The sequence below is a fragment of the Pseudomonas sp. LF020 genome (genome assembly GCF_053456425.1).
Genome location: NZ_JBRFIX010000002.1, coordinates 1 through 44,540, shown reverse-complemented (window position 1 = coordinate 44,540; position 44,540 = coordinate 1). Strand labels below are relative to the sequence as shown.

Genomic DNA, 44,540 nt, shown 5'->3' with positions numbered 1-44,540 from the left:
GCCTCATCGCTGGCAAGCCAGCTCCCACAGAGACCGATGTGTTGCATAAATCGCATTCGCACCGCTGATACCTGTGGGAGCTGGCTTGCCAGCGAAGAGGCCAGAACTGCCACCGCAACACTCCCCCGCTACAAAATTCCAACAAATCCCCCAGTCATTTCCCGCACTTTGCGCAAAATGCCGTTAGTCGCCACCCCCCTCGATGGATTAAAGTAACGCCCCCAGCCCCGGCGTTATCCGAACGCCTGTGGCCACCCTTTCCAGGAACAGTCACCGATGGAACATCGTGAAGCGCTGCTGGCGCTGCGAACCTTTCTTTCAACGCAGATTCTCGGCCAGGAAAAACTCATCGAGCGTTTGCTCATCGCCCTGCTCGCCGACGGCCACATGCTGGTCGAGGGCGCTCCGGGTCTGGCCAAGACCAAAGCGATCAAAGAACTCGCCGAGGGCATCGAAGCCCAGTTCCATCGCATCCAGTTCACCCCCGACCTGCTGCCGGCCGACATCACCGGCACCGAGATCTATCGCCCGGAAACCGGCAGTTTCGTGTTCCAGCAAGGACCGATCTTCCACAACCTGGTGCTGGCGGACGAAATCAACCGCGCCCCGGCCAAGGTGCAATCGGCGCTGCTCGAAGCCATGGCCGAACGTCAGGTCAGTGTCGGGCGCAGCACTTACGAGCTGTCGCCGCTGTTTCTGGTGATGGCGACGCAGAACCCGATCGAGCAGGAAGGCACCTACCCGCTGCCGGAAGCGCAGCTCGACCGTTTCTTGATGCACGTCAAAATCGGTTTCCCGGATGCTGCCGTCGAACGCCGGATCCTGCAGCAGGCCCGTGGCGAAGCGCTGAATGGCGAAACCAAGCCTGAACGCCGGGTCAGCCAGCAGGCGATCTTCGCTGCGCGCAAGGAAATCCTCGGTCTGTATATGGCCGACGCCGTGGAGGAATACCTGGTGCAACTGGTCATGGCCACGCGCACCCCGGCCAAGTTCGACCCGGAGATGGCCGAGTGGATCGCCTATGGCGCCAGTCCACGTGGCTCGATCGCCCTCGACCGTTGTGCCCGGGCCCACGCCTGGCTGGCCGGTCGCGACTTCGTCAGCCCGGAAGACATTCAGGCCGTGCTGTTCGACGTGTTGCGTCACCGCATCATTCTGTCGTTTGAAGCCGAAGCCGCCGGCATCGATCAGGATCGGGTGGTGCAGCGGATTCTCGACGTCGTAGCCGTCGCTTGACCCCCATGAACGCCCCCCTGCCGTCCGAACCGGGCATCCGTATCAGCCTCACCGATCTGATCGAGATGCGCCACCGTGTGCGCGAAGTGCAGCTGTTTTCCACACCGAGCCAGCGCAGCCCGCTGATCGGCCTGCATCACTCGAAATTCCGTGGTCGCGGGGTCGACTTCGATCAGGTGCGGGTCTATCAGGCCGGCGACGACGTGCGCACCATCGACTGGCGCGTGACCGCGCGCACCCAGGAGCCGCACACCAAGCTGTTCCATGAGGAACGCGAGCGACCGATTTTTATCATGGTCGAGCAAAGCACGCGGCTGTTTTTCGGTTCCGGGCTGATGTTCAAGTCGGTGCTCGCGGCGCAAGCGGCGGCGCTGATCGGCTGGGCCGCACTGGGCCACAACGACCGCGTTGGCGGGCTGGTGTTCGGCGACAACGAGCACTACGAAATCAAACCGCGCCGCAGCAAGCAGAGCCTGCTGCAGTTGCTCAATCGCCTGGTGAAGGTCAATCAGTCGCTGCACAGCGAACGCGAACCGGACCGCGATGCCCTTGGCGCAGCGCTGCGTCGGGCGCGTGAGGTGCTGCGCCCGGGCAGTCTGGTGATCGTGATCTGCGATGAGCGTGCGCTGTCCGACAGCGCCGAGCAGCAATTGAGTCTGCTATCGCGCCATTGCGACCTGCTGATGCTGCCGCTGTCCGATCCGCTGGACCACGCCCTGCCCGCCGCCGGGCTTTTACGGTTCGCCGAACGCGGCGCGCAACTGGAACTCGACACGCTCAATTTCGATCTGCGCCAGACCTATCGCGCTCAGGCCGAAGCCCGTATAGCCCGTTGGGAATTGCTCGCGCAGAAACTACGGGTGCTGCTGATGCCGCTAAGCACGCAAAGCGAAATGGTCGAGCAGATGCGCGAGTTCCTCAATCCGCAGCGTCCGGGGAGCAGTCGATGAACGGCCTCGAGCAACTGCAACCGTTGATTTCCCCGCCGCCCATCGACTTCTGGCCACCAGCGCCGGGCTGGTGGCTGCTGCTGTTATTGCTGCCGTTGCTCGGGTTCGCGGTGTGGCGCTTGCGCCGGTTCATTCCGATCAAGAAACGCCCGATCGTGCGCGCCGAACAGCCGCTCGACCCCGTGCGCATCGCCGCGCTGGCCGAACTGGCCCAGATGCCCAAACCCTACGACGGCGCACCGGCCGGGGCCTGGTTGCAGCAGCTCAACGGCCTGCTCAAACGCCTGTGCCGCAACCACTACCCTTACAGTCAGAGCCACACATTGAATGGCCGCAAATGGCTGGCATTTCTCGACAACCGCTGCCCGGCCGCCGGCCTGACGCGCTGGATGGTGCTGGTCGAAGGCGCCTACAAACCCGAATGCAAGCTCGATGACAAAGCCATCGCCGGCCTGACCCAAGCCGTCGACACCTGGATTCGCAAGCATGTTTGAGTTCGCCTGGCCGTGTATCTTCGTGCTGCTGCCGCTGCCGTGGCTGATGCGTCTGGTGTTGCCGGTGGCCGACAGCGGCGAGCCGGCGTTGCGCGTGAGTTTTCTCTCAGACCTCGAAGGCCTCGCCCGTCGGCGGGCACGCGCCAACCTGCCGGCGTGGCGCCAGCAAGCGCCGTTCCTGCTGCTGTGGCTGCTATTGCTGAGCGCCGCCGCCCGCCCGCAATGGCTCGGCGAACCGTTGCCGATTGCCGCCAGCGGCCGCGATCTGCTGGTGGCGGTGGACGTGTCCGGCTCGATGGACTTCCCCGACATGCAGTGGCAAGACGAAGACGTCAGTCGCTTGTCGCTGGTCCAGCATCTGCTCGGGGATTTCCTTGAAAGCCGTGATGGCGACCGCGTCGGTCTGATCCTGTTCGGCAGTCAGGCCTATCTGCAGGCACCGCTGACTTTCGACCGGCACACCGTGCGCGTCTGGCTCGATGAAGCGCGGATCGGCATTGCTGGCAAGAACACTGCCATCGGTGATGCAATCGGCCTGGCGCTGAAACGCCTGCGCATGCGCCCGGCACAGAGCCGGGTATTGATTCTGGTCACCGACGGCGCTAACAACGGCGGCGAAATCGATCCACTGACTGCGGCGAAACTCGCCGCCAGCGAAGGGGTGAAAATCTACCCGATCGGCATTGGCGCGGACCCGCAAGACAGTGGCAGCACCGGCCTGCTCGGGGTCAATCCGAGCCTGGACCTCGACGAGCCGGCGCTCAAAGCGATTGCCGCAGCCACCGGCGGCCAGTACTTCCGCGCCCGCGACGGCAAAGAGCTGCAAGCGATCAGGGAGACCCTCGATCAGCTCGAGCCGGTGACCCAGCAACCGACCCAGGCGCGCCCGGCGCAAGCCCTGTATCAGTGGCCGCTGGCGTTGGCCCTGCTGCTGAGCCTGTTGCTGGTCGCCCGCGACTTGTGGCCGGACAACCCGCTGCAACGCCTGTTTACCAAGGAGCTGTATCTGCAAAGTCCGTTGCCCGACTGGCGCGAGCGTCTGAAACGCCTGCGTCTGCGGAGGCGCCGATGATCGCGCTCTGGCCGCACTGGTTCCGCCCTTGGTGGCTGCTGCTTCTGCCGCTGCTGGGCTGGCTGCTCTGGCAACTCTGGCACCGGCAGAAACGTGCTGGACGCTGGCAGATGATTCTGCCGCCGGCGTTCCATTCGACCCTGCTCAGCGGTGGCAGCGGGCGCGACAGCAAGCTGCCGTGGGTGGCCCTCGGCGTGGCATGGTTGCTGACCCTCGTCGCCCTGCTCGGGCCGAGCTGGGAGCGGGTCGAACAGACCAGCCAGAAACCTGCCGACCCGCTGGTGGTGGTGCTGGAGCTGACCCCGGAAATGCTCGCCACCGACTCACCGCCAACCCGCCTGGAGCAGGCGCGGCGCAAGCTGTTCGATCTGCTGCAGGCGCGCAGCGATGCGCAGACCGCGATCGTCGTCTATGCCGGCAGCGCGCACACCTTGGTGCCGCTGTCGGATGACCTGGCGACCAGCCGCAATCTGCTCGACGCGCTCAAGCCGTCGCTGATGCCGGAAAGCGGCCATCGCGCTGATCTCGGCGTGAGCAAGGCGCTGGCCCTGCTCAAGCAAGGCGCGCTCGGCCAGGGACGGATCCTGCTGATCGGCTCCTCGCTGACCGAAGAAGAACGCCAAGGCATTCGCCGCGCCCTTGGCCAACAATCAGCACAACTGCTGATGCTCGGCGTCGGCACCGCTGAGGGCGCACCGATTGCCCAAGAGGACGGCAGTTTCCTCAAGGACGAACAAGGCGCGATCCGCGTGCCGCAACTCGACAGCCCGGGCCTTGGCGCATTCCTCGCCAGCGTCGGTGGCGAGTACCACAGTGCGCGGCTGGACGAATCCGATTTGCGCGCCCTCGGCCTGCTCGATGGCCCGCGCAGCCTGCGCGACGATGGCCAGACCGTGCGCCTCGACACCTGGGCCGATCAGGGCTACTGGCTGTTGTTGCCACTGTTGCTGCTCGCCGCCTGCGCCGGACGGCGTGGCTGGTTGTTCTGCCTGCCCTTGCTGTTGTGCCTGCCGCAGCCGAGCTACGCTTTCGACTTCGAAGACCTGTGGCTGCGCCCCGATCAACAGGGCCTGCACCTGCTCAAACAGAAGCGTCCGGCCGAGGCCGCCGAACACTTCGAAGATCACCAGTGGCAAGGGCTGGCGTTGTACGAGGCCGGCGATTACAGTGGCGCCGCTCAGCGTTTCGCCGAAGGCAGCGATGCCCGCGCCCACTACAATCGTGGCAACGCCCTGGCGAAAAGTGGTGAGCTGGAAGCAGCCATCGATGCCTATGAGCAAGCACTGGAACTGCAACCGGACTTGCGCCCGGCACTGACCAACAAGGCCCTGGTGGAAAACCTGCTCAAGCAGAAGAACACCCCGCCGCCAGTCGAGCCGCAGCCACAACCGGCTCAGCCGAATGTGCCCGGCGAGGAACCACCGCCAGCGACCACGCCACCACCCGCGGTGAAAAGTGACACCCCGAGCGAGGCGCAGCCCGGCGAGTCAGCCAGCGAGCCGCCGCCGACCACCCCGCCGCAGCCAGGTCCCAACGAGGTGCCGGGCCTCGACGAGGTGGAAGAAACGGACACCGTGCCGACGCTGCGCCCGAGCGAGGACAACCTCGAAGGCGAGCAGCGTCAGGCGCTGGAACAATGGCTGGGCAAAATCCCCGACGACCCGGGCGAACTGCTGCGACGCAAATTCTGGTACGAACAGCAACAACATCAGGATCAGGAAAAAACTCGATGACCCGTTTCACCGCTCTGTTGCTGCCCCTGCTGCTCTGCACGGCCACCGCCCAGGCGGCCGAGCTGACGGCCAGCGTGGATCGCAGTCGCCTGAACTCCGGCGAGACGGTCGAACTCACCCTCGAAACCAGCGACGTCACCCAGTTCGGCAAACCCGACCTGACGCCGCTGGAGCCTTTGTTCGAGGTGCGTGGCACGCGCCAGGTCAACCAGTTGAACACCCTCAATGGCGACAACCGCGCCACCACGCGCTGGATCATCACCCTGCTGCCGAAAGAGAACGGCAGCGTGATCATTCCGCCGCTGCAACTGGGTGATGTGCAGAGCCAGCCGATCACCGTGCAAGTGGTCGAGAGCGACATTCGCGAAGAGAAGAACAACCCGGCCCCGGTGTTCATCGAGGCCAGCCTTGACCAGCCCAGCGTGTATGTGCAGGCTCAGGCGATCCTGACGTTGCGCATCTATCACTCGGTGTCGCTGTACGACGACAGCAGCCTGACCCCGCTGCAGATCGCCGACACGCGCATCGAGCAACTGGGCGATACGCGCACCTACGAAAAAGACATCAACGGTGTGCGCCATGGCGTGATCGAGATGCGCTATGCGATCTATCCGCAGCACAGCGGCTTGCTGCTCATTGCCCCGCAGACGTTCAGCGCCACGTTGGTCGACACCCAGCCGGCCCAGGACGCGACCGTGCAGGGCCCGAAACCGGGCAAGCTGTTGCGGGTCAATTCCGCCGAGATCGCCCTGACGGTCAAACCGAAACCGCTGACCTACCCGGCCGATGCGCCGTGGCTGCCCGCACGCAGCCTGAGCCTGAGCGAAAGCTGGAACCCTGAGCCGGATCATCTTCAGGTCGGCGATTCCCTGACCCGCAGCCTGACGCTGAAAGCCGAAGGCCTGGCCAGTTCGCAGTTGCCGGCCCTGCCCGCCACCGAAGCCAGTGGCCTGCGCCGCTACCCGGATCAACCGGTGCTGAGCAACCAGAGCGGCGAGCGCGGCCTGATCGGCAGTCGCGAAGAACGCGAAGCGCTGGTGCCCAGCCGCAGCGGCGCGATCGAGTTGCCAACGGTGGACGTGATCTGGTGGAACACCTTCGAAGATCATCTGGAACACACCAGCCTGCCGGCGCGCACCTTGCAAGTGGCGACCAACCCGAGCCTGCAGGTCGACACCCCGGCCGGCACCTTGCAAGTGAACGCCGTCGATAACGATATGTTGTGGTGGTGGAAACTCAGCACCCTGATCCTCGCCTGCACCACCCTGCTCGGCTTCGGCCTGTGGTGGCGTGCACGCTGGCAACCGGCGGTGCACCGCGCCGCGCAAACCGGGCCGAGCCCGCGCACGTTGCTGGACGACATCAAACGGGCGTGCCAGGCCAATGATCCGCAAGCGACGCGGCAGGCGCTGGATGCCTGGGCGCGGCAGCAGCCGGAGACTTTGGCGGATATGGCGGCGCGCTTCGTACCGCTTTCCGACGCCCTCGACGGCCTCAACGGCGCGCTCTACAGCGAAACCGGGCAACATTGGCAGGGAGAGGATTTGTGGCGGGCGATCCGCACGATTCCGGCGGCGGAGCGGGTGCAGGATCCGGTGGGTGACAGCGGGTTGCCGCCGCTCTATCCGAAGTGAAAGATCAAAAGATCGCAGCCTGCGGCAGCTCCTACAGGGATCACGTGTAGGAGCTGCCGCAGGCTGCGATCTTTCAGGTATTGACGCTGCTATGACGTTTGTTCAGTTTCTGCCGCTTCAAGCAATCGCGTCTCACGCATTCCCAAACCACGGGACAGCGCTGTAGCTTCATAGAAGATTTTGCCATTGAGCTGGTCGGCGACGGCATCGCTGTCACCGCCGGCCGGACCACGCCCCCAGGTCACGACTTCGCCGCTGGAGGTCAGTGCGGCGAAGGCATGGGTGTTGCCATAAATGGCGCGGACGTTGATCAATCTGGTCGCAATGGCCTCCGGGATTTCACCACCTCGATCAGCATATCCCCAGGCTACAACAGTACCGTTGGCCCGCAGCGCGGCAAAAGCATATTCCGCGCATACCACCTGTACGACGTCAGTCAGTAATGCGACCGGTGTTGGGACTGCCTGACGCCCCCATCCCACGACACGCCCGCTGCTGAGCAGTGCGACGAATGATCCACTGTTACCCGTTACCGTGCGGATGTCTGTCAATAAGGCGATCGGCTCAGGAACGCTTGCGCCACTTGCAGAGTACCCCCAAGCAACAACGCTGCCATTGCTGCGTCGTGCGGCAAAGGCTGCTTCGGTCCCGCTCAGTTCCACAATGTCTGTAAGCATTTCGATCCTGTTAGGCACTAATCCCCCGTAAGAGTAGGGTCCCCAAGCCACCACTGAACCATTAGCACGCAGGGCTGCGAAGACATAAGCGCTAGCGACTATATCAACGATGTCAGTCAATACCGCGATGGACTCCGGCAAATTACCTCCGTAGCTTTGGTCTCCCCAAGCCACTACCGAACCATTAGCTCGTAGCGCAGCAAAGGCGTAGAGGTTGCCAATCACTCTGACGACATCCCTCAGTGTAGCTACCGGCTCTGGAAGTGCTGCACCCGCAGTTGAGCTTCCCCACGCCACCAGGCTCCGATCGCGACGTAGCGCAACAAACACATAACCGTTGCCGCTTACCGCTTCGATATCCCGCAAAAGACTGATGGGTTCCGACACAACTCCTCCGTTTCCACTCAGCCCCCAAGCCACTACCGCACCAGTGGCCTGACGTGCCGCGAAGGCATAACCGCAAGCACTCAGCGATATGGCATCGGATATGTCCGGTAACGAGTTCCCCAAATTTCCACCACGATCAGGCTTACCCCATGCCACCAGGGTTCCACGCTCAGTCCGCGCCGCAAAGGCCGCGTTGTTTGCTGCCTGGCCGGAAATAAAATTACCGTTCCCGCACAGGTTCTGCGGATTGATCGTCACCTGATCATCACTGATCCGCACATGCAGCAGCCGATCCGGGCGAGTGTCACGGAACGTCGTACCACTGACCTCGCCCTCCTCGCCGTTATAACGCCACCAGGCCCTGACCGGCTGCCGGGTGGTTGCATCCAGCGCGGTCAACCACGCAGTCCCGCCGCCATACAGCTGGTAATTACCCCGCGAGCGCGCGCCCATCACCAGCAAGCGTCCCGTTCCCAACGAAACACGCACGTCATAAACCGCCACGCGCGAATACTGGCGACCACCGGTCTGACGCACCACGGTGCAGTCCAGCGAGATCTCCCGCCCGACGTTGGCCAACACCACCGACCTCGGAACGGTCACCAGCTTGTCGCGCCCCGCTTCTCCGCTCTCCACGCTAAACGGCACGATGGCCGTACCACCTCCCGGTGTTCCTATCCAGCGGATTTCACCGCTGTCACCGACCCTTAATCCGTACGCAGCGGCGAGACGCAAGGTCGCGCCGACACCTGGCACCGCACTTACATCGATCTGGTCGCCGCGTGAACCATCGATCGTCGGCGGATCAAAATCCAGCAAAGCATTGCCAACGCGTAACGTCAGAGGGAGCGAGTAGCCCAGGGTTTTGTTGTTACGGACAATAAAGTAATCAATGACGATCCGGCGATTGAGGTTGTTGGTCACAAACTGTTTAGGCACCGTGAACGGCACTTCCTTACCCGCAGTTTGCGAGGTAAGACGCAGTGAGCCACTGGTGCTGCCGTTACCGACCGAACCGCGCCACCGATAATGCACTTCGTCGTCGACCTGGGTTTCGAGGTGCGTTGCAATCAATTTACAACCCAAGGGGGGTACCGCATCCGGATCTATCAATGAAGTACCGGGTACTGCTTCTTGCACCCGCGGTGACGAGAACAAAGGCAGCGCCTCGCCGACTTGCATGACAAACGGATACGATTCGCGGACGTTGAAAATCGACTCATCGTCGTTGGCAACGGTGTAAAACACCGACACCTGCAAGCCGTCGAAACGCTGGATCTCGGTGCTTATGACATTGCGCAATACCGGCTCGCCATCCGGCACGTCGCCCACCGGCATGGCCTCTTCGTAATGAACGGTACCGCCGCCGGGACGTGTGGCTTCCCAGATCAGTTTCAGCAGATCGCTGGATCGACGTCCGGGATACCACGGACACTCCACCGTCGCCCAACGCAGATCAGGATCAAGATAACCCTCGGGAGCCTCGACAACGGCAGGCGCGGGCAGACGCTCGATGACCCCGGAGACACTGACACTGGCATTCTTCGATGGCCGGTCCAGAGTCCCTTCGCGTTTCAACAGATAAGAGACACTGGCACGCCCCATGGCGATCGCCCTCACGATCGCATTAGGCACACTGAATGGGACCGCGACCCCCACCCGGACCACCGGCAATTCGGCTGGTTCATAAATCACCGGAGTGCCTTCTGCCGGTATGCCGAACCACTTCAGGGCAATTTTGTCATTGACTTTGAAGGCACTTCCCGCCGTGTTGACAATGACCTCAACGTCCTCCTCGCCCAACGCTTCGAGATCAATGATATCGGTACCAGGATCGGCGGAAATCACAATGGCAGGATCGAGCCGGTTCTGTTTCAGATCGACCAGAATGTAGGTGGTTACCGCCCAAGGTGAACGCTTATCCGGATAATTGCCGCATTCGTCGATGACCTGATAGGTAACCGCAATCCTGGCGCCGTCCCCGGCGTCCTCCAGCGTCTTCGCATCGACCATGACCACCAGCGGGTTGTTCAGCGGATCGTCAATGTGACGCTGTTCGACCTTCGTGACGAGTTCCTCGGATCCCCATGTCAAGCGGATGAGGTCGTTCTTGCGCATGAACTCGTAGGGAAGAATGGTGATCGGTATGCCCAGCGCAGCCTCATCCGGGCCGACGCCATCATCAATGATTGCCTGGGGAATGAAATATCGCAGACCTTGATGGCCCGGTTCGCCGATATCACTATCGAAGCCACCGGGCCGATCGAGTTTCACCAATACGCTCAGCAATGGTCGCGAGTCCTCACCCTCACCCCCCCCGGGTCTTGTCACACGATAGAACACCGGATGCGTATCACCGCGCACGATGAAGGATTCGTTGATACTGCCTGTCACCCGTCGATTCAGATCATCCTTGTCAATTGACTTGCTCCACACCGCACTCAGCGAGTTGCCCCAAAAGATCTCGAGATAGTCGTCGACCGACATGGATAACCATGGATCGATAGAAAATCTCAACCCACCCTCTACGGCTCGCACCGGAACACCATAGTCGTAATCTTCTATAGACGATGTCGCATTGGGCAGGAACAGAGGGAAAAGGGCCATTGGACCTTCAGGATCGTTCCTTTCGTATTCAGTCGTCATGAGCGTTCTCCGCAATGGAATGTTGGCTGCTCGACACTGCTTGAACCCTTCAGGCACCAGCAACTGTCAGATCTGACAGTTGCGACAAGCGGTTAAGCCGGTTCGAACGATGAATGGGCCAGACGCGGCGAGACCCGCGCACTGGATTTGCTTGATCGCCACAACAAGCCCTCACTCTCCAATAATCTGTAAACTCCCCCCTCTTCAGCCGCCCATCATTTCCTCGCGGCCATCACCTCTTTTAATTGATGCGGAGTCCACCTTGCGTCTGTTCCACACCTCCGACTGGCACCTTGGGCAAAACCTGCACGGCCAGGAGCGCGATTTCGAGCATGCGTGCTTTCTCGAATGGCTGCTGCGCCAACTGCAACTGGCGCAGCCGGACGTGCTGCTGATCGCCGGGGACATTTTTGACACGGTCAATCCGCCGGTCAAAGCCCAGGAACGTCTCTACGACTTCATCGTCAGCGCTCACGAGCAGCAGCCGTTGCTGACCATTGTAATGATCGCCGGCAACCACGATTCCGGCTCGCGCATCGAGCTGCCCGCGCCGTTGATGCGCCGTTTGCGCACCCATGCGCTGGGCCGGGTGTTGTGGCTGGATGACGGCCAGCTCGACGCCGAACGGCTGCTGCTGCCACTGCCGAATGCCCAAGGTGAAATCGCCGCGTGGTGCCTGGCGCTGCCATTCCTGCGTCCGGCGGAAGTCACCGGTGCGCATCTGGGCGACAGCTATCTGCGCGGCATCGGTCAGGTGCATGAATGGCTGATCGAAGCGGCGAATGCCAAGCGCAAACCCGGCCAGGCACTGGTCGCCATCAGCCACGCGCACATGGCTGGCGGCTCGGTCTCGGAAGACTCCGAGCGCAGTCTGATCATCGGTAACGCCGAAGCGCTGCCCGCCAGCCTGTTCGGGCCGAGCATCAGTTACGTCGCCCTCGGCCATTTGCACAAGCCGCAGAAGGTCAACGGTGAAGAACGCATCCGCTACAGCGGCTCGCCGATCCCATTGTCGTTCTCGGAAATCGGCTATCAGCACCAGATTCTCGACGTCACCCTCGACGGCGAAACCCTGGTCAGCGTCGAACCGAAACTGATTCCAAGATCGGTCAACCTGCAACGGATCGGCCCGGCGCCACTGGCCGACATCCTGCTGCAACTGGCCGACCTGCCGAATATCGATCTGCTCGCCGAAACCCAGCGCCAGCCATGGCTGGAAGTGCGCGTGACCCTCGACGAACCGCAGCCGGACTTGCGCCATCAGGTGGAATCCGCCCTGCAAGGCAAAGCCGTGCGCCTGGTGCGGATCGCTGCCGAATACGCCGGCAACCGTGGCGCCGAGGGCAGCGACGACGGCAGCACGCTGGTTGAACTGGATCAGCTCACGCCGCAAGAACTGTTCAGTCGCGCCTGGCTCGACAACTATGGCAACGAGGTCGATGAACAGACGCTCAAGGACTTCGCCGAACTGCTGCAGGACGTACAGATGGAGGGCGAGCAGCCATGAAGATTCTTGCCATTCGCTTGAAGAACCTCGCCTCGCTGGCCGGGCCGTTCGAAATCGATTTCACCGCCGAACCACTGGCCAGTGCCGGGCTGTTCGCGATCACCGGGCCGACCGGCGCCGGTAAAAGCACCTTGCTCGACGCGTTGTGCCTGGCGTTGTTCGGCGCCGTGCCGCGTCTGAACAACACTGGCCGCGACGCCAAGGTGCCGGATGCCGATGGCGAAATCGCCACCGGTGACCCGCGCACCTTGCTGCGGCGTGGCACCGGTGAAGGTTATGCGGAAGTGGATTTCGTCGGCGTCGATGGTCGCCGTTATCGCGCGCGCTGGGAAGCCAACCGCGCCCGGGAAAAGGCTGGCGGCAAGTTGCAGATCAGCCGTCAGAGCCTGCGTGACATCGATCAGGATCAACTGCTCGCCAGTCAGAAAGGCGAATACAAAACCCAACTCGAAGCCGCGCTCGGTCTGAACTTCGAACAGTTCACCCGCGCCGTGCTGCTGGCCCAGAGCGAGTTCAGCGCGTTCCTCAAGGCCGATGACAACGACCGCAGCGAACTGCTGGAAAAGCTCACCGACACCGCGCTCTATACCCGTCTCGGCCGCCGCGCGTTCGACAAGACCAAAGAGGCCCGCGAAGCGCACAAGCTGCTGCAGGATCAGGCCACCGGAGTCACTCCGCTGACGCCCGAAGCCCGCGCAGAACTGGACGAACGCTTCAGCACCGCCCAGCAACAGTTGAAGTTGCAGCAGGCGCAACTCAAGCAACTCGAACAGCAGCACAGCTGGCTCAAGGATTTGCGCCAGTTGCAGGACGCGCAACAAGCCGCCGCCGAGCAACTGCACAGTGCGCAGCAACAGTGGGAAGGTCTTGCCGGGGAACGCCTGAAACTGACGCGCCTGGAGCAACTCGCCCCGCAACGCCACCAGTTCGCGCGCAAGACCGAACTCGATGCGCAATTGACACCGCTGGCGGCACAGATTGCCGCGCACACTCGGCAGCACAGCGAACTCGGCGAACGACAGACGCAACTGGAGCAGGCACTCGAGTCGGCAAAAATCGCCCTCAACGAAGCGCAGCAGCGCCACAGCGAAAGCGCCCCGCTGTTGCGTCAGGCCTTTGAAGAGCAAAGCACTCTCGCCCGCCTCGCCAAGGACACCGCGCTCAGCGCCGAGGCCCGGCAAGCCGCCGAGCAAGCCTGCACCGAAGGCCAGAGCGCGATTCAGGCCTTGCAGACGAAACAGGCCGAAGTCGCTGAACGCTTGCAGAAAATCGCCGCCGAACTGGAACAAAGTGCCGATCTGGCACCGCTCAGCGATGCGTGGAATGCCTATCGCGATCGCCTGCAACAGCTGATGCTGATCGGCAATCGCCTGAACAAGGGCCAGGCCGAACTGGCGACCCTCGAACAGAACGCCGCGCACAGCGCCGACGCGTTGGCCACGCAGAAACAGCAACTGGAAGTGCTGTTCAAGGAGGCCGGCGCCGAGCCGGATGCCGTCGCCGAGCAGATCGGTATCCTCGGCAATCTGTTGCAGGACAACCGCAAACAACTGCGCGCCATCGAAGACCTGACGCGGCTCTGGGCCAGTCAGCAGGAGCTGGAAAAACGCGGCGCCGAGCTGCAACAGCGCCTGCTCGATGCGCAGCAAGAGCGCGAACGCCTGACCCAGGACGGGGTGAAAAGCAAAGCCGAACTGACCGTCGCCGAACAAACCCTCAACGTCACCCGTGAACTGCTCGAACGCCAGCGTCTGGCCCGCAGCGCCAGTGTCGAAGAGTTGCGCGCGCAGTTGCAGGACGACCAACCGTGCCCGGTCTGCGGCAGCAACGAGCATCCGTATCATCAGCCCGAAGCGCTGTTGCAAAGCCTCGGCCGTCATGATGAATCCGAGCAGGCCAGTGCGCAGCAAGCGGTGGATCTGCTCAAGGAAAAACTCACCGAACTGCGCGCTGAAGTCGGCGGCGTGATAGCCCGGCAGAAGGAGCTGCTGCAACAGCAGGAGCAATTGAACGCCCAGTTGCAGGCACTGGCGCCGAGTCTGGAGGCGCATCCGCTGGCGCCTCAGTTGCTCAATCAGGATGCCGACAAACGCGATGCCTGGCTGACCCGGCACAACGATCAACTGAACCAGAGCATCACCCAGGACGAACAACGCCAGAGCGCCCTGCTCACCCTGCAACAGGATGCGGCGCGCCTGACCCAGCAACTGCGCAACGCCGAAACCGCGCATCAGCAAGCGGCGCAGCACCTGAGCAATCAACAACGCGAGTTGAGCAGCGACCGTCAGCGCCTCGACGAGGAACTCGCTGCGTTCGCCAGCCTGTTGCCGGCCGATACGCTTGCAGCCTTGCGCGTTGAACCGGCGGCGACCTTCATGCAGCTGGACCGGCAGATTGCCGAGCGCCTGGCGCAGGTCGAGCAGCAAAAGGAAGAGTTGGCCGAGCAGCAGCAACGCCAGCAAACGCTGGAGAAGGAACAGGATCGCCAGCTCAGCCGCGTACAGCAGCTGCAAAGCGCCGAGCAGCAATTCGGCGCCCTGGCCGAGCAGCAACAGGCCTCTCAGGCGAAACTCGCGCAACTGCTGGGCGAACACAGCAGCGCCGAGCACTGGCAGCAGCAACTGGAACAGGCTGTGGAACAAGCGCGCAACGCCGAAACCGGCACAGCCTCGGAACTGCAGAACGTGCGCACGCATCGGGTGCAGATCGGTGCCGAACTCAAAGCTCAACAGGAACGCTTGCAGGCGCTGCAAAGCGAAGACGACGAACTGACGCAGAAGATTGCCGACTGGCGCGCACGTCATCCGGAGCTGGATGACGGCGGCCTCGAAGACCTGCTGCGTGTCGATGACACGCAGCTCGGCGAATTGCGCCAACTCTTGCAGCACAACGAAAAAGCCATCGAACAGGCCAAGGTGCTGCTGCAGGAACGTGATCAGCGTCTGGCTGATCATCAGGCGCAGCACAATGGCAATCTCGATGCCGAACAACTCGCCAGCGCCCTCGCCGACCTGCAGAACCAGTTCAATCTCAGCGAGCAACAGTGCGCCGAACTGCGCGCCGAACAGGCCGAAGATCAGCGCCGGCAAAACGCCAATCAGGCACTCGCGCAGCAGATCGCCGACGCCTATGCCGAGTACCAGCGCTGGGCGCGCCTGAATGCCTTGATCGGTTCGGCCACCGGCGACACCTTCCGCAAGATCGCCCAGGCCTACAACCTCGACCTGCTGGTGCATCACGCCAACGTGCAGTTGCGCCAACTGGTCAAACGCTATCGCTTGAAGCGCGGTGGCAGCATGCTCGGCCTGCTGGTGATGGATACCGAGATGGGCGACGAATTGCGCTCGGTGCATTCGCTGTCCGGCGGCGAGACCTTTTTGGTGTCGCTGGCTCTGGCGCTGGGGCTGGCATCGATGGCCTCGAGCACGCTGAAAATCGAATCGCTGTTCATCGACGAAGGCTTCGGCAGCCTCGACCCGGAATCGCTGCAACTGGCGATGGACGCCCTCGACGGTTTGCAGGCACAGGGGCGCAAGGTCGCGGTGATTTCCCACGTGCAGGAAATGCACGAGCGGATTCCGGTGCAGATTCAGGTGCAACGCCTGGGCAATGGTTTGAGCACCCTGGAGGTGAAATGAACACGCTGTACTCGTTCCGCCGCTGCCCGTACGCCATGCGTGCGCGGATGGCCCTACGTTATTCGGGCGTTCCGGTGGAGATCGTCGAAGTCAGCCTCAAGGCCAAACCGGCCGAGATGCTGGCGATCTCGCCTAAAGGCACGGTGCCGGTGCTGGATGCCGATGGGCAGGTGATCGATGAGAGCCTGGAGATCATGCGCTGGGCGTTGGCGCAGAATGATCCGGACAATTGGCTGCTCGGCGGTGATTCACGAATTGCCGAATTGATCGAAGCCAATGATCAAGTGTTCAAAGTGCATTTGAACCGCTACAAATACGCCGAGCGCTATCCCCAGCAGCCGATGGAGGTTTATCGGGCTGAGGGGGCGGTGTTTTTGCAGCGGCTGGATGAATTGCTGGCTGATCGCGATTACTTGCTGACTGAGCATCCCAGCCTGGCGGATATCGCCCTGCTGCCGTTCGTGCGGCAGTTTGCGCATGTGGATCGCGAATGGTTTGCGCAGACGCCTTACGTTCGCTTGCAGGCGTGGCTACCGCGCTTCCTCGAATCCGACCTCTTCACCTCCATCATGAAGAAATAACCCCCTCTTCCCGCTTGCCGCCCCCCTGTGGCGAGGGAGCTTGCTCCCGCTGGGTTGCGAAGCAGCCCCATATGCGGCGATACCCAATTTCTGATGATCCGTGTTGAATGGTTTTGCGACTGCTGCGCAGCCGAGCGGGAGCAAGCTCCCTCGCCACAGGTTATGCAAGAGCATCACACATGCCCAGTGCCATGCAATCCACTTCAAACGGCCCAAGAAAATCGACCTCGGCCTTGATCGGCGGATTGCCGGCCAGCAACCCTTGGGAGCCGGCCCGTTCGATGTTGTGCGCAATGCTGTGATTGGCCTCGATGGCACGCGCCAGCGCACCGACCGAGCCTTGGCCGAAGCCGAGTAACGCCGCGCCATTGGTCATCAGGGCCAGACCGGCGATGACCCAGAGTCTGTAACCTTTCATGCTCCGCCCACTCCTGCAAGTTCAGCACGATCAACCAACACGTCGGCGCGGTGTTCGAACTGGATGCCGGGGTGTGCGACTTCGATCGGCGCTTCGAAGTTGTGTTGCGTCTGCGACGCGATGCTGACAAACAGCACCAGTGCCAGGTAAAGACCGATGGCCAGGTAGGCGCCGCGCTTGGCTGAGGTAATGATGGAACTGGCCATGATGTGCTCCGTGGGCATGTTTCAGTGCCGTCAGGATCAATCAAAGAAGCGGCGGTAACCACTCAGGGTTTGCCATAGTAAACATCAGCTTGGTTGATTATTTAGCCTTTCTATTTACGTGCTTGAAGAGATCTATCAATCCGTTCAACGCACAAACGTGTAGGAGCTGCCGAAGGCTGCGATCTTTTGACGTTGAAGATCAAAAGATCGCAGCCTTCGGCAGCTCCTACAGGGAGTGGTGCCAAATCGGACTTTCAGTGTTGGGCTTTGTGATCCAGTGCGGCGTAGAAGTTGGCGCTCTGTTGCAGGTATTTCTGGGTGTAGCTCTGGGTGTGGGATTTTTTGCTGGCGATTTCAACGTTGGCACTGGCTGGCAGCGCAACGGTAGCGGAAATAGCGGAAGCGGCGATAACAGAGAAGAGATTGAAGTTCATGGCGGTAACCCTCGTGTTCGGTTGGCTTGCTTGCCCGGTTGGGCCGTGAAGCAAACTTAACGCTCGAGGGTTGATCGCTTGAAATGCTTTGTAGCATTACCGGATATCAGCGCGATTAATACAATGAGACAGGCCCCGCAAACCGGGGCCTGTGGCTTATTGTCGCACTAGAAACTTCAGGTCGCTCGGGGCGTCCATCGGCAGTTTTTGCACGGTTTTGCCGAGCAGACCGGTCTTGGCGTCGCGCTCGACGACAACAATTTCGTTGCTCTTCTGGTTGGCGATCAGCAGGAACTTGCCACTCGGATCGAGGCTGAACTCACGCGGGTGATCGCCTTCCACCGAACGCTTTTGCAGTTCCTTGAGCTGGCCGGTCGCCGGGTCAATGCTGAACACCACCAGTTGATTGGCGGTGCCGCGATTGCTGACGTAGAGGAACTTGCCGTCGGCAGACGCATGCAGCGCTGCGCCGGCCTTGTCCGAAGTCGGCTGGCCGGCGGCGAGATCGACCAGTTGCGTCTGGGTCAGCACGCCGTCGTCATAGTCGAACACCGCGACCTGCGCGCTCATTTCCATGGTCAGCCAGGCATGCTTGCCGTCCGCGCTGAACAGGAGATGGCGCGGGCCGCTACCGGCGGGCAGGCTCACCGACGCGGTTTTCGCCGGAGTCAGTGGCAGATCCGGATTGGCTTTCGGGTCGAATCGATAGATGAACACCTTGTCCGCCCCCAGATCATTGGAGAACACATAGCGACCATCCGGCGAGGACACCGTCGAGTGCACGTGGTTGGACGCCTGGCGCTCGGGATTGACCCGGCTCGCCGGGTGCGCGCTCATCTGCACCACCGGTTTCAGTTTGCCATCGGCACCGACCGGCAACACCGCCAGCGTGCCACCCGGATCTTCCATCACCGAATAGTTGCTGACGAACAGATGGCTGGCATCGCCACTGAGGCTCGAATGGGTCGGCTCGTTGCCCAGGCTCTGCACTTGATTGATCAGGGTCAGGGCGTGGGTCTTGGGATCAATGGAATAGCTGCTGACGCGGCCGACCGGGTCTTTCTGGCCGGGGCCGTTTTCGTTGACTACGAACAGCCGATGCTGGTCTTTGGACAGGGTCAGCCACGACGGGTTTTCGCTCTTGACCACTTGCAGCGGCTTGGCGGCGATCTGGCCGGTGGCGCTATCGAAATTCATTCGATAGATGCCCTGGCTGGTGCCGGCGGTGTAGGAGCCAACCAGCAATTGATAGGTCTCGGCGCTGGCACTGGACAGGCCCATCGCACCGACGCTGCCGGCCATCAGCAGTGGCCAGAATTTACGCATGTTCATTGATCATCTTCCTCGTCGTCGCTGCTGCTGACTACATCACCGAGGCAAACCAGACGGTGCTCGCCGGTGGTTTTGGTGTCGCTGGCGTAGCCAATGATCAGCCAGCTCTGCAGGTCTTCGTCAAACGTCGCCGCCGCAACCTGCGCCGGGGTGAACTCCCAATGCCTGGCCGTGCGGCCATCGATGCATTCGATGTGCAGGTTGTCGTCTTCGTCGAGGGCGAATTCGAAGGCGTGCAAACCGTCGATTTCGACCATGCCGCAGTGTTCGAGGGCGTTGAGAAGGGTTTGGGCAGTCATGGCAATCAAGTCTTTCAGGGGGGAAACCGGCAATGATAGCTCATTGTTGACGCAGAACCCTGTGGGAGCTGGCTTGCCAGCGATAGCAATTTGTCAGACACATCGATATTGAATGTGCCGTCCTCATCGCTTGCAAGCCAGCTCCCACAGGGATATCGGCTGTCAGTTACAACGCGTCGCGTGACGGCTTGCCATCCACCAGCCGCTGGATACGCAACGGGTTGGCGTTTTTCAGCGGTTCCGGCAGCAAGAAATCCGGGTAATTCTGGAAACACACCGGGCGCAGGAAGCGATCAATCGCCAGCGTCCCCACCGAGGTGCCGCGCGCATCGGATGTCGCCGGATACGGCCCGCCATGCACCATCGAACCACACACCTCGACCCCGGTCGGATAGCCATTGAGCAGGATCCGCCCGACCTTCTGCTCAAGCAGCGGCGTCAGCTCCGGGAAGCGTTCGAAGTCGGCCAGCTCGCCGATAATCGTCGCCGTCAGTTGCCCGTGCAGGCCGTGCAATGCCGCGCTCAGTTGCGCCTTGTCGGCCACTTCGACGATCACCGTGGTCGGGCCGAACACCTCCTCCTGCAGCACCTCGTCACCGCCGATCAACAGACTGACGTCAGCCTTGAACAATTGCGGCTGCGCCTGATTACCCTGCTGCGGCTGGCCCGCCAAGTGCTCGATCCCGGAATGCGTCAAGAGTTTCTGCAGGCCTTTGCCATAGCTGCCGAGGGTGCCGGCGTTGAGCATGGTCTGCGCCGGTTGGTCGCCGATCAGCCCGGCGACTTGCTGGACGAAGGCGCTGAACTGCGGCGAGCGAATACCGATGACCAAACCCGGATTGGTGCAGAACTGACCACAGCCCTGCACCACCGAGGCGGTCAGGTCGCGAGCGATGGTTTCCGAGCGCTCAGCCAGGGCTTGCGGCAGAACGATCACCGGGTTGATGCTCGACATCTCGGCAAACACCGGGATCGGTTGCGGCCGCGCCGCGGCCATGTCGCACAGTGCGCGCCCGCCCTTGAGCGAACCGGTGAAACCCACTGCCTGGATCGCCGGATGCTTGACCAGCCATTCGCCAACGCCACCACCGTAGATCATGTTGAATACACCTGCCGGCATCGCGGTTTTTTCGGCGGCGCGAATCAGTGCATCGGCGACCCGTTCAGCGGTTGCCATATGACCCGAGTGCGCCTTGAACACCACCGGGCAGCCGGCGGCCAGCGCCGCAGCGGTATCACCACCGGCGGTGGAGAACGCCAGCGGAAAGTTGCTCGCACCAAACACTGCTACCGGGCCGAGGCCGATGCGGTATTGGCGCAGATCCGGACGCGGTAACGGCTGGCGATCCGGTAACGGCAAATCGATTCGCGCGCCGTAGAAATCACCGCGCCGCAGAACTTTGGCGAACAGGCGCATCTGCCCGCTGGTGCGCCCGCGCTCACCCTGAATTCGCCCTGCCGGCAGCGCGGTTTCGCGGCAGACCAGCGCGACGAAATCATCACCCAACGCATCCAGCTCATCGGCAATCGCGTCGAGAAACTGCGCGCGGCGTTCGGCGCTGAGGCTGCGATACACCGGGTACGCTGCGGCGGCGGCTTTGGCGGTGGCATCGACTTCGGCTTCAGTCGCCTGAATGAAATCGTACGGCAGCTGTTCGCCGGTGGTCGCGTCGACGCTTTGCAATTTGACGTTGCCCGCTGCGCTGCGCTGACCGCCGATGTAGTTGTGGCCGAGAATCTGAGTCATGGGAGCTCCTTAAAGGGTGCCGATGCTGTGCGGTTGAAAAGCCGCTGCTGCCGGGGCGATGCCGTTGACCAGCGGTGCGCCGAATTCGGCCTGGCTGATTTCAAACTGGTCGCCCGGTTGGGTACGGATGCCATCGGCGAACGACAGGGTCGCAGTGCCGAAAAAGTGGACGTGCACGTCGCCCGGACGCAGGAACTGGCGGTATTTGAAGTGGTGGTATTCAAGGTTGGCGAGGCTGTGGCACATGTTGGCCTCGCCGCTGAGGAATTCGTTCTGCCACAGCACTTCGCCGTCACGCAGGATGCGGCTGGTGCCAGCCAGATGCTGCGGTAATTCGCCGGTGCGCAGTTCCGGGCCGTAACTGCAACTGCGCAGTTTCGAGTGGGCCAGGTACAGGTAGTTCTTGCGTTCCATGACGTGGTCGGAGAATTCGTTGCCCACCGCGAAACCGAGACGATACGGTTTGCCGTCGTGGCCGATGACGTAGAGCCCGGCCATTTCCGGTTCCTCGCCGGCATCCTCGGCGAACGGTGGCAGTGGAAAGGCCTCGCCCGGACGCACGACGATGCTGCCGTCGCCCTTGTAGAACCATTCCGGCTGCACGCCCGCCTGCCCTGCCGCCGGTTTGCCGCCCTCCACGCCCCATTTGAAGATACGCATGGTGTCGGTCATTTGCGCTTCGTCGCCGGCCTGCTGGTGCATCTTGTCCCGCGCCGAGGCGCTGCCCAGGTGCGTCAGGCCGGTACCGCTGACCAGCAGGTGCGCCGGGTCCGGGTGATCGAGCGGCGGCAGGATGCGCCGGTCTTTGAGCAACTGCGCATAGTCATGACTGATGCCGAGGCCGTGGGTTTGTACTTGCTGCTCCAGAGTGCTGCGGGCTTCGATGGCGGCCAGCGCGAGATCGCGTACGCTGCGGGCGTCCTGCACTTCGCGGATCAGGCCGTTGTCGACCACGCCGACGCGGCGCTCGCCGTTGATCAATTCGAATTGAACCAGATGCATAAATTTCTCCTGTAAACAAAACTTCGAACTGCAAAACCCTGTGGGAGCTGGCTTGCCAGCGATGGCAATCTGTCTGATACCGCTATGTTGGATGTACCGCCGTCATCGCTGGCAAGCCAGCTCCCACAGGGTTTGCGGTGATGGTTCGGTTGATATCAGGTACGGGTGGCGCCCCGTGCACTGGCGGCAAACTGCTCGACCGGCAGCACGTGCTTGCGTTCCAGCACGCGGTAGACGATGCCCGTCAGGATCAAACCGAACACCATCACCCCCGAGAGGAAGTACAGGCCGGAGCCAAGATTCCCGGTGTATTCCTTCAACGCACCAATCACGAACGGCCCGATATACCCGCCGAGGTTGCCCACCGAGTTGATCAGCGCAATCCCAGCCGCCGCACTCGCCCCAGCGAAGAACCGCCCCGGCAAGGTCCAGAACACCGCGGTGCAGGAAAACAGCGCGAACGCCACCAGGCACAGCGCCGCCAGTTGCGCCACCGGCAGGGTCAGCCACGCGCTGAAGAACAGGCCCAGCGCGCCCAATACATAGAGCACCGCCAGGTGGCCGTAGCGGTCATTCATGCGGTCGGAACTGCGCGGCACGATCAGCAGGCCGACGATGCCAAAGATGTACGGCACCGCCGAGACGAAACCGGTCACCAGATCGCTGCCGCCGAACTGTTTGATCAGCGTCGGCAGCCACAGGCCGAGGCCATAAATGCTCAGGGTCACCGGCAGGTAGAACAGCGCCAGCAGCAACACGCGTTTGTCCCTGAGTGCATGCAGCGGGTTGCCGTGACGGGTCTGGCCGTATTCCTGAAGATCCTTTTTCAGTTCGCCGGTCAGCCAGTCTTTCTCGGCCTGATCCATCCACTTCACGTTTTGCGGGCCATCGGGCAGCCAGCGCAGGACCGGCCAGGTCAGCAGGATCGCCGGGGTCCCGATGACGATGAACAGCCACTGCCAGCCGTGCAGACCGAGGATGCCGTCCATGCCCAGCAAGCCGCCGGACACCGGGCCGGTGATCATCATCGCGATCGGTTGGGAGAGGATGAACAGGCCGAGGATCTTGCCGCGATGGCGCACCGGGAACCATTGGGTGATGTAGTACAGAACGCCGGGGAAGAACCCCGCCTCCGCCGCGCCGAGCAGAAAGCGCATCACGTAGAAACTGTGCGGGCCCTGGACGAACGCCATGCCGATGGTGATTGCGCCCCAGGTGATCATGATCCGCGCGAACCAGCGCCGCGCACCGAAGCGCTCGAGCATCAGGTTGCTGGGGATTTCGAGAAGAAAGTAGCCGATGAAAAACAGCCCGGCACCGAGACCGTAGGCCGCGTCACCGATACCGATGTCGGCGCCCATGTGCAGCTTGGCGAAGCCGACGGCGGAGCGATCCACATAGGCGATCAGGTACAGCAGGATCAGGAAGGGGATCAGTTTCAGCGTGATGCGGCGAACAAGCCGCAGTTCCTGGCTCATGGGATCGGTCTCCGATTGTTGTTTTTATAGAACCTCGGGGGACGCCTCTCGCGGAAAACCGCCAGGGCCAATCCCTCCGTCGAAAACGACTATATAGTAATACTAATTACCCAACAACACTTCCAAAGCGACGATTTTGCGCTTATGTTTAGCCGTGACTCGCAAACAATAGTCTTACAATAAGAGAATCGATCATGTCTGAGAAGAAACCCACCCTGCGCTCGGCCCAATGGTTTGGCACCGCCGACAAGAACGGCTTCATGTACCGCAGCTGGATGAAGAATCAGGGCATCGCCGACCACCAGTTTCATGGCAAGCCGATCATCGGCATCTGCAACACCTGGTCGGAACTGACCCCGTGCAACGCGCATTTCCGCCAGATCGCGGAGCACGTCAAACGCGGGGTGATCGAGGCCGGTGGCTTTCCGGTGGAATTCCCGGTGTTCTCCAATGGCGAGTCAAACTTGCGCCCCACCGCCATGCTCACCCGCAACCTGGCAAGCATGGACGTCGAGGAAGCGATTCGCGGCAACCCGATTGACGGCGTGGTGCTGCTGACCGGCTGCGACAAAACCACCCCGGCGCTGCTGATGGGCGCGGCCAGTTGCGATGTGCCGGCGATCGTCGTCACCGGCGGGCCGATGCTCAACGGCAAGCACAAGGGCAAGGACATCGGTTCCGGCACCGTGGTCTGGCAGCTCAGCGAGCAGGTCAAGGCCGGCACCATCACCATCGACGATTTCCTTGCAGCCGAGGGCGGCATGTCGCGCTCGGCGGGCACCTGCAACACCATGGGCACCGCGTCGACCATGGCCTGCATGGCCGAAGCGCTCGGCACGTCCCTGCCGCACAACGCGGCGATTCCGGCGGTGGATGCACGGCGTTATGTGTTGGCGCACATGTCCGGCATGCGCGCGGTGGAGATGGTGCGCGAAGACTTGCGCCTGTCGAAGATTCTGACCAAGGAAGCGTTTGAAAACGCTATCCGTGTAAACGCCGCCATCGGCGGTTCGACCAACGCGGTGATTCACCTGAAAGCCATCGCCGGGCGCATCGGCGTCGAGCTGGATCTGGACGACTGGACCCGCATCGGGCGTGGCATGCCGACCATCGTCGACCTGCAACCGTCCGGGCGTTTTCTGATGGAAGAGTTTTACTACGCCGGTGGCTTGCCGGCAGTACTGCGGCGTCTCGGTGAGGCCAATCTGATCCCCAATCCGAATGCCCTGACCGTCAACGGTAAATCGCTGGGCGAGAACACCAAGGATGCGCCGATCTATGGCGAGGACGAAGTGATCCGCACCCTCGACAATCCGATCCGCGCTGACGGCGGTATCTGCGTGCTGCGCGGCAACCTGGCGCCGCTCGGTGCGGTGCTCAAGCCGTCAGCCGCCACGCCGGAGCTGATGCAGCATCGCGGTCGCGCGGTGGTGTTCGAGAACTTCGACATGTACAAGGCGCGAATCAATGATCCGGAACTGGATGTCGATAAAGACTCGATTCTGGTGATGAAGAACTGCGGGCCAAAGGGTTATCCGGGCATGGCCGAGGTCGGCAACATGGGCTTGCCGGCCAAGCTGCTGGCACAGGGCGTAACGGATATGGTGCGTATCTCCGACGCGCGGATGAGTGGCACCGCGTACGGCACGGTGGTTTTGCACGTCGCCCCGGAAGCGGCGGCCGGCGGGCCGTTGGCGGTGGTGCAGGAAGGCGACTGGATCGAGCTGGACTGCGCCAGCGGGCGTTTGCATCTGGACATTCCGGATGCCGAACTGGCGGCGCGCATGGCGGATCTGCAGCCACCGCAGCAATTGTTGGTGGGTGGCTATCGTCAGCTGTACATCGATCATGTGCTGCAGGCGGATCAGGGCTGTGACTTTGACTTCCTGGTGGGTTGCCGAGGGGCCGAAGTCCCGCGACATTCTCATTAACAGCAAAATCTTTCAGGCCTGAATCCAACCACTGTGGCGAGGGAGCTTGCTCCCGCTCGGCTGCGTAGCAGTCGCAAATCAGCATTAGCGGTATCACAGGAGAACCGCATATACCGGTTTTGGGGCCGCTGCGCAGCCCAGCGGGAGCAAGCTCCCTCGCCACAGGGTGTTCGCAGATTTCAGGCCTGATGATTGCGCCGCACGCCTGCTATGATGCGCGGCATCTCCATCGCTCAGGATCGCGCCGTTCCCCATGGATTACCGCAAACCTTCCGACCGCAAAAGCATGCACTCGCGCATTGTCCAGGAACTGGGCATGCAGATCGTATCCGGACGCTTTTTGCCCGACGACAAACTGCCCGCCGAAGCGCTGTTGTGCGAGGAATACGCGGTGAGCCGGCCGGTGTTGCGCGAAGCCACGCGGGTGCTGGTGGCCAAGGGGCTGGTGTATTCCAAACCGCGCGTTGGCACGGTGGTCAAGGCCCGTCGCGAGTGGCACATGCTCGATCCGGACGTGCTGCACTGGCTGATGCAAAGCAGTCCGCAGAATGAATTCTTCAATGTGCTGACCAGCGTACGCAGCATCATCGAACCGGCCGCTGCCGCCCTCGCCGCCCAGCATGCAACCGAGGCCGACATCGCGGCCATCGGCGAGGCTTATCAGCGCATGGAAGCGGCACCGACTCCGGAGGCCTTGCTGCAACCGGATCTGGACTTCCACAGCCGCATCGCCGACGCGACTCACAACGATCTGCTGGCGAACCTGTGCAACATGCTTTCGGTGGCGATTGCCGAGGCGTTGAAGCATTCCAACCAGCGGCCGAACCTGCATGAACTGGCGCTGCCGCGGCACAAGGCGATTCTCACCGCGATCGAGAACCGTGATGCGCTGGGTGCAAGGCATGCAACGCTGGTGCAGCTGGATGATGCGCGCAGTGCGCTTAGCGTCGTGCTAGGCACCGAACTTTCTTAAGCCTTGAGACCGCCGGCCCTCACCCTAGCCCTCTCCCGGAGGGAGAGGGAACTGACCGAGTTGTTCTTCGTCATACATCGACCTGAATGACTGAGTCGATTATGGATTCAAAGCAAGTCGTTCAAGTCGGTGCAGATCTCCAATATCCCCGGATCGGTCCCCTCTCCCCCCGGGAGAGGGCTAGGGTGAGGGGCTTTTGATCTTGACTCATAAAAAAGCCGCAACCCCAAGGTTGCGGCTTTGTCGTTTCAGGCATCCGGATCAGTGAGCAAACAGCGAATTGCCCTTCTGCCCCGCCAATTTCTCCGGTTTGATCAGGAACTTCGCCAGCGCCGGCAGCAGCCACAGCGCACCGAACATGTTCCACAGCAACATGAAGGTCAGCATCAGGCCCATGTCGGCCTGGAACTTGATCGCCGAGAAGATCCAGGTGCACACGCCGATCGCCAGGCACAGACCGGTGAACAACACCGCTTTACCGGTGGATTTCAGGGTCTGGTAATAGGCTTCCTGCAACGGCAGACCGGCGCGCAGGAAACTTTCCAGTCGGCTGTAGATGTAGATGCCGTAGTCGACGCCAATCCCCACGCCCAGCGCCACCACCGGCAGGGTCGCGACCTTGACGCCGATGCCCATGAACGCCATCAGCGCGTTGCCCAGCACCGAGGTCAGCACCAGCGGCAGGACGATGCACAGGGTTGCCGCCCATGAGCGGAAGGTGATCATGCACATCACCGCCACGCAGATGTACACCAGGATCAGGATGGTCAGTTCGGCCTGTTTGATCACTTCGTTGGTGGCCGCCTCGATCCCGGCATTACCGGCGGCAAGGATGAATTCCAGACCGTCCTTGTTGTTGGCCTTGGCGAATTCCTGCACCGCGTGTACAGCGCGATCCAGGGTTTCGGCCTTGTGGTCATTGAGGAAGATCAGCACCGGCGCCAGCGAACAGCTGTTGTTGTACAGGCCGTCGGCGCGGGCGATCGAGTTGTTCAGCACGTCCGGGTTGCGCGACAGGGTTTCCCATTTCAGGTTGCCCTCGTTCATGCCCTTGATCATCTGCTTGGACACGGTCACCAGCGAGATCGCCGACTGCACGCCCTCGGTGTTCTGCATCTTCCACATCAGCTCATCGATCGGCGCCATCGCTTCGTAGCGCGAGCAACCTTCGGTGGCGGTCTTGACCATCACCACCAGCACGTCGGAACTGGTGGAGTAGTTGTTGATGATGAAGTTGTTGTCCTTGTTGTAGCGCGAGTCCGGACGCAATTCCGGTGCGCCTTGATCGAGGTCGCCGATTTTCAGGTTCTGGCTGTACCAGAGGCCGCCGCCGAACGCGATCAGCGCCAGGGCGATGGAAACCGGCGCCACTTTCGGGCTGGCGAAATTCGACAACATGCGCCAGAACGGGTGTTCGCGATTCGCGTCCTTCTTGCTCTTGGCGATGGCGCGCTTGCTGATGCCGACATAGGAAATCGCCACCGGCAGCAGGATCAGGTTGGTGAACACGATCACCGCCACGCCGATGGACGCGCCGATCGCCAGTTCGCGGATTACCCCGATGTCGATGATCAGCAGGGTGATGAAGCCCACGGCGTCGGCGAGAATCGCGATCATCCCCGGCAGGAACAGCTGCCGGAAAGTGCGCCGCGCCGCCGTCAGGGCGTTGTCCGCTTCACTCGATTGCAGGGCGATCCCGTTGATCTTCTGCACGCCGTGGGAAATGCCGATGGCGAAGATCAGGAACGGCACCAGCATCGAATACGGATCCAGCCCGAAACCGAAGAAGTGCATCAGCCCGAGCTGCCAGACCACCGCCACCAGCGTGGTGCTCAACACCGCCACCGTGCTGCGCAGACAGTTGGTGAACCACAACAGCAGGATCAGGGTGATGACGAAAGCGATGCCGAAGAACATCACCACCATCACCAGCCCGTCGATCAGGTCACCGACCTTCTTGGCGAAGCCGACGATGTGGATCTTGACGTTGGGGTTCTGTGCTTCGAACTTGTTGCGGATCTTGTCTTCGAGTTCATGGGAGAACTGGCGGTAGTCCAGCGCCAGCAGCTTGCCCTGATCCTGCGGGTCCGGGTAGGACTCCAGCAGCGGGATGTCGACGATGCTCGACTTGAAGTCGTTGGACACCAGACGCCCGACCTGGCCCGACTTGAGGACGTTGTTGCGCAGCATGTCGAGGCTGTCCGGCGAGCCATCGTAGCTCTGCGGAATCACTTCACCCCCGGCGAAACCCTCTTCGGTCACTTCAGTCCAGCGTACGCTCGGACTCCACAGCGACTTGAGGCCGGAGCGGTCGACGCCGGAGATGTAGAACACCTCGTCGTTGATCTGGCGCAGGGTCTCCATGTACTCCCTGGAGAAGATGTCGCCGTCTTTAGCCTCCACCGAAATGCGCACGGTGTTGCCCAGGTTCGCCAGATCGTTGCGGTGCTCCATCATCTTCTCGATGAACGGATGCTTGAGCGGGATCATTTTTTCGAAACTGGTGGACGGGCGGATCAGCGTGGCTTGCCAGAACAAGAAAATGCTGACCACCAGGCAGATCAGGATCACGGCCGGGCGGTTGTTGAAAATCAGACGTTCGAGGAGCGTCGCTTTGTCCTGCTGAGGAGTGATCAAGGAAGTCATAGCCCCGCCTTCTTATTATTGATTTCGGCGCCGTTTGGCTGCGTGGTGTGCACGCCGCCCTGCCCGGTCAGAATCAGATTGCCGTCGCCGGCCGCTGTCACCGAGGACAGCGAGATGCGGTCCGGGCGGTTGAACACGCTGAAGGTTTCGCCGTTGTCGCTGCTGCTGATCACCGAGCCGCCGTTGCCGACGATCACGATCGAGCCATCGGCAAGCAGCGTGGCGCCGGACAGACCGAACTCCAGCGCACCGCGCGCGGCCTTGAGTTCGACCTGCTGCCAGGTGCTGCCAAAGTCGCTGGAGCGGTAGAGGTTGCCGCGCAAGCCATAGGCCAACAGGGTTTGCGCTTGCGCAGTGCCGATCACGCCGAACAGCGAGCCCTGATAGGGGCCCTGGAGTTTCTCCCAGGTCTGGCCCCAGTCCGGGGAGCGGAACATGCTGCCCTGCTCGCCGACAATGAACAGACCAGCGTCCTTGACGGCGGCGATGGCGTTGAGGTGGAACTGATCCTGGTTGTCGAGGCGGTCGCTGACATCCTGCCAGTTCTTGCCGCCGTCGGTGGTTTCCAGCAGTGCGCCGTAAGCGCCGACCGCAACACCGTGGTTGACGTCCTGGAACCAGACGTCAAGCAGCGGCGCTTCGCGCTTGAGGTCTTCAAACTGCTTGCTCCAGGTCAGGCCGCCGTCTTCGCTGGCGAGGATCTGCGCGTCGTGGCCGACCGCCCAGCCGTGCTTGTCGTCGACGAAATACACCGCCGTCAGCAGTTGCCGGGTCGGCACTTTGGCTTGAGTCCAGGTTTTGCCCTGGTCATCGGAATAGAGAATGTGCCCACGATCACCGACCGCCACCAGGCGGGTGCCGGCGTGGACGACATCGAGCATCAGGCTTTTGGCGGCTTTGGCCGATTCGGTGGAATACACCCCGTCGGCCGGCGCTTCGGCGGCCAGCGCGGGTGCCGACAAGGCAGCACAGCCCAGCAGAGTGAGTGCTGTGGCCAGCAACGCGGTGTTGCGTAACGCCGGCGGGCGGCAACGACTCATAGACCTTCCCCTATTTATTATTGTTAGGCCGTTCGGCCTTAGGGCGCCGCAAGGGTGCTCGTGGTGACTGATGGGTCACAAGCATAGCCGTGAAACCCGCAGTCCAGAGCGCCTTGGGAAGCTGGCTCATCCTATCGGGCTTTGGAAACGTCTGACAATCGGCGCCACGTTATCTTTTGTTAACCGGATGCCCCTTACACAAACCCCTGTAGGAGCTGCGGCACGCTGCGATCTTTTGGTCCGGGTCTTTAAAAACAAGATCAAGAGATCGCAGCGTGCCGCAGCTCCTACATCGATATTGCGACAGGTCGGATTGATGAGGATGGCAGGTGAATGCGCTGCCATTCGCCGGATGGATGCGGCAAATCTTGCGTGGGGGACTTGCACGATCGGTATTATGGTATACCATCAGACGCACAGACACTCTCAATCCCCCTACGGAGCAGCTCATGAGTTTCGAAATTCGCAAGATCGTCAGCTATGTCGAAGAAACCTTCATCGAAGGCGGCAAGGCCACTGACAAGCCAGTGACCATGGTCGGGCTGGCCGTGGTGATGAAGAACCCGTGGGTCGGCAACGGCTTCGTCGAGGATCTGAAACCGCAGATCCGCGCCAACTGCTCCGACCTAGGCGCCATGATGGTCGAGCGGCTGGTGGGCATCATCGGCGGCGCCGAGAAGATCGAGGCGTACGGCAAAGCGGCAGTGGTCGGCGCCGACGGCGAGATCGAACACGCCTCGGCCGTGATCCACACCCTGCGCTTCGGCAACCACTACCGCGAAGCGGTCAAGGCCAAGAGCTACCTGAGCTTCACCAACAAGCGCGGCGGCCCGGGCACGTCGATCCAGATCCCGATGATGCACAAGGACGACGAAGGCCAGCGTTCGCACTACATCACTCTGGAAATGCAGATCGAAGACGCGCCGCGTGCCGACGAAATCGTCGTCGTGCTCGGGTGCGCCGACGGTGGTCGCCTGCACCCGCGCATCGGCAACCGCTACATCGATCTGGAAGAACTGGCCGCCGAAAAAGCCCAGTAATCACAATAAAAAGGCATTGCAGGAGCGCTCCATGATTCGGCTCACCGCTGAACTCACCCCGGCTGGCACCAGTTACCTGGCGACCGGCCAAGGCCAGCCCGTGGTCTTGATCCACGGCGTGGGCCTGAACAAAGAAATGTGGGGCGGCCAGATCGTCGGCCTGTCTGCCCAATACCAGGTGATCGCCTACGACATGCTCGGCCACGGCGCCAGCCCGCGCCCGGCCAGCGGCACCGGCCTGCTCGGTTATGCCGATCAGTTGCTGGAGCTGCTCGATCACCTGAATCTGCCCGAGGCCGCGGTGATCGGTTTCTCCATGGGCGGCCTGGTGGCGCGGGCGTTTGCCCTGCACTACCCGGAGCGCCTGCAAAGCCTGGTGGTACTCAACAGCGTGTTCAACCGCAGCGAAGAACAGCGTGCCGGGGTCATCGCGCGCACTGCACAAGCCGCCGAACACGGGCCGGATGCCAACGCCGAAGCGGCGCTGTCGCGCTGGTTCAGCCGCGAATATCAGGCGGCCAACCCGGCGCAGATTGCGGCCATTCGTCAGACCCTGGCCGGCAATGATCCGCAAGGCTACCTGACCACCTACGAATTGTTCGCCACCCAGGACATGTACCGCGCCGACGACCTCGGCAGCATACAGGCGCCGACGCTGATCGCCACCGGCGAACTCGATCCCGGTTCCACCCCGGAAATGGCCGAGCAACTGGCCCGGCGCATTTCCGGTGCGAAGGTTGCGGTGCTGCCCGAGCAACGGCATATGATGCCGGTAGAGTCGCCGCGTCTGGTCAACCATACGCTGCTGGAATTTCTCGACTACGCACACTCCCGACAAAACCATATAAAGGGGATCGTTGCATGACACTCGCACGCTTCCAGATGTGCATCGGCGGAGAATGGGTCGACGCCCTCTCCGGCAAGACTTTCACAAGCCTCAACCCGGCCAGCGCGCAAGCCTGGGCCGAACTGCCCGACGCCGATGAAGCCGATGTCGAACGCGCCGTGCAAGCGGCGCAGACTGCCTTCGACAGCCCGGCCTGGCGCGGCCTCACCGCCACTGCCCGCGGCAAACTGCTGCGGCGTCTCGGTGACCTGATCGCAGAAAACAAGGAACAACTGGCGCAGTTGGAAAGCCGCGACAACGGCAAACTGATCCGCGAAACCCGTGGTCAGGTCGGTTATCTGCCGGAGTTCTTCCACTACACCGCAGGCCTCGCAGACAAGCTCGAAGGCGGCACCCTGCCGCTGGACAAGCCCGACCTGTTTGCCTACACCGTGCACGAGGCGATGGGTGTGGTTGCCGCGATCATTCCGTGGAACAGCCCGCTGTACCTGACTGCGATCAAACTGGCGCCGGCTCTCGCTGCCGGCAACACCATCGTGATCAAGCCGTCCGAGCACGCCTCGGCGACCATCCTTGAGCTGGCACGTCTGGCCCTCGAAGCCGGGATTCCGTCAGGCGTGGTCAACGTCGTCACCGGTTACGGCCCGAGCACCGGCGCCGCCCTCACCCGCCATCCGCTGATCCGCAAGATCGCCTTCACCGGCGGCGCGGCCACGGCCCGGCATGTGGTGCGCAGCAGCGCCGAGAACTTCGCCAAGCTGTCGCTGGAACTCGGCGGCAAGTCGCCGAACATCATCTTCGCCGACGCCGACCTGGACAGCGCGATCAACGGCGCGATTGCCGGGATCTACGCCGCCTCCGGCCAGAGCTGCGTGTCCGGTTCACGCCTGCTGGTGCAGGATGAAATCTACGACGAGTTCGTCAACCGCCTGGTCGAACGCGCCCAGCGCATCCGCATCGGCAACCCGCAGGAGGACCACAGCGAGATGGGTCCGATGGCCACCGCGCAGCAACTGGCGGTGGTCGAAGGTCTGGTGGCTGACGCCATCGCTGAAGGTGCGCGTTTGCGCACCGGCGGCAAGCGTCCGAACGATCTCGGTGACGGCTGGTTCTACGAGCCGACGTTGTTCGAGTGCGACCGCAACTCGATGAAGATCATGCAGGAAGAAGTCTTCGGCCCGGTGGCTTCGGTGATTCGCTTCAAAGATGAAGCCGAGGCGCTGACGATTGCCAACGACTCGCAGTTCGGCCTCGCCGCCGGCATCTGGACCCGCGACCTGGGCCGCGCCCATCGCCTGGCGCGGGATGTGCGTTCGGGGATCATCTGGGTCAACACCTACCGCGCAGTGTCGGCGATGGCGCCGATCGGCGGCTTCAAGAACAGTGGCTATGGACGCGAAAGCGGCATCGATTCGGTGCTGGCCTACACCGAACTGAAAACGGTGTGGATCAACCTCTCTCAGGCGCCGATGCCTGATCCGTTTGTGATGCGCTAGGAGTCCTGCGACATGATCGAACCCGGCATTTACAAAGACGTCATGAGCTCGTTTCCGTCCGGGGTCACGGTGGTCACCACCCTCGACCCGGAGGGCGCCATCGTCGGCATCACCGCCAGCGCCTTCAGTGCGCTGTCGATTGATCCGGCGCTGGTGCTGTTCTGCCCCAACTACGCCTCCGACACCTACCCGGTACTGCGCGACAGCAAGAAATTCGCGATCCATTTGCTGTCCGCCGACCAGACCGCTGAAGCCTATGCCTTTGCTGGTAAAGGCAAGGACAAGGCCAAAGACATCCAGTGGCATTTGAGCGAACTGGGTAACCCGATCCTCGCCAAGGCCACGGCGATCATCGAGTGCGAGTTGTGGCGTGAATACGACGGTGGTGATCACGCGATCATTGTCGGCGCGGTGAAGAACCTGATCCTGCCCGAGCAACCGGTGACGCCGATGATTTATCACAAGGGCAAGCTTGGGCCGTTGCCGACCCTGGCCTGAAAGAACAATGCAAAACTCTGTGGGAGCTGGCTTGCCAGCGATGACGTCGGAACATTCAACATCAATGCTGACTGAACCACCGCTATCGCTGGCAAGCCAGCTCCCACAGGGATTGAGGTGAGCCGAAGAATATGAGCAACGAAAAGTACGAAAAAGGCCTGAAGATCCGCACCCAGGTACTGGGCGAAGCCTACGTGCAGCGCTCGATTGAGAACGCCGATGACTTCAGCCGCCCGCTGCAGGAAATGGTCACCGAATATTGCTGGGGCCATGTCTGGGGGCGCGAGGGTTTGTCGCTCAAGGAGCGCAGCATGATCAACCTGGCGATGATCTCGGCGCTCAACCGTCCGCACGAACTCAAGCTGCATGTGCGCGGCGCCTTGCGTAACGGCCTGAGTCGTGAGCAAATACGCGAAATTCTGCTTCAGGTCGGTATTTATTGCGGCGTCCCGGCAGCCGTGGACAGTTTCCGGCTTGCCCGTGAAGCCTTCGCCGAAGCCGACGCCGAGGCCTCCAGTTAACCCCTCGGCTGTTTAGATGCCCGTCTGGCATGGACAGCCAACTTAAAGAGCGGACCCCATGAAACGCCAGCCACTCGACGACAGCTTCAAGGTCAATCGCAACCCCGTTACCCTGCGCGAAATCGTGCTGGATAAACTGCGTAGCGCGATCATGAATTTCCAGCTCATGCCCGGCGATCGTCTGGTGGAGCGCGATCTGTGCGATCGCCTCGGTGTCAGCCGCACATCGGTGCGCGAAGCCTTGCGCCACCTGGAGTCCGAAGGTCTGGTCGAGTTCGCCGATGCCAAAGGTCCGCGCGTTGCGATCATCACCCTCGCCGATGCGGTCGACATCTATGAGCTGCGCTGCGTGCTCGAAGGCCTGATCGTCCAGCTGTTCACCCTGCGCGCCAAGGCCAAGGACATCAAGGCCCTGGAAAAAGCCCTCGACGAGAACCGCAAGGCGCTCAAGGACGGCGAACTGCAACAGGTGATCGACTCGGTGCAGGGCTTCTACGACGTGCTGCTCGAAGGCTCGGGCAACCATGTTGCGGCCACTCAGTTGCGCCAGTTGCAGGCGCGCATCAGCTACTTGCGGGCGACCTCGGTGTCCCAGGAAAACCGGCGCGGCGCGAGTAACCACGAAATGGAAAAAATGGTTGAGGCGATCAAGAGCGGTGATCCGCTGGCGGCGCATCAGGCGTGTGTCGATCACGTGCGCGCTGCGGCCGCCGTGGCCCTCGACTACCTCAAGCGCAAGCAGGAAGAGACCGGCGCCACGCCGAACATCACCCTGCCCATCGCGCTGAAAGAACCGCGCATAGGTCACTGACATGTTCAGCCCGAGCTTTTGCCCGAAATGCGGTGGCCCTGACCTCGGTCAGCAGGTGCCGCCGGGCGATACGCACGAGCGCCTGATGTGCCGCGGCTGCGGCTACATCCACTACGTCAACCCGAAGATCATCGCCGGCTGCATCATCGAGCAGGACGGCAAATACCTCTTGTGCCAACGGGCGATCCCGCCACGCCCGGGCACTTGGACGCTGCCGGCCGGCTTCATGGAAAGCGGCGAAACCACCGAGCAGGCGGCGCTGCGCGAAGTCTGGGAAGAAAGCGGCGTGCGCGCGGAAATCGTCTCGCCGTACTCGATTTTCAGCGTGCCGAAGATCAGCGAGGTGTACATCATCTTCCGCGCCATCGCGCTGGAGATCACCGGGCAGTACGGGCCCGAGACCCTGGACTACAAGTTCTTCGCCCCCGAGGACATTCCGTGGGAGCAGATCTATTACCCGGCGATCCGGCAGATTCTCGAGCGCTATATCGAGGAGCGTCAGGCCGGGGTGTATGGGATCTATATGGGCAATGATGACAGCGGGAAGATTCACTTTATCCGCTGATCACATCCCACCCTGCCGGTGCCCCATATTCCCTCACACCCCAAAATCCCTGTAGGAGCTGCCGCAGGCTCGGGCCGCGATCGGACGATCTTTTGACTTTGATTTTAAAAAACAACATCAAAAGATCGCAGCCTGCGGCAGCTCCTACAGGGGTTACGGCGCCAGGCCTTCGACGATGACGATCTCCGCGCTCGCCCATTCCTCGCGATAACGTTTCGCCTCCTGATACGCCGCCGAGTGGTAGCACGCCAGCGCCTGCTCATAGCTCTCGAACTCGATCACCACGCTACGCTGAGGAGTAGTCCTGCCCTCGAGCGCTTCACTGCGCCCACCACGCGCTAAAAATTTCGCGCCGAAAGCGGCAAACGCGGCCGGCGCGCGCTGGGTGTATTGGCTGTAGTGCTCGGCATCGTCAACATCCACGTGGGCAATCCAGTACGCCTTCATAGTGACCTCTTTGTTGATTTTGTATTATGGTATACCAATATTATTTGCAACCCACCCTGAGAGTCCAGCATGGCCTTCAACAGCATCGAAGAAATCCTCGAAGATTATCGCCTCGGCAAAATGGTCCTGCTGGTCGATGACGAAGATCGGGAAAACGAAGGCGACCTGCTGCTGGCCGCCGACTGCTGCACGCCCCAGGCGATCAGCTTCATGGCCCGTGAGGCGCGCGGTCTGATTTGCCTGACGCTGACCGACGAACATTGCCAACGGTTGGGTCTTGAGCAGATGGTGCCGAGCAATGGCAGCGTGTTCAGCACCGCGTTCACCGTATCGATTGAAGCGGCGGTCGGCGTGACGACTGGCATTTCTGCGGCTGACCGTGCGCGCACAGTCGCGGCCGCCGTAGCGAAAGACGCCCGCGCCGAAGATCTGGTGCAACCCGGGCACATCTTCCCGCTGCGCGCCAAGGAAGGCGGCGTGCTGACCCGCGCCGGCCACACCGAGGCCGGTTGCGACCTCGCGCGCCTCGCCGGTTTCACCCCGGCCTCGGTGATCGTCGAGGTGATGAACGACAACGGCACCATGGCCCGCCGCCCGGATCTGGAAGTGTTCGCGCGCAAGCACGGGATCAGGATCGGCACCATCGCCGACCTGATCCACTATCGCTTGAGCACCGAGCACACCATCGAACGCATTGGCGAGCGTGAGTTGCCGACGGTGCATGGCACCTTCCGGTTGATCACTTTCGAAGACCGCATCGAGGGCGGCGTGCACATGGCGATGGTCATGGGCGATCTGCGCCGCGAAGAGCCGACGCTGGTGCGCGTGCATGTGATCGATCCACTGCGGGATCTGGTCGGCGCCGAGTACAGCGGGCCGAGCAACTGGACGTTGTGGGCGGCGTTGCAACGGGTCGCGGCGGAAGGTCATGGGGTTGTGGTGGTGTTGGCCAATCATGAATCGTCGCAGGCATTGCTGGAGCGCGTGCCGCAATTGACTCAGCCGCCTAGGCAGTTCAGCCGTTCGCAATCGCGGATCTATTCGGAGGTGGGGACCGGGGCGCAGATTCTGCAGAACCTGGGGGTGGGCAAGCTGCGGCATCTTGGGCCGCCGCTGAAGTATGCGGGGTTGACCGGGTATGACCTGGAAGTGGTCGAGAGCATTCCCTTCACCGAGCATTCCTGAGAAAACGAAGATCACCTGTGGCGAGGGAGCTTGCTCCCGCTGGACTGCGCAGCAGGCCCCTTTTCTGGATAAAGCGAGGGTCGCTTCGCAACCCAGCGGGAGCAAGCTCCCTCGCCACAATTTTTCACCTATCGAAATCCTTCAGCGGTCAAAAAAGCACATCCGCCAGATAACCGGTAAGGCAAAGTGCTTGCACAAAGCTTGGAATACCATAATATGATATTCCATAGACCGGACGACCTGAAAAACCGTCCGGCTACTGCTCCCGACAGGCGGGCAACAACGCAAGCCCGCTCAAAAACACAACAATGAGGGCGTGAAAATGGTGTTGAACAAAGCTGCAACCGCAATCCTTTTTGCGGGACTGCTGAGCGTGACCGGCCAGGCCGCGATGGCCGCCGAGAGTGTGAACTTTGTCAGCTGGGGCGGTAGCACCCAGGATGCGCAGAAACAGGCCTGGGCCGATCCGTTCAGCAAGGCCAGCGGCATCACTGTTGTCCAGGACGGCCCAACCGACTACGGCAAACTCAAAGCCATGGTCGAAAGCGGCAACGTGCAGTGGGACGTGGTCGATGTCGAAGCCGACTTTGCCCTGCGCGCCGCTGCCGAAGGCCTGCTCGAACCCCTCGATTTCAAAGTGATCCAGCGCGAAAAGATCGACCCGCGTTTCGTCAGCGATTACGGCGTCGGCTCGTTCTTCTTCTCCTTCGTCCTCGGCTACAACGAAGGCAAGCTCGGCGCGGCCAAGCCGCAGGACTGGACCGCCCTGTTCGACACCAAGACCTACCCCGGCAAACGCGCTCTGTACAAATGGCCGAGCCCCGGCGTGCTCGAACTGGCGCTGCTGGCCGACGGCGTGCCGGCTGACAAGCTCTACCCGCTGGATCTGGATCGCGCCTTCAAGAAACTCGACACCATCAAGAAAGACATCGTCTGGTGGGGCGGCGGCGCGCAGTCGCAGCAACTGCTGGCCTCCGGTGAAGCCAGCATGGGCCAGTTCTGGAACGGCCGCATTCACGCCCTGCAGGAAGACGGCGCGCCGGTGGGCGTGAGCTGGAAACAGAACCTGGTCATGGCCGACATTCTGGTGATTCCAAAGGGTTCGAAAAACAAGGACGCGGCGATGAAGTTCCTGGCCAACGCCAGCAGTGCCAAAGGCCAGGCCGACTTCTCCAACCTGACCGCCTACGCCCCGGTCAACGTCGACAGCGTGGCGCGCCTGGACTCGGTGCTGGCCCCGAACCTGCCGACTGCCTACGCTAAGGATCAGATCACTCTTGATTTCGCGTACTGGGCCAAGAACGGTCAAGCCATCGCGACACGGTGGAACGAATGGCTGGTCAAATGAAAATGGCGGCCACGGCGTCCCGTCCCTCCACTGCCACCGGGAGCGCCGCGAGCGCTGCCGGCCCGGCCACAGGCAAGGCCAGTGCAATGGCGCAAGCCCCGTCCCTCAGACAACGCTGGCGCGGCGCCGGCAACCTCGCTCCGGCGTTGCTGTTCCTCGGCCTGTTCTTTCTCGCGCCGTTGATTGGCCTGCTGTTGCGCGGTGTACTGGAACCGACTCCCGGCCTTGGCAACTACGAACAACTGTTCGCCAATTCGGCGTACGCACGGGTGCTGCTCAACACCTTTTCGGTGGCCGGGCTGGTGACGATCTTCAGCCTGTTGCTGGGCTTTCCACTGGCCTGGGCGATCACCCTGGTGCCGCGCGGCTGGGGGCGCTGGATCCTCAACATCGTGCTGCTGTCGATGTGGACCAGCCTGCTCGCTCGCACCTATTCGTGGCTGGTATTGCTGCAGGCCTCGGGGGTGATCAACAAGGCGCTGATGGCGCTGGGCATCATCGATCAGCCGCTGGAAATGGTGCACAACCTGACCGGCGTGGTGATCGGCATGAGCTACATCATGATCCCGTTCATCGTCCTGCCGTTGCAGGCGACCATGCAGGCCATCGACCCGATGATCCTGCAGGCTGGCTCGATCTGCGGCGCCAGTCCCTGGACCAACTTCTTCCGGGTGTTCCTGCCGCTGTGCCGGCCGGGTCTGGCGTCCGGCGGGTTGATGGTGTTCGTGATGTCGCTCGGTTATTACGTCACCCCGGCGCTGCTCGGCGGGGCGCAGAACATGATGCTGCCGGAGTTCATCATTCAGCAGGTGCAATCGTTCCTCAACTGGGGCCTGGCCAGTGCCGGCGCCGCGTTGCTGATCGCGATCACGCTGGTGCTGTTCTATTTCTACCTGAAGCTTCAGCCGGAATCCCCGGTTGGCGCCAGCAACGCGAGGTAAGCCGAGATGCTCCTGACTCCCAATGCCATGAGCCGCCGGATGCGTTTCGGGCTCTACGCCACCACCGGGTTGATCGGCCTGTTCCTGCTGTTGCCGATCGTGTTCATCGTCCTGCTGTCGTTCGGCTCGTCGCAGTGGCTGGTGTTCCCGCCGCCGGGCTGGACGCTGAAATGGTACGGCCAGTTCTTCTCCAACGCCGACTGGATGAACGCTGCGGCGGCCAGCCTCAAGGTCGCCGTGCTGACCACGATCTGCGCCGTGGCCCTCGGTCTGCCAACCGCGTTTGCTCTGGTGCGCGGGCGTTTTCCCGGCCGGGAAATGCTCTACGGCCTGTTCACCCTGCCGATGATCGTGCCGCTGGTGATCATCGCGGTGGCGGTGTACGCGTTGTTTCTCAAGCTCGGTTACACCGGAACCATGTTTGCCTTTGTGGTCAGCCATGTGATCGTCGCGCTGCCGTTCACCATCATCTCGATCATCAACTCGCTGAAGCTGTTCGATCAGTCGATTGAAGACGCGGCGGTGATCTGCGGCGCCTCACGCCTGCAAGCAGTGTTCAAGGTGACGTTCCCGGCGATCCGTCCGGGCATGGTCGCCGGCGCCCTCTTCGCCTTTCTGGTTTCGTGGGATGAAGTGGTGCTCAGCGTGATGATGGCCAGCCCGACCCTGCAAACCCTTCCCGTGAAAATGTGGACCACTTTGCGCCAGGACCTGACCCCGGTGATCGCCGTCGCTTCGACGCTGCTGATCGGCCTGTCGGTATTGGTCATGGTGATCGCCGCCGCGCTGCGCCGGCGCAACGAAATCAGCGCCTGAGCGCCCAGGAGTACGACATGAGTGCCGTGATCAAAGACGCATCCCAGCAGAACGACAAACCCCTGGTCAGCCTGCGCAATCTGAACAAGCACTACGGCGATTTCGCCGCCGTGGACAACATCTCGCTGGACATCAAGGACGGCGAGTTCCTGACCTTCCTCGGCTCCAGCGGCTCGGGCAAAAGCACCACGCTGTCGATGCTCGCCGGCTTCGAAACCCCGAGCAGCGGCGAGATCCTGGTCAACGGGCAGTCGCTGGTCAACGTGCCGCCGCACAAGCGCGACATCGGCATGGTGTTCCAGCGCTACTCGCTGTTCCCGCATCTGTCGGTGCGTGACAACATCGCCTTCCCGTTGGCGATTCGCAAACTCGCTGCCGCCGAACGTGACAAGCGTGTCGACGCGATGTTGAAACTGGTGCAGCTCGAACAGTTCGCCCATCGCCGCCCTTCGCAACTCTCTGGCGGCCAACAACAGCGGGTCGCCATCGCCCGGGCGCTGGTCTACGAGCCACGCATTCTGCTGATGGACGAGCCGCTGGGGGCGCTGGATAAAAAACTGCGTGAAGACTTGCAGGATGAACTGCGCCAGCTGCATCGGCGCCTGGGCATTACCATCGTCTACGTGACCCATGACCAGGAAGAAGCGATGCGCCTGTCGCAGCGCATTGCGATTTTCAGTCACGGCAAGATTGTTGGCCTGGGCAGCGGTTATGACCTGTATCAGAACCCGCCGAATGCGTTTGTCGCGTCGTTCCTCGGTAACTCGAACTTCCTCAAGCTCAAGGCCCAAGGCAATGCGGCGGCGAGTTTCGAAGGGCAGTCGTTGTCGATTCGTCTGACCGCTGGTTTGCATACCGAGCAGGATGTGCTGCTGATGGTGCGCCCGGAAAAAGCGGTGGCGCTGAGTGTGCAACAGGCGAGCGAAGAGCCGTTGGCGGCGGGTTGGAATGAGGTGTCGGCGCAGGTGGTGGAGGTGTTGTTTCTTGGCGAGAGCCAGACCTGCAGCGTGGTGACTTCGGGCGGTACTTCGATGACGGTGAAAGCGCTGTCCGCCGCCGGCATGCCGCTCAAGGCTGGCGACCCGGTGCGAGTGCGCTGGGCCACGGCGGACGCCTGCGTCTACACCGAATGGGCTGAAAGCGACCTTAACAAAGCCGCCGGTTCTCACTGATAGCGTGTCGTCTGTGGGATTCCCCCCCTCACCCCAGCCCTCTCCCCCAAGGGGGCGAGGGGGAAAGGGAGCCGATCACCATGATGGTCAAGACCTGAGTTCGACCCGATATTTCAGGTCGGCGTAACTCGTCCAGACAATCCAGTCAGTCCCCTCTCCCTCCGGGAGAGGGCTAGGGTGAGGGAAGCTGTCAGCACGGTCTCAGGGAATAGCGCGGTAGCCTTCAATCTGATCCGGCCACGCCGTGAGAATTTCGAAGCCTGTCTCGGTCACCGCGACCATATGCTCCCACTGCGCCGACAACGAGCCATCCTTGGTCAGCACCGTCCAGCCGTCCGGCATGTTCTTCACATGGCGCTTGCCGGCATTGAGCATCGGCTCGACGGTGAAGATCATCCCCGCCTTGAGCTTCATGCCCTGATTGGGGAAACCGTAATGCAGGATCTGCGGCTCGTCGTGGTAAACCTTGCCGATGCCATGCCCGCAGTATTCACGCACCACACTGAAACCTTCCTTCTCCGCCAGACTCTGGATCGCATGGCCGATGTCACCCAGCGTCGCGCCCGGACGCACCATGCGAATGCCCGCGCACATAGCGTCGTAAGTGGTCTTGATCAGGTGCTGCGCTTCAGGCGTCGCCTCACCGACCACGTACATGCGGCTGGTGTCGCCGAACCAGCCGTCCTTGAGCACCGCGATGTCGAGGTTGACGATGTCGCCGTCCTTCAGCGGTGTGCCCGACGGGATGCCATGGCACACCACGTCGTTGACCGAAGCGCAGACGGTTTTCGGGAAGCCGTGATAACCGACGTTGGCCGGAATCGCTTTTTGCACATTGACGATGTAGTCGTTGCACAGGCGATCCAGCTCATCGGTGGTCACGCCGGCCTTCACATGCGGCACCAGCATCGCCAGCACTTCAGCGGCGAGTTTGCCGGCCGCGCGCGACTGAGCGATTTCGGCGGGGGTGTTGATCTTGATCTGGTTTCTCATGCGCTGACGGCTTCCTGAGTCAGTTGATGCAGATCCAGCCCGCCGTTCTGTTCGGCGCGGATCAGCAAGCGGCAAATGGCGCTGTGGTCGAGGTTGGGGTGCAGCTCGGCGAGCATGCCGATGCGCATCCAGTGCTCGGCCTGCGCGTTGATCGAGCGGCTGAGCGCATTGCTGGAGATGCGCAGGTTTTCGTGCATGTCTTCTGAAATCTTTACGATGCCCATATCCGAATCCGATACGAAGTGTATATGGATCGTATATTAGCCAACCCTCACGACGAATTGCAAATACACTCCGCAAACCTACCGACATAACCGTGTAGGAGCTGCCGCAGGCTGCGATCTTTTGATCTTCAAAAACAAAGTCAAAAGATCGCAGCCTTCGGCAGCTCCTACAGGGATTTGTGTTGGTTTTGAGGGATACGTGTGGAATTTCAGGCAAAAAAAAGCTGCCCGAAGAGGCAGCGAAAACTTTAAGAACACGCGATGTATTGGGGTCAGGATAGTCGCCGGATAATGACAGTGTCATGACAGCCAACAATTCACTGAACCGCCCCTGCCCCGTCATCAGGATGTCATCAAGCGCACCGCAGAATCCTCGCAAACCGTCTTGAGCCTTCGACGGATGTTTGCAGGGATTCCCATGAAAGAAGACGCCTCGCTGTTTGCCGCCATCGACCTGGGCTCGAATGCGTTTCGCCTGATGATCGGCCAGTCGGTGCGCAGTCGAAAAGGCTTGATGATTCAGGAGGTCAAAACCCTGCGTGAACCGGTGCGGCTGGCCGAAGGTTTTGACGGTGGTGCTCTGGACGAAATGGCGCTGGACCGGGGCTGGCAGGCGCTGGCGCGGTTCGGCAAGAAGCTGCGCGGGTTCGAGGCCGGCAAGGTGCGGGCGGTGGCGACCAGCGCCGTGCGCGAGGCGGACAATGCGCAGCTGTTTCTGCACAGCGCCGAACGTCATCTGGGGTTTCGCATCGATGTCATTTCCGGCCATGAAGAGGCGCAACTGGTGTATGCCGGCGTCGCTCATTCCCTGCCGGGCGCTGAGGACATGCGGTTGGTGGTCGATATCGGTGGAGGTTCCACCGAACTGATTCTCGGCCAGGGCACACAACCGCTGCTCACCGAAAGCATCGCCATCGGCAGCGGCACGCTGGGTGCCCGCTATTTCCCCGACGGACGCATTGCTCCTGGTGCGCTGCAAGAAGCCGAGCGCGTGGCGATCCTGCAATTCGAAAAAGTCGCCCGCCGCTATCGTGCGCAGGGCTGGCAGCAGACGATTGGCTCGTCCGGCACGGCGCGGATGCTTGCGAAAGTGCTCAAGGCCAATCGCTTGAACGACTTCGGCCAGGATGGCATTACCTATGGCGGGTTGTTGCGCTTGTCGCTGTTGCTGCTGAAGGTGAAGAACGTTCAGCAGTTGAAGCTGGCAGGCTTGCAGCCGCATCGTCAGAGCATCCTGCCGGGTGGACTGGTGCTGATGCTGGCGGCGTTCAAAGTATTCGGGATTTCGCAGATGGCACCGTCGGAACCGGGACTGCGCCTGGGTGTGCTGCATGGATTGATGAGCCGGCACTGATACCCTGCAAATCTTTATTGTGGGAGTGAGCTTGCTCACGAAGGCAGCGTGTCAGCCAAATACTTATCGGCTGACACGCTGCCTTCGCGAGCAAGCTCGCTTGTATGTTTAGACTTGAAGGGGTGGGCGGGACTACAGACTCGATTCTGACTCTGACCAGTACAGACCGTGGGAGACTTCTCGTCCCGCCCCTTCTACCCAAAGCGCCAATAAGGAATTCA

38 protein-coding genes are annotated in these 44,540 nt (G+C 61.7%); 24 read left to right on the top strand and 14 right to left on the bottom strand.

The genetic code is table 11. The annotated features are described in order from the left end of the window. Positions 1-276 precede the first annotated feature (276 nt). From ACU680_RS04395 to ACU680_RS04370, 6 genes are read left to right on the top strand one after another with little or no spacing between them, the layout of a single operon-like run. The gene (locus ACU680_RS04395) at positions 277-1,236 is read left to right on the top strand and encodes an AAA family ATPase (protein ID WP_003218556.1); all 960 of its coding nucleotides are present in this window, start codon (positions 277-279) and stop codon (positions 1,234-1,236) included. Positions 1,237-1,241: 5 nt separating this feature from the next. Continuing rightward, positions 1,242-2,186: a DUF58 domain-containing protein gene (locus tag ACU680_RS04390; protein WP_400757820.1), complete on the top strand. Its 945-nt coding sequence runs from the start codon at positions 1,242-1,244 to the stop codon at positions 2,184-2,186. Then, positions 2,183-2,680 (top strand): DUF4381 domain-containing protein, encoded by a 498-nt coding sequence (locus ACU680_RS04385; RefSeq protein WP_027613095.1) that lies wholly within the window; start codon positions 2,183-2,185, stop codon positions 2,678-2,680. The genes ACU680_RS04390 and ACU680_RS04385 overlap by 4 nt, the downstream gene beginning before the upstream one ends. After that, the gene (locus tag ACU680_RS04380; RefSeq protein WP_448178738.1) at positions 2,673-3,752 is read left to right on the top strand and encodes a vWA domain-containing protein; all 1,080 of its coding nucleotides are present in this window, start codon (positions 2,673-2,675) and stop codon (positions 3,750-3,752) included. The genes ACU680_RS04385 and ACU680_RS04380 overlap by 8 nt, the downstream gene beginning before the upstream one ends. Next, positions 3,749-5,485 carry a tetratricopeptide repeat protein gene (locus ACU680_RS04375; RefSeq protein WP_448178737.1) on the top strand — a complete coding sequence of 579 codons (1,737 nt, stop codon included), beginning with the start codon at positions 3,749-3,751 and terminating at the stop codon, positions 5,483-5,485. The genes ACU680_RS04380 and ACU680_RS04375 overlap by 4 nt, the downstream gene beginning before the upstream one ends. Beyond that, on the top strand, positions 5,482-7,119 hold the full coding sequence (locus ACU680_RS04370; protein WP_448178736.1) for a BatD family protein: 1,638 nt from the start codon (positions 5,482-5,484) through the stop codon (positions 7,117-7,119). The genes ACU680_RS04375 and ACU680_RS04370 overlap by 4 nt, the downstream gene beginning before the upstream one ends. Before the next feature lie 89 nt (positions 7,120-7,208). On the opposite strand, the gene ACU680_RS04365 is transcribed toward ACU680_RS04370, so the two are convergent. Then, complete coding sequence (locus ACU680_RS04365; protein ID WP_448178735.1) at positions 7,209-10,829, bottom strand: RCC1 domain-containing protein; 3,621 nt, start codon at positions 10,827-10,829, stop codon at positions 7,209-7,211. A gap of 262 nt (positions 10,830-11,091) precedes the next feature. Between ACU680_RS04365 and ACU680_RS04360 the strand changes: the two genes are divergently transcribed. From ACU680_RS04360 to ACU680_RS04350, 3 genes are read left to right on the top strand one after another with little or no spacing between them, the layout of a single operon-like run. After that, complete coding sequence (locus ACU680_RS04360) at positions 11,092-12,336, top strand: exonuclease SbcCD subunit D C-terminal domain-containing protein (RefSeq protein ID WP_448178734.1); 1,245 nt, start codon at positions 11,092-11,094, stop codon at positions 12,334-12,336. Then, a complete protein-coding gene (locus ACU680_RS04355) occupies positions 12,333-15,974 on the top strand; it encodes an AAA family ATPase (protein ID WP_448178733.1) in 3,642 nt (1,213 codons plus the stop codon). The genes ACU680_RS04360 and ACU680_RS04355 overlap by 4 nt, the downstream gene beginning before the upstream one ends. Further along, positions 15,971-16,555 carry a glutathione S-transferase gene (locus tag ACU680_RS04350; RefSeq protein WP_448178732.1) on the top strand — a complete coding sequence of 195 codons (585 nt, stop codon included), beginning with the start codon at positions 15,971-15,973 and terminating at the stop codon, positions 16,553-16,555. The genes ACU680_RS04355 and ACU680_RS04350 overlap by 4 nt, the downstream gene beginning before the upstream one ends. Positions 16,556-16,715: 160 nt before the next feature. Here ACU680_RS04350 and ACU680_RS04345 read toward each other — a convergent pair whose 3' ends face one another. The 8 genes from ACU680_RS04345 to ACU680_RS04310 all read right to left on the bottom strand — a co-directional run bounded on the left by ACU680_RS04345 (position 16,716) and on the right by ACU680_RS04310 (position 23,471). Next, positions 16,716-16,973 (bottom strand): hypothetical protein, encoded by a 258-nt coding sequence (locus ACU680_RS04345; RefSeq protein ID WP_448178731.1) that lies wholly within the window; start codon positions 16,971-16,973, stop codon positions 16,716-16,718. After that, the gene (locus ACU680_RS04340; protein WP_367084266.1) at positions 16,970-17,179 is read right to left on the bottom strand and encodes a hypothetical protein; all 210 of its coding nucleotides are present in this window, start codon (positions 17,177-17,179) and stop codon (positions 16,970-16,972) included. The genes ACU680_RS04345 and ACU680_RS04340 overlap by 4 nt, the downstream gene beginning before the upstream one ends. Before the next feature lie 254 nt (positions 17,180-17,433). Beyond that, entirely contained in the window at positions 17,434-17,613 is a 180-nt protein-coding gene (locus ACU680_RS04335; protein ID WP_041062495.1) for a hypothetical protein, read from the bottom strand. A 156-nt stretch (positions 17,614-17,769) separates the two neighbouring features. Next, on the bottom strand, positions 17,770-18,945 hold the full coding sequence (locus tag ACU680_RS04330) for a lactonase family protein (RefSeq protein WP_448178730.1): 1,176 nt from the start codon (positions 18,943-18,945) through the stop codon (positions 17,770-17,772). Then, positions 18,942-19,244 carry a DUF5629 family protein gene (locus ACU680_RS04325; protein ID WP_045122076.1) on the bottom strand — a complete coding sequence of 101 codons (303 nt, stop codon included), beginning with the start codon at positions 19,242-19,244 and terminating at the stop codon, positions 18,942-18,944. Before ACU680_RS04325 ends, ACU680_RS04330 begins: the two co-directional genes overlap by 4 nt. Positions 19,245-19,410: 166 nt before the next feature. Continuing rightward, positions 19,411-20,991, bottom strand: coding sequence for an aldehyde dehydrogenase (NADP(+)) (locus ACU680_RS04320; RefSeq protein ID WP_448178729.1), 1,581 nt, complete (start codon positions 20,989-20,991; stop codon positions 19,411-19,413). 9 nt (positions 20,992-21,000) lie between these two features. Continuing rightward, the gene (gene araD1 / locus ACU680_RS04315) at positions 21,001-21,993 is read right to left on the bottom strand and encodes an AraD1 family protein (RefSeq protein ID WP_448178728.1); all 993 of its coding nucleotides are present in this window, start codon (positions 21,991-21,993) and stop codon (positions 21,001-21,003) included. Positions 21,994-22,148: 155 nt separating this feature from the next. Continuing rightward, complete coding sequence (locus tag ACU680_RS04310; protein WP_108590572.1) at positions 22,149-23,471, bottom strand: MFS transporter; 1,323 nt, start codon at positions 23,469-23,471, stop codon at positions 22,149-22,151. A gap of 194 nt (positions 23,472-23,665) precedes the next feature. Between ACU680_RS04310 and ACU680_RS04305 the strand changes: the two genes are divergently transcribed. Continuing rightward, entirely contained in the window at positions 23,666-25,402 is a 1,737-nt protein-coding gene (locus tag ACU680_RS04305) for an IlvD/Edd family dehydratase (protein WP_027613081.1), read from the top strand. Positions 25,403-25,655: 253 nt separating this feature from the next. Then, positions 25,656-26,375: a FadR/GntR family transcriptional regulator gene (locus ACU680_RS04300; protein WP_007917986.1), complete on the top strand. Its 720-nt coding sequence runs from the start codon at positions 25,656-25,658 to the stop codon at positions 26,373-26,375. A 261-nt stretch (positions 26,376-26,636) separates the two neighbouring features. Here the strand turns inward: ACU680_RS04300 and ACU680_RS04295 are convergent, their stop codons facing one another. Together ACU680_RS04295 and ACU680_RS04290 are read right to left on the bottom strand one after the other, a co-directional pair. Continuing rightward, entirely contained in the window at positions 26,637-29,021 is a 2,385-nt protein-coding gene (locus ACU680_RS04295) for an efflux RND transporter permease subunit (protein WP_346650440.1), read from the bottom strand. Beyond that, positions 29,018-30,061, bottom strand: a complete 1,044-nt coding sequence (locus tag ACU680_RS04290; protein WP_448178727.1) for a WD40/YVTN/BNR-like repeat-containing protein — start codon at positions 30,059-30,061, stop codon at positions 29,018-29,020. The genes ACU680_RS04295 and ACU680_RS04290 overlap by 4 nt, the downstream gene beginning before the upstream one ends. Positions 30,062-30,510: 449 nt before the next feature. Here ACU680_RS04290 and ACU680_RS04285 point away from each other — a divergent pair, with 449 nt between their 5' ends. The 7 genes from ACU680_RS04285 (at position 30,511) to ACU680_RS04255 (ending at position 35,839) form a co-directional block, all read left to right on the top strand. Beyond that, positions 30,511-31,101, top strand: a complete 591-nt coding sequence (locus ACU680_RS04285) for an amino acid synthesis family protein (protein ID WP_025111640.1) — start codon at positions 30,511-30,513, stop codon at positions 31,099-31,101. Between the two features lie 31 nt (positions 31,102-31,132). Further along, positions 31,133-31,966 carry an alpha/beta fold hydrolase gene (locus ACU680_RS04280; RefSeq protein ID WP_448178726.1) on the top strand — a complete coding sequence of 278 codons (834 nt, stop codon included), beginning with the start codon at positions 31,133-31,135 and terminating at the stop codon, positions 31,964-31,966. Next, positions 31,963-33,444: an aldehyde dehydrogenase gene (locus tag ACU680_RS04275; RefSeq protein ID WP_367084258.1), complete on the top strand. Its 1,482-nt coding sequence runs from the start codon at positions 31,963-31,965 to the stop codon at positions 33,442-33,444. Before ACU680_RS04280 ends, ACU680_RS04275 begins: the two co-directional genes overlap by 4 nt. A gap of 12 nt (positions 33,445-33,456) precedes the next feature. Then, on the top strand, positions 33,457-33,942 hold the full coding sequence (locus ACU680_RS04270; RefSeq protein WP_007968633.1) for a flavin reductase family protein: 486 nt from the start codon (positions 33,457-33,459) through the stop codon (positions 33,940-33,942). 131 nt (positions 33,943-34,073) lie between these two features. Next, complete coding sequence (locus ACU680_RS04265; protein WP_198760186.1) at positions 34,074-34,463, top strand: carboxymuconolactone decarboxylase family protein; 390 nt, start codon at positions 34,074-34,076, stop codon at positions 34,461-34,463. A gap of 58 nt (positions 34,464-34,521) precedes the next feature. Continuing rightward, positions 34,522-35,274, top strand: coding sequence for a GntR family transcriptional regulator (locus ACU680_RS04260; protein WP_007968636.1), 753 nt, complete (start codon positions 34,522-34,524; stop codon positions 35,272-35,274). 1 nt (position 35,275) lies between these two features. Next, positions 35,276-35,839: an NUDIX hydrolase gene (locus ACU680_RS04255; protein WP_041062549.1), complete on the top strand. Its 564-nt coding sequence runs from the start codon at positions 35,276-35,278 to the stop codon at positions 35,837-35,839. Between the two features lie 153 nt (positions 35,840-35,992). On the opposite strand, the gene ACU680_RS04250 is transcribed toward ACU680_RS04255, so the two are convergent. Beyond that, complete coding sequence (locus ACU680_RS04250; RefSeq protein ID WP_448178725.1) at positions 35,993-36,286, bottom strand: DUF1330 domain-containing protein; 294 nt, start codon at positions 36,284-36,286, stop codon at positions 35,993-35,995. 69 nt (positions 36,287-36,355) lie between these two features. Between ACU680_RS04250 and ribBA the strand changes: the two genes are divergently transcribed. The 5 genes from ribBA to ACU680_RS04225 all read left to right on the top strand — a co-directional run bounded on the left by ribBA (position 36,356) and on the right by ACU680_RS04225 (position 41,748). Next, the gene (gene ribBA / locus ACU680_RS04245; RefSeq protein WP_448178724.1) at positions 36,356-37,471 is read left to right on the top strand and encodes a bifunctional 3,4-dihydroxy-2-butanone-4-phosphate synthase/GTP cyclohydrolase II; all 1,116 of its coding nucleotides are present in this window, start codon (positions 36,356-36,358) and stop codon (positions 37,469-37,471) included. Between the two features lie 322 nt (positions 37,472-37,793). Continuing rightward, on the top strand, positions 37,794-38,819 hold the full coding sequence (locus tag ACU680_RS04240) for an ABC transporter substrate-binding protein (RefSeq protein WP_448178723.1): 1,026 nt from the start codon (positions 37,794-37,796) through the stop codon (positions 38,817-38,819). Further along, positions 38,816-39,760: an ABC transporter permease gene (locus tag ACU680_RS04235; protein ID WP_007965717.1), complete on the top strand. Its 945-nt coding sequence runs from the start codon at positions 38,816-38,818 to the stop codon at positions 39,758-39,760. The genes ACU680_RS04240 and ACU680_RS04235 overlap by 4 nt, the downstream gene beginning before the upstream one ends. 6 nt (positions 39,761-39,766) lie before the next feature. Next, complete coding sequence (locus tag ACU680_RS04230) at positions 39,767-40,576, top strand: ABC transporter permease (RefSeq protein ID WP_025111627.1); 810 nt, start codon at positions 39,767-39,769, stop codon at positions 40,574-40,576. A gap of 17 nt (positions 40,577-40,593) precedes the next feature. Further along, positions 40,594-41,748: an ABC transporter ATP-binding protein gene (locus ACU680_RS04225; RefSeq protein ID WP_448178722.1), complete on the top strand. Its 1,155-nt coding sequence runs from the start codon at positions 40,594-40,596 to the stop codon at positions 41,746-41,748. 201 nt (positions 41,749-41,949) lie between these two features. Here the strand turns inward: ACU680_RS04225 and map are convergent, their stop codons facing one another. Both map and ACU680_RS04215 read right to left on the bottom strand, forming a co-directional pair. Then, on the bottom strand, positions 41,950-42,741 hold the full coding sequence (map, locus tag ACU680_RS04220) for a type I methionyl aminopeptidase (protein WP_448178721.1): 792 nt from the start codon (positions 42,739-42,741) through the stop codon (positions 41,950-41,952). Then, complete coding sequence (locus ACU680_RS04215) at positions 42,738-42,965, bottom strand: ParD-like family protein (RefSeq protein WP_003225727.1); 228 nt, start codon at positions 42,963-42,965, stop codon at positions 42,738-42,740. The genes map and ACU680_RS04215 overlap by 4 nt, the downstream gene beginning before the upstream one ends. 418 nt (positions 42,966-43,383) lie before the next feature. Between ACU680_RS04215 and ACU680_RS04210 the strand changes: the two genes are divergently transcribed. After that, on the top strand, positions 43,384-44,319 hold the full coding sequence (locus ACU680_RS04210) for a Ppx/GppA phosphatase family protein (protein ID WP_367084253.1): 936 nt from the start codon (positions 43,384-43,386) through the stop codon (positions 44,317-44,319). The last annotated feature ends 221 nt before the right edge of the window (positions 44,320-44,540 follow it).

Coding starts and splice junctions, on each gene's coding strand:
- ACU680_RS04290 (WP_448178727.1), bottom strand. CDS start 30,061: ATGAGTCGTTGCCGCCCGCCGGCGTTACGCAACACCGCGTTGCTGGCC.
- ACU680_RS04230 (WP_025111627.1), top strand. CDS start 39,767: ATGCTCCTGACTCCCAATGCCATGAGCCGCCGGATGCGTTTCGGGCTC.
- ACU680_RS04225 (WP_448178722.1), top strand. CDS start 40,594: ATGAGTGCCGTGATCAAAGACGCATCCCAGCAGAACGACAAACCCCTG.
- ACU680_RS04325 (WP_045122076.1), bottom strand. CDS start 19,244: ATGACTGCCCAAACCCTTCTCAACGCCCTCGAACACTGCGGCATGGTC.
- ACU680_RS04350 (WP_448178732.1), top strand. CDS start 15,971: ATGAACACGCTGTACTCGTTCCGCCGCTGCCCGTACGCCATGCGTGCG.
- ACU680_RS04255 (WP_041062549.1), top strand. CDS start 35,276: ATGTTCAGCCCGAGCTTTTGCCCGAAATGCGGTGGCCCTGACCTCGGT.
- ACU680_RS04305 (WP_027613081.1), top strand. CDS start 23,666: ATGTCTGAGAAGAAACCCACCCTGCGCTCGGCCCAATGGTTTGGCACC.
- ACU680_RS04340 (WP_367084266.1), bottom strand. CDS start 17,179: ATGGCCAGTTCCATCATTACCTCAGCCAAGCGCGGCGCCTACCTGGCC.
- ACU680_RS04280 (WP_448178726.1), top strand. CDS start 31,133: ATGATTCGGCTCACCGCTGAACTCACCCCGGCTGGCACCAGTTACCTG.
- ACU680_RS04235 (WP_007965717.1), top strand. CDS start 38,816: ATGAAAATGGCGGCCACGGCGTCCCGTCCCTCCACTGCCACCGGGAGC.
- ACU680_RS04260 (WP_007968636.1), top strand. CDS start 34,522: ATGAAACGCCAGCCACTCGACGACAGCTTCAAGGTCAATCGCAACCCC.
- ACU680_RS04265 (WP_198760186.1), top strand. CDS start 34,074: ATGAGCAACGAAAAGTACGAAAAAGGCCTGAAGATCCGCACCCAGGTA.
- ACU680_RS04300 (WP_007917986.1), top strand. CDS start 25,656: ATGGATTACCGCAAACCTTCCGACCGCAAAAGCATGCACTCGCGCATT.
- ACU680_RS04380 (WP_448178738.1), top strand. CDS start 2,673: ATGTTTGAGTTCGCCTGGCCGTGTATCTTCGTGCTGCTGCCGCTGCCG.
- map (WP_448178721.1), bottom strand. CDS start 42,741: ATGAGAAACCAGATCAAGATCAACACCCCCGCCGAAATCGCTCAGTCG.
- ACU680_RS04335 (WP_041062495.1), bottom strand. CDS start 17,613: ATGAACTTCAATCTCTTCTCTGTTATCGCCGCTTCCGCTATTTCCGCT.
- ACU680_RS04370 (WP_448178736.1), top strand. CDS start 5,482: ATGACCCGTTTCACCGCTCTGTTGCTGCCCCTGCTGCTCTGCACGGCC.
- ribBA (WP_448178724.1), top strand. CDS start 36,356: ATGGCCTTCAACAGCATCGAAGAAATCCTCGAAGATTATCGCCTCGGC.
- ACU680_RS04395 (WP_003218556.1), top strand. CDS start 277: ATGGAACATCGTGAAGCGCTGCTGGCGCTGCGAACCTTTCTTTCAACG.
- ACU680_RS04320 (WP_448178729.1), bottom strand. CDS start 20,991: ATGACTCAGATTCTCGGCCACAACTACATCGGCGGTCAGCGCAGCGCA.
- ACU680_RS04355 (WP_448178733.1), top strand. CDS start 12,333: ATGAAGATTCTTGCCATTCGCTTGAAGAACCTCGCCTCGCTGGCCGGG.
- ACU680_RS04250 (WP_448178725.1), bottom strand. CDS start 36,286: ATGAAGGCGTACTGGATTGCCCACGTGGATGTTGACGATGCCGAGCAC.
- ACU680_RS04345 (WP_448178731.1), bottom strand. CDS start 16,973: ATGAAAGGTTACAGACTCTGGGTCATCGCCGGTCTGGCCCTGATGACC.
- araD1 (WP_448178728.1), bottom strand. CDS start 21,993: ATGCATCTGGTTCAATTCGAATTGATCAACGGCGAGCGCCGCGTCGGC.
- ACU680_RS04270 (WP_007968633.1), top strand. CDS start 33,457: ATGATCGAACCCGGCATTTACAAAGACGTCATGAGCTCGTTTCCGTCC.
- ACU680_RS04210 (WP_367084253.1), top strand. CDS start 43,384: ATGAAAGAAGACGCCTCGCTGTTTGCCGCCATCGACCTGGGCTCGAAT.
- ACU680_RS04365 (WP_448178735.1), bottom strand. CDS start 10,829: ATGACGACTGAATACGAAAGGAACGATCCTGAAGGTCCAATGGCCCTT.
- ACU680_RS04375 (WP_448178737.1), top strand. CDS start 3,749: ATGATCGCGCTCTGGCCGCACTGGTTCCGCCCTTGGTGGCTGCTGCTT.
- ACU680_RS04295 (WP_346650440.1), bottom strand. CDS start 29,021: ATGACTTCCTTGATCACTCCTCAGCAGGACAAAGCGACGCTCCTCGAA.
- ACU680_RS04215 (WP_003225727.1), bottom strand. CDS start 42,965: ATGGGCATCGTAAAGATTTCAGAAGACATGCACGAAAACCTGCGCATC.
- ACU680_RS04330 (WP_448178730.1), bottom strand. CDS start 18,945: ATGAACATGCGTAAATTCTGGCCACTGCTGATGGCCGGCAGCGTCGGT.
- ACU680_RS04390 (WP_400757820.1), top strand. CDS start 1,242: ATGAACGCCCCCCTGCCGTCCGAACCGGGCATCCGTATCAGCCTCACC.
- ACU680_RS04240 (WP_448178723.1), top strand. CDS start 37,794: ATGGTGTTGAACAAAGCTGCAACCGCAATCCTTTTTGCGGGACTGCTG.
- ACU680_RS04275 (WP_367084258.1), top strand. CDS start 31,963: ATGACACTCGCACGCTTCCAGATGTGCATCGGCGGAGAATGGGTCGAC.
- ACU680_RS04385 (WP_027613095.1), top strand. CDS start 2,183: ATGAACGGCCTCGAGCAACTGCAACCGTTGATTTCCCCGCCGCCCATC.
- ACU680_RS04285 (WP_025111640.1), top strand. CDS start 30,511: ATGAGTTTCGAAATTCGCAAGATCGTCAGCTATGTCGAAGAAACCTTC.
- ACU680_RS04310 (WP_108590572.1), bottom strand. CDS start 23,471: ATGAGCCAGGAACTGCGGCTTGTTCGCCGCATCACGCTGAAACTGATC.